Origin of the sequence: Bacillus cereus group sp. BfR-BA-01492, assembly GCF_022662815.1 — a bacterium.
Lineage (GTDB): Bacteria > Bacillota > Bacilli > Bacillales > Bacillaceae_G > Bacillus_A > Bacillus_A cereus_BD.
Window position 1 is genome coordinate 1 of record NZ_JAKUEH010000002.1, and the last position, 57,671, is coordinate 57,671.

Genomic DNA, 57,671 nt, shown 5'->3' on the forward strand with positions numbered 1-57,671 from the left:
TTCGTAGCCCGCTGGCGCTTCTATTTCAACGATTTTGTATTCACCTATCGGTAAATCTTTTGATATTGCCTCCCCTTTTTCATCCGTCTCTAATTTTTCTACTACTTTTTCGTTCCCATCTACAAGATTAAACTTCGCTCCTGCCAATGTTTTATCTACATTGTCCGTATCGACTTTCTTCAGTTTAATTCTACCTACCGGATCGGGAGCTTTTTTATTTTTCACTATCATTTCTACTGTCTCTTTTTGCTTTACTGTTACCGTTACTTTATCTTTTGATAATTCGTAGCCCGCTGGCGCTTCTATTTCAACGATTTTGTATTCACCTATCGGTAAATCTTTTGATATTGCCTCCCCTTTTTCATCCGTCTCTAATTTTTCTACTACTTTTTCATTTCCGTCTACAAGATTAAACTTCGCTCCTGCCAATGTTTTATCTACATTGTCTGTATCAACTTTCTTCAGTTTAATTCTACCTACTGGATCGGGAGCTTTTTTATTTTTCACTATCATTTCTACTGTCTCTTTTTGCTTTACTGTTACCGTTACTTTATCTTTTGATAATTCATAACCCGTTGGCGCTTCTGTTTCAACAATTTTGTATTCACCTATCGGTAAATCTTTTGATATTGCTTCTCCTTTTTCATCCGTCTCTAATTTTTCTACTACTTTTTCGTTCCCATCTACAATATTAAACTTTGCTCCCGCCAATATCTTATCGATATTTTCCGTATCGACTTTCTTTATTTTCACTTTTCCTGTTCCATGCTTGTTCCAGTTCTTCCAGTTTAATTGAAAGTTATGCCCTTCAAACCCACCTCTTTGATGTAGTTCACCCACAAATATTTGTCCATTGATAGAACCACCTTTCGCTTCTAGCACAGCATTTGGAGCAAATACACTTCCGACGACACCATAACCATCTGTTGTAATCTTTTTAGCATTAGGAAATGCCCAAATAACTTTCTCATACAGCTTATTAAACGGCGAATGAGGATTATAAGGTTGTGAAGTCTGTACTACATCGGTAGCTGTCCCAACATTGTTTGTGTCATACAATATTGACCCGTTTTTAAAAGCAATCTCTGTTGCATCAGAATACATAACAATAAAATCTTTATTGTCAGCATTCGGTAAATATACATCTCTCACCTCTAAACTTGATTTCCCTGTCATTTCTGATGAAACATATATATTTGGATTCTTCATATCTTCCCCAATACCATAACTCATTTTTGGTACCGGGTTATTTGTTTTGTATTGACTTGCGTCCCTATTGACCTGATTAACTATATTACGAAACTCATTAAATTTCGCATCAATTTCTGATTTTTCTTTATGAACAATACGATCATAAGATTGTAATATATTCTTTAAATCAGCCTCTTTTGTCATTACAACGATTCCATGTTGAACTATGAAAGATTCTTCTCTAGATTTTTTCATTTTCCCCGACAATAACAAGGATGGATATCCTTCGTCAATCCATCTTTCACCAACTATGTTAAACCCTCCAGTTGCAGCACCTACAACGGTATAACCCGATGCATCCATATCACCTTGAATTGCTATCGCTCCCTCAATATCTCCACCTATCGCACTATGATTACCAAAAACAACTGCATTATAATGAGAGATATTACCTAACCCTTTTAATTCTACTGTAGATGCATGTACTTCTTTCGGTAAATATATTACAAAATTCACACATGTAAGTAAAAGAACCATAAAATGAATACTTATCTTCCTCAATTGTGGTCTCAATTTCCCTGTCTCCACCTTCACATTATTCTTTTCTAAAATTTTGTAAATTGAGCATATAGACAAGATTATGTTTTATCTACTTGTTTTTCTCTTATAAATTGCGAATAGAAATGTACATAACAGTATGATTGGAACAATGATTATCCACTTATCAAACCATTTCCCATCAGTCATTTCTTGCCGTTCTTTTTCTTTTTGATTATAATCTACACGCTCACCTCGAATAAGCAATCTATGTGTATTTGATCCATACGGCGTACATGTAACTAACGTTGTATAATCTTGATTTTCTGCAATTAGTAAATCATCCGTTTCATGTGGTAACACTACTTTTATTTGATCTACTTCATAAGCAAGAACATTATTTAAGGAATGAATATAGAAAAAATCTCCTTCAACTAACTTATCTAAATCTGTAAATAACTTTGCGGACGGTAAACCACGATGCCCCGTTAAAACAGTGTGCGTACTTTTCCCACCTACTGGGAGCGAAGATCTATCTAAATGACCTACCCCACGGCTTAATACTTCCTCAGAAGTTCCTTGATAGATTGGCAATTTTTCATCGATTTTAGGTATTTCAATATATCCCATTACATCGCCCAAATTTAAAGCATCTGCGTACGATTTTTGATTACTTTTTTGTTCTTCAGCAAACGGATCTGAGAATGTTTGCGTAGAGTTTTGAACTTGTTTGTTATACTCAGCTGCTTCCATTTCCCTACGTTCAATTTCTTTCTTTTGCAATGATTTTATTTTCTTATCATAAGAGTTAATCTCAGAATAATGTGCCCTCGTCGCCAACCAATTACTAATAGTAGGATATAGGAAAATGCTAAGTCCTAATAAAAAAAAACCTCCAAAAATAATATTTCGCTTCATAGTTCTCCCCTCTATACGTACTGAAATGTCGAAAAGAGGAAAGCAAATCGCTTCTCCTCTTTTTACATTACGTGATCAAACCTCTCTAAAAACTTAATTATTTGCAGATTTTTTTCTAAAGAAAGCAAATGCTGCCACAGCCATTAGCACAAGACCTAGTGCAGTAAAAATAGCTGTGCCCATACCTCCTGTTGCCGGAAGAATCCAGCCGCTTTTATTATTTTCCACAGTTAATTTAATCGATTGTTTATTTTCATTAACAGTCACATCGATTGGTTCCTTTAATAATTGATAAGAACCTGTTGTACCATCTTCTTTTGTATATGTTGGTGCTTTCGTTTCAACAATTTGGTAGTCTCCATACGGAAGGTTACTCCATATAATGATACCATTTTTATCTGATACACCTTTTACTTCTCTTCCATCTACAATGACCACCTTTCCATCTTTATCTCTTAATTCAAACTCAGCACCTTGTAATTTTTTACTATTAGCACCATCAATTTTTGTTAACTCAATCGTTCCAGTTGTCGGAACAACAATTACTGGTTTAGATTCCTTATCACCCGTCACATCGTTTTTGTTCGTAAACTCAATGGTCGCTTTATTCAGAATTTCCGTCCCAGCTTGTACCCCTTCTTTTATTTGCGATTTAATTTGTAAATGAAATTCTTTTTTCTTATCTAACTTTGCAAAGTCTTTCACAGTAGCTGTCACTTTTTGCCCTTTTACAACTACTTCTACAACATTTGCATCTACTTCTTTTCCATCGATTTTCACAACCGGCTTACCTTGAATCACTAAACGATTGTCTAACACGTCTGTTACAACGTACTGTTTATATTCTTTAATATCTTCTGGAATTAATGTTTTAATATCATAATTGTAATCTGTTAGTGGGTTAATTGGTAAAGCTTCTAAGTTTCCATTAATCTTTTTGTCAATTGTTGGCTCTTCATAGTTTTTCACCACTACTTTTACTACTTCACCAGAAGTAATTGTTCCATCTTCATTAACTGTTCCAGAGTTTGCAATTAAAAACTCATATTTTGTTGGATCATTCATATATCCTTCTGGTGCTTTTGTTTCTTGAAAATAGTATCTTCCATACTCTAAACCTTGTACGCGAATATAACCATTTGCATCTGTTACTAAGCCCTTTTGAAATTCTGTTCCATCCTCTTTAAATAAAGAGAATTCCGCATGTGCTAGTGCTTTATTTCCTGCACCTTTCTTCGTTAATTCTACGGCACCGCGCTTAATTTCATTCTTTGGATACATATGAACATCATAGTTTAATACATTTCCATCTTTATTTGTCAGCGGAATATCGACTGTATACGTATTTGGGTTTAAATTAACATGCGGAGGCCCTGCTACTTCTTTCACTTCATAACGTCCTAATGGAAGCTCTTTTAATACCGCTTCTCCTTTTTCATTCGTTGTTACTTTAACCGGAGTTGCAGTCTCTACAGGTTTCACTGCTTCTTTCACAATCTTTCCGTCACTCGAAATTTTCTCAAATGATGCAACTTGTTTCACCTCAAACGTTACACCTTTTAATGGCTTAGCATCTTTCGGCACATCCTGATTCGCAGAACCATCCCCTTCAGCCCCTGCTATTTTGTCTTTCTCTTGTTCATACTTATGAATTGTTAAAGAACCTTTTGTTTTTAAAGCTGCATTTGCAAATAAGCTAGGCAATGTAGAAAACATTAGTACAAAGACTAAAATCATACTCAATAATTTTTTCATTTCTCTTTTCCCCTTCGCTACTTCTATCATTTTTAAAATCTATTTACTGCTATTTTTCTTACAAAAAATAACAATAGTACTACAAGCACCAGTATTGAACGGATAACATAAAACATAGTTGTTCCAACATCCCCAATGTTTACAACTCCCCAGTTACTCTTCGTATTTTCTACTATTATATTTTCTGCCTATATCATCGCTGTAATGGATACCCAAATCAAATTTGTCAGTAATCTTCATTTTCCATATAAATATATCCATACATTTTTTGTTAATTATTGTAAAAACAAATGCCATTTCATATATCTTTTTGTTCCTTGCGTTATAATCTCAATTCATTCCTTCGAAAATTAGCCATTAACATCTCTCCTTTTTTCATTTGTGAGATCATATACTTTTCAAATCTAAATCATTTTCTTGGCAGATCACATCAACAACTATGAAACAAATATGATGTTTCTCAGCTTTTATGCTACCTTCAACAGCTGTTACTTACCTATTAAATAATATGTGCTATTTTTGAGAAATTATGGTATTATTCTTAGAAGTTTGGTATTTTTCACTAAAAAATACCTTTTTGTTACATGTAATGACATTTACAAAGCTTTATGAACAAATAAGCAATCGTCATTGCGCATCTAGTACATACAACTGTAAGGAGGAAAAAGAAAATGACTAAATCAATCAATCTAGTCGATATAGAATACACTTGCAATGTATTTTTTCAATCTTTCAAAATCCCAGTTTGTTTTTTAGATACTAACAAAAATATTCTTCGCAAATTTACATCAAAAGACCTTTCCAACCCTCTCTATACCTCAAAGGAGGAAGAATTACATACACTTTATCAGATAGGTGATCCATATAATGTTCCTATCTTCAGAACCACTCAATATCTAGAGCATTTCATTTTAATTCACATAAGAAACGATTATATAGTTAATGGCACAGTTATTATTGGCCCTGCAACGCATATAAATTTTTCAGAGGAGATAATTGACAGCATGCTAAAAGACTTAAATTTTTCTACAAGTCCCAAAAAACTAAAGAACTATTTTCTTTCATTACCAGTCAAAGATAAATGGTTCCTAGTGAATATAGCATGCTTATGTTATAACTTAATTTATAAAAAGAGATTAGATACAAATACCCTTTTAAATGAAAACAAATCAATTGATGAGATAAATACAAATATCTTTAATAAAGATTTATATATATCAATACAAAAAAAGACTGAATCTATCAATTTTAATTTTTTATTAGAACAACAGTTACTTGAAGGTGTTAAAGATGGGGATAAAGAAGCATGCCTCAAATATTATGATGCATATTTACAAGGAACCATTCAATCTACGTCTTCACTTAATCAATTGCGATATCAAAAAAATATAGGAATTTCTTCCATCACACTTATTGCTAAATATGCGATAAAGGGTGGTCTTCCTTCTGGGATTGCACGCACACTTGGTAAGATGTATATACAAAACATTGAAAAATCAAAAGATATGAAAGAAATTGATAAATTACTAAAGGTTGCTCTATGCACGTTTGCAGATTGTGTAAAGGAACATAAAGCACAGCACCATTCAAAAGTTATCATCACTTGTCAAAACTATATTTTTAAAAATATTTACCAAAAAATATCCGTTCAGCAGCTTGCTAACATGGTCAATATGAATCCAAATTACTTATCTATATTATTCAAAGAAGAAGTCGGAATCTCATTAAATGAATATATCCAACGCGAGCGAGTAGAAGAAGCAAAAAAATTACTAACTTTAACGGATTATTCTTTATCTGACATTTGTGCTTGGCTCAATTTTAGTGACCAAAGCTACTTTACTAAAGTTTTTAAAAAGTTCACTAACAAAACCCCTGGAAAATATCGAAAACACTTCACCATAATATAAAGCGAATAAAAATAGTCATTAATATAAGTGAAAACAGTTTAAGATACATCTATGAATGATTAGAAGTATTACACGTGCCATCTTTATATTAATTTAATAGTATAAAACGTAATACAAATATTCTGTACAAGAGGTGTAAGTAAATAGCGAAATATACAAACTAGTATAAAAGCAAACGAAAAGGGTAATCTAAGCGAAAACGACATCATAATGGAGGTTTCACTTATGAAAACGCGCCAAGATGCATGGACGAAAGAAGATGATTTCCTGTTAGCAGAAACCGTATTACGACATATTCGTAGCGGAAGTACACAGCTGAGAGCATTTGATGAAGTTGGAGATAAGTTAAACCGAACGTCCGCAGCTTGCGGATTTAGGTGGAATGCAGAAGTTCGACAAAATTATGAAGAGGCCATACAACTTGCAAAAAAACAAAGAAAAGAATTAAAACGTTCGGAAGCTAGAATAGAAAAAGAACAATATCTCAAAACAAAAGAAGCAAAACAACTTGTAATGGATACCAAAAATTTAGAGGACATTACAAGCAACTTACATTCTCTTACAATACAAGATGTCATTTCATTTTTACAAAATATAGAACAACATCATCCTTCACTTACAAAGTTACAAAATGAAAATGAAACATTGCAAACAAAGCTTGCTTCTTTACAAAAAATAAATGATGAACTTGAAACAAAATTAGCTGTTCTAACAAAGCAACAACAAACAATTGAGGAAGATTACGCCATGCTTGTAAAAATTATGGATCGAGCACGTCATCTCGTTTCAAAAGATCAACAAAAAGAACAAATCGCCCCTATTTTTAAAACGGACCAAAATGGAGATTTAGATATTATATATTCAGCCGAAAATTAAAAGGCTCCCCGCCATTTACTATGAGGTGGGGAGTCTTTCTTGTTTGCTGAAACAAAAATCATATTTATCCCGCTATTTTAGGGCAGTAAGACCCCCACCTCAAGATGCAGAGAGAAGCAAGGAAGATAGGTGGGAGTAGGGCTGCCCATAACAGCCCGATTGGTGAGGGCTCATAATCAGTGGGGGATGAAGAACCCCCCCCCCACTGATTAAAGTTTCACTTTATGCTTTTTAATACTTGTTTCTCTTTAATCTTGCCCTACACGCTTTACTTCGACATTTTTGATACGTTCACGTACAACGTGACTCGCCATAATTAGACCCGCTACAGATGGTACGAATGCGTTAGAAGAAGGTGGTAATTTCGCTTTACGAATTTTTGCATTTTCATTTGGAACAATCTCTTTACGTACATCCTCACGAATGACAATTGGATTTTCATCAGAAAATACAACTTTCACACCTTTTTTAATCCCTTCTTTACGAAGTTTCGTACGAATGACTTTCGCAATTGGATCCGTATGCGTTTTTGAAATATCTGCGATACGGAAACGAGTTGGATCCATTTTATTCGCCGCACCCATACTGGAGATTATCTTAATTTTACGACGTAAACATTGCTTAATTAAATGAATCTTGTACGTAATCGTATCGGAAGCATCCACGACAAAATCTAATCCATATTGAAAGAAATCTTCATACGTTTCTTCTGTATAAAACATTTCTAATGCGATAACTTCACAGTCTGGATTAATATCAGCGATGCGCTCTTTCATTAGTTCTACCTTTGAACGTCCTACAGTAGAAACTAATGCATGAATTTGACGGTTTACGTTTGTAATATCAACAACGTCTTTATCTACTAATACAAGACGTCCTACACCAGAGCGAGCTAACGCTTCAGCTGCAAATGACCCTACGCCGCCAATCCCTAAAATACCAACTGTACTATTTTTTAATATTTCAAGCCCTTCTTTTCCAAAGGCTAATTCATTTCGTGAAAATTGATGTAACATTCAGCTCTACACTCCTATTACAAAAATGGTCTACCATGAAGTATTCTAGCGTTTTTCCGACTATTTGTATAGAAAAAGTTACACAATCTTTAAAAATACATATTGAAATAGACTGGCCATCTAACAAACATACGACCACTATCAAAATTTTACTTCCACTAAAAAAGCTAGACAGAGTTAGTATACCCCATCTAGCTTCATTCTTATTTCTATTCTTTTACATTCAATTTCAAATGTAACTCTTCAAGCTGCGCTCCAGCAACCGGGCTTGGTGCATCTGTTAATAAGCAGCTTGCACTTGCTGTTTTTGGGAATGCGATTGTATCGCGAAGGTTTGTACGACCAGCAAGTAACATCACTAGACGGTCTAAACCTAATGCGATTCCACCATGTGGTGGTGTACCATATTCAAATGCTTCTAATAAGAAACCGAACTGCTCTTGCGCCTCTTCTTGTGTGAATCCAAGTGCTTTGAACATTTTTTCTTGTACATCACGCTCGTAAATACGAAGGGATCCACCGCCAAGTTCATAACCATTTAATACAAGGTCATACGCTTGCGCACGCGCTTTTTCTGGCGCTGTTTCTAATAGCTCAACATCTTCACGGAACGGCATTGTGAACGGATGGTGCGCCGCAAAGTAACGATTTGCTTCCTCATCGTATTCAAGAAGCGGCCAATCTGTTACCCATAAGAAATTGAATTTATTTTCGTCAATGAGTTCCAGCTCTTTACCTAAGCGTAAACGAAGTGCACCTAAGCTATCTGCCACAACACTTTTCTTATCAGCTACGAATAATAATAAATCGCCCGCAGAAGCTTCTAATGTAGTCATTATTATATTTGCTTCTTCCTCATTAAAGAACTTCGCAATCGGTCCTTTTAAGCCATCTTCTTCAACTTTTAACCAAGCTAAACCTTTTGCACCGTATACTTTTACAAATTCAGTTAATGCATCGATATCCTTACGAGAATATTTGCTCGCTGCACCTTTTGCATTAATCGCTTTTACTTGTCCGCCATTTTCTACAGCACCTGTAAATACTTTAAAACCGCAGCCCGCTGCAAATTCAGATAAATCCGTTAGTTCCATTTCAAAGCGTGTATCTGGTTTATCAGAGCCATAGCGAGCCATCGCATCAGCATATGTCATACGAGGGAATGGTACGCTAATTTCTACCCCTTTTACATCCTTCATCACTTTCGTCATCATGCGTTCCATCATGTCTAAAATTTCTTCTTGTGTTAAGAAGGAAGCTTCGATATCGATTTGCGTAAATTCTGGTTGACGATCCGCACGTAAATCTTCATCACGGAAACAACGTGCTACTTGATAATAGCGCTCAAATCCACCGACCATAAGAAGCTGTTTAAATAGTTGCGGAGATTGAGGTAATGCATAAAACTCACCGTCATGCACACGACTTGGTACTAAATAGTCTCGGGCACCTTCTGGTGTACTCTTTGTTAAAATTGGTGTTTCCACTTCTAAAAACTCTTCTGTATCTAAGAAATTACGAATTGTTTTCGTTACGTCGTGACGCATTTTGAACGTATTGTACATAACAGGACGACGTAAATCTAAATAACGATATTTTAAACGAACATCTTCTGATGCATCTGTATCATCTGCAATAATAATCGGCGTTGTTTTCGCTGCATTTAAGACCGTTACTTTCGTCGCTTGCACTTCAATATGGCCAGTTGCCATATTTTCATTAATTGCACCAGCTCCGCGCTCAACAACTGTACCTTCTACATGTAATACGTATTCACCGCGAATTGTTTCTGCCACTTCTAACGCTTCTTTTGATGTTTCTGGACTAAAGACAACTTGTACAATACCTGTACGGTCACGTAAGTCGATAAAGATTAGTCCACCTAAATCGCGGCGTTTTTGCACCCAACCTTTTAATTGAACCGTTTGTCCAATTGCTTCTACAGTTACTCTTCCACATGCATGTGTTCTTTCAGCCATTGTAAGTTCCCCCTATATTAATTTCTCTGCGATATATGAAGCAAATACATCTAATGCTACTTCTTCTTGCTCGCCTGTCGCCATATCTTTCAAATTAATCACACCTTTATCTAGCTCATCTTCACCTAATACCGCTACATATTTCGCATTTAGACGATCCGCTGATTTAAATTGTGCTTTCATTTTACGATTTAAATAATCTTTTTCAACTGATAGACCAGATTTACGAAGGTCAAAAGCAACTTTTGCAGCATGATCCTTCGCCTTATCACCAAGTGCAACAACGTAACAATCGATTGTATTTTCAATTGGTAACTCGATATTTTCAGCTTTTAGTGCCATAATTAAACGTTCAATACTCATCGCAAAACCGATACCAGGCATTTCTGGACCACCGATTTCTTGAACAAGTCCATTATAACGTCCACCACCACTTAATGTTGTAATGGCACCAAATCCTTCCGCTTCACTCATAATTTCAAAAACAGTGTGTTGATAGTAATCTAAACCACGCACTAAGTTTGAATCTTTTTCAAATGGAACACCCATCATTGTTAATAGCTCTTGAACCTTTTCATAATATGCCGTTGATTCTTCGTTTAAATAATCTGTAATAGATGGTGCTACATTCATTAATTCATGATCGCGATCTTTCTTACAGTCTAAAATACGAAGTGGGTTTTTCTCTAAACGAGATTGGCAATCAGAACAAAACTCACCGATGCGCGGTTTAAAGTGAGCGATTAATGCTTCACGGTGCGCTTGACGGCTCGCTGGATCTCCTAAGCTATTTAATACAACTTTAATATTTTTTAAGCCCATACCACGGTAAAATTCTACCGCAAGTGCAATGACTTCGGCATCAATTGCAGGATCGTTACTACCGATTGCTTCAATACCAAATTGGACGAATTGACGATAGCGACCTGCCTGCGGTCTTTCATAACGGAACATTTGACCGATATAGTATAATTTCGTTGGCTGTGTTGCATCACCGAACATTTTATTTTCAACATAAGAACGCACAACAGGTGCAGTACCTTCTGGACGAAGTGTTAAACTGCGCTCTCCGCGATCTTGGAATGTGTACATTTCTTTTTGAACGATATCTGTTGTATCACCAACGCCGCGTAAAAACAGCTCTGTATGTTCAAAAATTGGTGTACGAATTTCTTTATAATTGTAACGACGGCAAATTTCGCGCGCTTGTCCTTCGATATATTGCCATAATTCTACACTACCTGGAAGAATATCTTGCGTTCCGCGTGGGATTTGAATAGACATATTCAGTTCCTCCTCAAATTATTTTAATCTTAATAAAAATAAAAAAACTCTCGACTCTACTGATTATCCAGTAGGGACGAGAGTATAATACCCGTGGTGCCACCCTAATTGAAGCAACGTATGCTTCCACTTTTTTAATAACGCTTAAAGTTTGCGTTCAACTCTACTAAGCATACGCCTTTCAAGTTAAAACCTCCAGAGTGTCATTCAATCAGTCATCATGTAGAAATGCTTTCAGCCTAAGACATTTCTTCTCTTTCCATGTGTGTCTCATTTACTCTTCTCTATCAACGGTTCTTTTCATATGTAAATATAAAATTACTATACGGTTGTTAAGAACGATTGTCAAGTGCTCTAGGAGCGTTCCAACTGCTTCTTTAAACGTCTTACATCTTGAAGGGAAATTCCAAACTCAGAAGCAAGCTCCATCCCAGTATTCGTTTGTTCTTTTGAAATAAAATCATGGAAACTCACATTAAATAATTGATTTGCACCATTTGTAACAGAATGTCCTTTTTCATTCATACGCATCTCTATCCCTCACAATCAATATGGATGTATTTATGTTTTATTGTTCCATATTGATTGGATGGTTATACGTATAAAGGCATCACGTTATTCCATGCAACTTTTATATAAGTAATCTGCTCTTTGAACCATAAAGAATGTTACCATACTTGCTGCTATTACAAATATTACCCAAGTGCTGTAACTTAACGCTATAAGAGTAACTCCTACTGCATGCAAAAAAAGAGCCAAGCTAAACCACAAGAAAAATTTAGAATCTTTGAATATAGACCAATTCATAATCTTTCTCCCCTTATCACACATACATTCGAATATTTTTACAGTATACTATATAATTCATTGTTTTTTCTTCCAAATAACATTAGAGTTCGATTCACAACAATAATGATAGCCAGTATTTCTCCTGCTCGAAATTCCCAATATCCAACAATTCCAAGAATACATAACTCCAGCATGAAACATAGGATGATATTATATGCTGGAAGTACCCAAATCTATCCCCTACTTTCGTTTCCCTTCTGCCATAGGAAGTAAACTCATTCTACACACTTATTCAATATATGGACTAACGCCTCTGGATTTGTTTCCATTACCCAATGTCCACCAGCTTCAATAGAAAAAACATTCCATTTTCTATCTCTTGCTTTTTTTGCTGACGCTAAGAAGATAGGTGTCATTGGCCAGTATTCTGGATTATCCTGTACTTCTACGTATATATGAGGTATATGTTGAACAATAGGATTTTTTATTTCAACTGCTTGTGTAAAAGCCAACAATGACATAGCTGATTTTCTTTCATCTAATGTATTTCTAGGTAGAACACGCCATCCTTCCCCGTATACTTTTACTTCTTCTATAAAGTGTGCAGCCATTTCTGGTCCAGAAATGGCCATGACAGAATCACCGTCTTCCGGAATCATTGCATCCACATATACCATTTTCTTAATAAATTCTGGAATTACTTCTGCCACACCTGTAATCACCATACCAGAATAACTATGTCCCACTAAAATTACATCTTTTAACCCCTCATATCGAATGGCATTAACAATATCTTGAATATATGTATTTAATCCTATACTAGGTTGCATAAGATGTGTTCGTTCCCCAAGCCCCGTTAATGTAGGAGTATATACACGATGACCATCTTCCCTTAAAAGTTCTTCCACTTTTCTCCAGACATAACTACCATCCCATGCACCATGAACAAGTACAAAAGTTTCCATCAAATTCTCCTCCCATAATCCCCCAAATATATTATTTTTTTCATAAATATCATAACAACAATTAGAAAAATATACCATTAAAAGAAGTTACAAAGAAGAGAGGATCACATACTCCTCTCTTCTTCGAAAACACTATTTACTTTCTACAATTAAGGTCACTGGGCCATCGTTTACTAAAGAAACGTCCATCATTGCTCCGAATTTACCTGTTTCTACATGCAGTCCTTGTTTACGAATTTCTTCGTTAAAGAAATCGTATAGGCGCTCTGCATAGTCAGGTTTCGCAGCATCCATAAAGTTTGGACGTCTTCCTTTACGACAATCCCCGTATAATGTAAATTGCGAAATCGATAAAACTTGTCCTTTTACATCAAGTATAGAATGGTTCATTTTGCCATTCTCATCTTCAAAAATACGTAAGTTCGCAATTTTTTCAGCAATGTAAGTTGCATCTTTTTCTGTATCTTCATGTGTAATGCCAACTAGTAAAGTTAAGCCAAACGGAATTTGTCCCACAATCTCACCATCTACTGTGACAGACGCTTCCTTTGATCGCTGTAAGACAACTCTCATATGTTATACACTCCCTATTAATGCATCATACGACGTACTGCATAAATTTCTGGAACTTGTTTAATACGCTCTACCACCTTTTTCAAATGGTGTAAGTTACGAATGGAAATCGACATGTTAATGGTCGCCATTTTATTGCGGTCACTTCGACCCGAAACGGCCGAAATGTAAGTTTTCGTTTCTGTAACAGCTTGTAGCACCTCATTTAACAACCCGCGACGATCGTAACCAGAAATTTCAATATCAACATTATACTCAATTTCTTTTTCAGGGCTTCCTTCCCACTCGACCTCTAATAAACGCTCCTTCGCTTCTTCCGTATGCACATTCACGCAGTCACGGCGATGAATAGAGACACCGCGACCTTTCGTAATATATCCGATAATATCGTCACCGGGAACTGGGTTACAACATTTTGATAAACGGATTAACAAATTATCTGCACCACTTACTTTTACACCGGAGTCCCATTTTCGAATTTTCATTGGTTTACGAACTTCTTTAACCTCAACAATATCTTGCTCTTCTTCACGTTGCTTGCGGAACTTGTCCGTTAATCGCGTTACAATTTGCGCAGCTGTAATACCGTTATATCCTACCGCTGCAAACATATCTTCTTCATTAGCAAAATTAAATTTCTCCGCAACGCGTTTTAAATTATCTGGTGCGAGCACTTCTTTCATTTCAAACTCTAAGCTACGCACTTCTTTTTCAACAAGTTCGCGCCCTTTGTCAATATTCTCTTCACGACGTTGCTTTTTGAAAAATTGACGAATCTTATTTTTCGCATGAGAAGTTTGTGCAAGTTTTACCCAATCTTGACTTGGTCCATATGAATGTTTAGAAGTTAAAATTTCAATAATGTCACCTGTTTTTAACTTATAATCAAGAGTGACCATTTTACCATTTACTTTTGCGCCAATGGTCTTATTACCGATTTCTGAATGAACACGGTATGCAAAATCAATTGGAACAGAACCCATTGGCAATTCCATTACATCACCTTTTGGTGTAAAGACAAACACCATATCGGAGAATAAATCAATCTTTAATGACTCCATAAATTCTTCCGCATTAGAAGCTTCATTTTGCCATTCTAATATTTGTCTGAACCATGTTAATTTCTTCTCAAGCGTTCCTGTTGCTGCTGCTTTTCCTTCTTTATATGCCCAATGTGCCGCAATTCCATATTCGGCAATTTCATGCATTTCCTTCGTACGAATTTGCACTTCAAGTGGATCGCCCTTTGGTCCAATGACAGTTGTATGCAACGATTGATATAGATTTGCTTTTGGCATGGCGATATAATCTTTAAAACGTCCTGGCATCGGTTTCCAGCACGTATGAATAATTCCTAATACCGCATAGCAATCCTTAATACTATTCACAACAACACGCACAGCTAACAAATCATAAATTTCATTAAATTGTTTATTTTGAAGTGCCATTTTACGATAAATGCTATAAATATGTTTCGGTCTTCCTGAAATATCTGGATAAATAGAAACCTCATTTAGTTTCTCTTGAATACTTATCATAACTTCATCTAAATATTCTTCACGTTCCGCGCGTTTTCGCTTCATCAAATTCACAATACGATAATATTGTTGCGGGTTTAAATAACGAAGTGATGTATCTTCAAGCTCCCATTTAATCGTATTGATTCCGAGCCTATGGGCTAAAGGTGCAAAAATTTCTAACGTTTCATTTGCAATGCGACGCTGCTTTTCTTGAGGCAAATGCTTAAGCGTACGCATATTATGAAGCCGGTCAGCTAATTTAATTAAAATGACACGAATATCTTGCGCCATTGCAATAAACATTTTGCGATGGTTCTCTGCCTGTTGCTGTTCATGAGACTTATATTTAATTTTTCCAAGTTTTGTAACACCATCAACAAGCATTGCAATTTCTTTACTAAATTCCCGTTCAATATCCTCTAACGTAACTTCTGTATCTTCTACTACATCATGTAAAAATCCAGCTGATACTGTAGATGGATCCATGTGTAAATCAACTAAAATACCTGCAACTTGAATCGGATGAATAATATATGGTTCGCCCGATTTTCTATACTGTTCGCTATGTGCATCACGTGCATATTCATAGGCACGCGCCACCAGTTCGATATCATCGTCCGCTAAATATTGTCCCGCTTTTTCGAGTACCTGTTCAGCTGTTAGTACTTGCTCATTTGCCATCGAATCACCTTTTATTGAAAATTGTCTTTCCCTTGTCAGTAGAATAAATTTTATTCTACCATTATAACCTAATGATTGTGAATTGTGAAAAGGAAAAGATTTTACTGATATTTCGCCATACTTTTTTGTACAATTATACAAAAGTACCCGCTCCTCTCCAAGAGATTCACGGGTACTTTTTATCGCCGTAACTTTACCTATCTTATCATTAGTATTTTTCTAATACTAATACATCGTAACCTTCTAATTTTTCACGGCCTTCTAAATAAGTAAGCTCTACTAAAAATGCAATACCAGCTACAATTCCACCAAGTTCTTCAACAAGTTGAATCGTTGCTTCAATTGTTCCGCCTGTAGCTAATAAATCATCTGTAATTAATACTCGCTGACCTGGCTTAATAGCATCTTTATGAATTGTTAGAACATCTTTACCATACTCTTTACCGTAATCAACTTTAATGATTTCTCGTGGTAATTTTCCTAATTTACGAACAGGCGCAAATCCTACTTCTAATGCATAAGAAACTGGGCAACCAATAATAAATCCACGCGCTTCTGGCCCTACTACAAGATCGATGTTTCTTTCTTTTGCATAAGCAACGATTTCATCTGTTGCCGCTTTATACGCTTTCCCATCGTTCATTAAAGGTGTAATATCTTTAAATACAATTCCTTCTTTTGGATAATCTGGTACAATTGCGATATGTTGCTTAAAATCCATGTTTCTGAATCCTCCTCAGATATGAAAGGCCTGTAAATAACAAACCCCTTATCTTAACTGTTCTATTTCTTTATGATTACGAATCGTTTCAAACCATGTGTATAGCTGTTGATATGTGCTATAAACCAATTCTTTTTCAAGTTGTAAATGGTTCATTTTCTCACGATATGTGTTCGATTCAGTTAAATCACGCTTTTGAATTTGCTCGGCCATAAAAATGACACCGTCTTTTATTGTAACAAATTCTAGCTCAAAAAACACCTGTGTCATGAAATTTACTGTATCTTTTGACCACCCTTTATGACGGCATAGTTGCTCGCCATATTGTCTTAAAGAAAATGGGGCTTTTTGATGTAAGAAAGAGTAATACCATTTAAAGTGTTCTCTCGTTGGAACCGTGCTAAACAAATGATTATTTTCTTGATAAAATAACGTGTAAATACGGGCCGGGAAGCCAACTTGAAATACACTTCGCAACTCTTCTATCCCTTTTGGTAAGTCAAGTAACACAACATACTCACCATCTAAACGAGTGACTGCTGATGCATGCACAAGTTGCTCTTTATAATCTTCTAAAGAAAATTTATTCAATACATCTTCAGAAAAATACACTATAACTATTTTTTCTTTTGGAAGTTCCGCCAAATTCGTTTCTACATTACGCATACTGCGCCAATCAAATAGTTGCCACGCTTCTACTGCGATATCTTGCACCATTAACTGCGGTTTCTTAAAATTATTCCATTCGTTAATAGATACTTCTCCTACAACAGAAACTTTTGCAACTGGAGAAATCTCTTTTGCATAGGCACCAAATCCAAAACCAATTGTATCTAGCGTAGCTTGTCCATCCCGAAGAGCCATTTTTAAATGAGAGCCATCTGATCCGATTGCGCGAATGCTTTCTAAATCAGCATCTTTCACTGCAATACGCGGTTTTGGATTCCCAACACCAAATGGTGCCAACTTCTGCATATCTTCAATTGCTGAAAGCGTGACGTCCTCTACTTTACAAATCGCATCTATAGTTGTAATCGGAATAAAATCTTCCTCTACTAAGACTGCATTCGCTTGTTCATTCAAACGGCGTCTCAGTTCCTCTACATCATTCATATGAAGCGTCATCCCTGCCGCCATTGGATGTCCTCCAAAATGAGGTAATAAATCTCTACAATCCGATAAATTAGCAAACAAATCAAACCCTTCAATACTGCGCGCAGATCCTTTAGCAATTTGCTTCTCAGAATCAATACTTAACACAATCGTCGGACGATAAAAACGTTCCACCAATTTAGAAGCAACAATTCCAATTACCCCTGGGTTCCAGCCTTCTTTCGCAAGAACAAGCACTTTATTCTCCTCTGGTGGATACTTACATTCCACCTCAACAATTGCTTCTTCTGTAATTTGTTTCACAATATCTTTTCGAAGTTTGTTTAGTTCATCAATTTCTTCTGCCAGCTCTTTCGCTTCTTCTGGATCTTCTGATAGCAGCAGATGAACCGCCGGAGCAGCATCTTCTAAACGTCCAACCGCATTAATACGAGGTGCTAGCAAAAAGCCAATACTTTCTTCTGTAATTTCACTTTGCGAGACATTCGCTACTTTAAAAAGTGCTTTTAAACCGATGTTTTTTGTCATTCGCATATGTTTTAATCCGCGCTGTACAATTAATCGATTCTCACCATGAAGTGATACTAAGTCAGCTACTGTACCAATAACAGCAATTTCTAGCAAATGCTCCGGAACACGCCCTAGTAACGCATGCGCTACTTTAAAAGCAACACCAACCCCTGCTAAATAGTGAAACGGATATACACCGCCCTCAAGCTTCGGATGAATAATTGCAAGTGCTTCCGGAAGTTCTGGCGGTGGCTCATGGTGATCTGTAATAATTAAATCGATTCCAAGCTCTTTTGCCACTTGCGCCTCATGTACTGCTGCTATTCCTGTATCAACCGTAATAATTAAAGAAAAACCTGCTCGGTGTGCCCAACGAAACGCCTCTTCATTTGGTCCATATCCTTCCGTAAAACGGTTTGGAATATAAAATTCCACATCTGCTCCTAATTCTTGGAGTGCTAAAAATAGTACGGTCGTACTACTTACTCCGTCTGCATCATAGTCACCAAATATTAAAATCTGTTCTCCATTTTGGATAGCCTGTTTCACACGCTCTACTGTCCGATCCATTCCTTCTAGTAAAAATGGATCATGAAACTCTTGCTCTGCTGTATTAAAAAAATCCATAATCTTATCTTCTGTATCTAAACCTCTACCGAGGAATAACGAAATAACAAGTGGTGATAATTGCAATTTACTTGCTAATTCCTTCACCAGTTCTTCATTATATGTTTTTTCTTTCCAACGCGTTTTCGGTTGTAACACGAAATCACCCCTTAACCTGTTCATTATACAAGACAGATTAAGGGGTGACAATATCATTCACCATTCCACAACATTCGTATTAATCTGGCGAATACGGATTAATATGAACAAACACATTTTGGACATTATCTTGCCGCATTAATACTTCTTTTACACATTTCCCAATACGATGCCCTTCTTCCACTGTAATATATGGGTCAACAGACACTTTAATATCAACAATTACATAATGCCCATGCTCACGCGCATATAGAGAACCTATTTTCTTCACGCCTTCTACTTGAAGAACTGCTTCCCTTAACGGAATGACATGTTCTTCATGCAGAACATGATCAAGTGTCGTATGAATCGCCTCTCCCCCAATGTCCCATGCCATCTTTACAACAAGTAATGAGACAAATAGTCCTGCAACAGGATCAGCATACACAAGCCAACTAGCACCTATTCGATTTCCAATAATTGCCGCACAAATTCCGATTAAAGCTGCAATTGAAGAAAACACATCTGAGCGGTGCTCATATGCATTTGCAATAATTGCATCACTATTTACCCGTTTCCCTAACCGATACTTATATTGAAACATCCCTTCCTTAACAACGATAGAAAGAATAACAGCAAAAATGGCAATCCCTTTCGGCGGCTCAAGTTCCTCGGTAAAAGCTTTAATCGAAGATATAGCAATTTCAATTCCAACAATAAATAATAACACTGCAACAATAATCGCTGAGATCGATTCCGCTTTTCCATGACCATAAGGGTGATCTTCATCAGGGGGTTGCTTTGCTGCACGCAGCCCAAAAAAGACAGCTAACGAACCAACTACATCCGATGCTGAATGAACTGCATCTGCTAAAAGCGCTTTACTATTTCCCATATAGCCGATTACTGCTTTCACAATCGCTAGCACAATATTCCCAACGATTCCGACAATAGCTCCAAACTCCGCCTGTTTAAAACGTTCATCTTTTTCCATAACTGAAATCCCTTCTTTTCTCAAAATACCTTTTCATTGTAGCAAAAATGCTAGCGATCGTATCACTCCCTTCTCGTTTATCTATTACTACTTTCATAAGAAAGAGCATCACTTCATCCTATTCCAACAGTTTCCTAACCTAAAGAAGCAAGCTTCTCTTCAGCCCCCAATTGGTTCTACTTCCTTTAGCCAAGTACCCAAAAGGAAATATCTCTTTATTGTATCCATAGACGAAAAAAGAGATGCCTCGAAAGAGACATCATCTTTTATTTTTCTCATTTTTAAACTTGTGGTTTAGATTCTTCTGCTACTATCTTTTTCTTTCCTTTTTTTAAACGACGATTTTCAAGCATGAGCCAAATTTGGGATGCAACGAAAACAGAAGAATACGTACCTACAACTAATCCTACCATTAATGCAAACGAGAAGTTTCGTAACGATTCACTACCGAAAATCATCAGTGCAATAACAGGGAATAACACAGTTAATACTGTATTAATAGAACGACCAATTGTTTGACGAATACTCGCATTTACAATTTCTTCTAGATCTTTCAAATCGCGAATACGTTTTTTCTGTTTGTATAGTTCACGGTTTCTGTCAAATGTAACAATCGAGTCATTGATAGAATAACCGATAATGGTTAAGACAGCTGCAATAAATGTCAAATCTACTTCCAGATGGAAAATACTAAACATCACAATCATTACAAATGCATCATGGAGTAACGCTGCGACAGCAGCTACCGCATATGTAAATCGGAAACGAATGCTTACATATAGTATGATAACCGCTGAAGCAATCAGAACTGCGATGAAGGCATTTTGTGCGATTTCCTTCCCGATTGTTGGCGAAACTGTGCTTACGTTTGGTTCTGTGCCATATTTATCATGGAAGAATGTTTTCGCTTTTGCAATTTCCTCTTTTGATAAAACACCAATTGTACGAACAGCGAATCCTTTATTGTCATCACCTGTCGGTACAATATCTTCCTCTTTCACATCAATTTTCAATTCATGTAAATCTTTATGAACTTGAGAAACGCTAATTGTTTGTTTTGATTGCAAGTCCATACGTGTACCACTTGCAAAGTCAATACCCAAGTTCATTTTGAAAATTGGTAGTATAATTGCTCCTGCAATAACAACTACAATGGAGAATAATAAAAATTTGTGACCGATATTTACAAAGTTAATACGGTCAAATTTTGTTGGTGCATGCTCAACGCCTTTTGACAATGGAATAATTTCTTTTTGTTTCACACCAAAGTAAGCTGGTTTTTTATCAAAATAACGGCTCTTCACAAGTAATCCTAGTAAGAAACGAGTACCGAATACGTTCGTAACAAAACCAACAAAAATACTTACAATTAAACTTGTTGCAAACCCTTGTACAGAGCTTGTACCATATACAAATAGCACACCGGCTGCTGCAAGAGTTGTAATATTCGCATCCAAAATTGTCGCTAAAGAACGATGGTTACCAGAGCGATATGCTGACATCATGGACTTACCAATTCGCAATTCTTCCTTCAATCTCTCGTACGTAATAATATTCGCATCAACAGCGATACCAACCCCGAGCACTAAGGCCGCAATACCTGGCAATGTAAGAACAGCATGCATCCAGTTAAAGACAAGAAGCGTTACAAAAATATACAGCCCTAGCATAATAACTGCGATAAATCCTGGTAAACGATAGAATACAAGCATGAATAAGAAAATAAGAGCTATGCCAATCACACTAGCAAAAATTGTTTCTTCTAATGCTTGTTGACCAAATTTCGCCCCAACAGATGTTGAATACATTTCTTTTAAATCAACAGGAAGTGCCCCTGCATTTAATAAAGATGAAAGTTGTTTTGCACTTTCAACTGTAAAGTTTCCACCTACGATAGAAACTTCCGCTTGATTAAATACTTGATTTACTGTTGCTGCTGATAAAAATTTTGGATTTGGTTTTGCAGATTCCGCTTTATAAGAATCCTTACCTTCTTCAAAATCAAGCCAAATTACCATCAAGTTTGTTGGTGGTGGCATTTTAGAAATTTTTTCTGTTACTTCGCGGAATTTATCAGCACTTTTTAATGTAAGTCCAACGCTTGGTCGTCCTTGTTCATCAAATGTTTGCTTTGCTCCTCCGCCTTTTAAATCTGTCCCATCCATAAGAAGATTATCATTCACATCACGGAATGTTAACTTTGCTTGAGTAGATAAAATTTCACGTGCTTTTTGTTGATCTTTTACGCCAGCAAGCTGAACACGAATTCGATCTTTTCCTTCGATTTGAATGTTCGGCTCACTTACACCAAGCACATTGACACGGTTATTCAAAGCACCTACTGTACTTACAAGTGCATCGTGATCAATTTTATCCCCCTTCTTTGCTGGTTTTACTTGATACAAGATTTCAAAACCACCGCGAAGGTCTAACCCAAGACTAATGCCTTTTGTTATGTTTTTTCCTGCCGCACCAATAATCCCACCGATTAATAAAACAATGAGAAAAAAGGCGACAATTCTTGTACTACGCTTTGCCATATGTACCTTCTTTCCGCTACTAACATCATAAGTAAATGTAATCTTATATGAGACAATATTCACATGTATATTTGTCCAGTTAGTAGACTTCCTTTCTGTAAATTTTTCAATGTTTGACTAGCTCATCGCTAGCATATAGGTAACGGTTCGTTCTATTGAAGAATAATATCACCTACATATATCAATGATTGTGTCTATATCCTACCTCCTTTTATATAAAATCTTAGACAATAATAAACTCCTCTTTATCAATACCTATCATTATACTGCAAAAGGAAGAACAAACCAATTGCAGTCAGTTATTTATTTTCATACTCTTCAAATGACGAAAGCGGCGCTTGATATGCTTCCACAGTTAAATACGTCATATACTCATTTGCAGTTAGCTTTAATATATCATTTACTAATTCATATAATCTAACATTGCTATCTACCTTTTTCCATTTTTTTAATTTCAAGTACTTCCAAATATCTTCTATTGTGACTTGATCATACCCAATCATTTGGAACTCTTCTATCTTACTTTGTAAAACGACTTGTAACTGTCCGCGGTAAGCTTCTATAATATCTTCTTTTTCCAATTTACATCACATCTCCTTCTTATCTCAGCACGAAAAGTCGCTTTAAATCCCGCTCTAATGGACAGCAATAACTGCATTTAATCATTTTGTTTCTTTCTGTTCTTCTTAAATGCTTGTCATTCTTGTCTCATACGTGCATATAAATTATTGTAAATCATTCCATTGATTTTGAGAAGGTAGGAGAAAAAGATCATGACAAGACAAAGCTTTTTACGAGGTGCATTTATTTTAATGCTAGCTGGCTTGATTACAAAAATCCTTGGTTTTATTAACCGTATTGTAATGGCACGCATTTTAGGAGAAGAAGGTGTCGGTCTGTATATGATGGCTGTCCCTACTTTCATCTTAGCCATTGTTTTAACACAAATCGGCCTTCCCGTTGCTATTGCAAAATTCGTTGCCGAAGCAGAGGCAATGAATGACCGGCAAAAGGTCAAAAGAATTTTAACCGTATCACTAGCGGTTACATCTCTTATTAGCATTATTTTAACGATTGCTATTATGCTTCTCACACCTATTTTAGCTAAAACACTTTTAACTGATGAAAGAACTTACTATCCATTAATGGCTATTTTACCTGTTGTTCCTGTCATTGCTGTTTCATCTGTGTTACGAGGGTATTTCCAAGGAAAACAAAATATGAAGCCAGGAGCTTATGCACAAGTACTAGAACAAGTAGTCCGCATCACAATTATTGCTATCTGTATTCGTCTATTTTTACCTTATGGCGTTGAATATGCAGCAGCAGGTGCTATGCTTTCAGCTGTCCTTGGTGAGGTTGCTTCTTTATTATTTCTACTCACATTATTCCAGCGTGAAAAACATATTTCCATACGCAACGGTTTTCTAAACACTGTGAAAGAGAGTAAACATACGTTTCATTCGCTTATGGAAATTGCACTGCCGACGACAGGAAGCCGCTTAATTGGATCCATTTCTTATTTTTTTGAGCCGATTGTCGTCATGCAAAGTTTGGCAATTGCTGGTGTTACCGCTTCTGTCGCTACACAGCAATACGGCATCTTAAATGGCTATGCCTTTCCCCTTCTATCGCTACCTGCATTCATTACATATGCCCTTTCTACAGCACTCGTACCATCTATTAGCGAAGCGATGGCGAAAAGGCAACATCAGTTAGTAGAATACCGCTTGCAACAAGCATTGCGAATTTCTTTAATTACAGGCGGTTGGTCCGTCATCATTCTGTATGTATTCGCTTCACCCGTGTTAACTCTTATGTATGGTTCTGACAGCGCTACTGCATTTATACGACTACTTGCACCTTGTTTTTTATTTCATTATTTTCAAAGCCCGCTCACATCTGTTTTACAAGCTTTAAACTTAGCTAGAGCTGCGATGATGAATACATTTGTTGGTGCGATTGTAAAGTTACTTGTTATCTTTATTCTTGCCTCAAGGCCGGAATTTCAAATGATGGGGGTTGCACTTGCCATTGCTGCTAATATTATTACAGTAACATTTCTCCATTATGCGACCGTCTTAAAAAAAATTACATTCACCATTTATTTAAAAGACTATCTTTATGGGGGTATTACCATCCTAGCCGCAGGTACGTTTGGATTTTATCTTCATCACCATGTTATATTTTCTCAATCACTCGGCATACAAACATTATGGGAAATTACATTAACTACACTTATTTACATCGTTCTCCTGCTCATCTTTAAGCTCATTCGGAAAGAAGAATTACGAAGAATCCCTTTCCTTCGTAAACTATTTATATAGTAAGAACGCTCTCTATGTACAAGAAACTAGTCTAACTTATCAAATTTTGAAATATGTTTGTATTAAAAAGGGGGCATGCACAATGGATGGGTCAAAAAAGTTCTCTATCGCCATTGGAGCTGGCATTATCACAATCTTGATTCTTGCTTCTATAACAAGCATGATAATCGCTCTTTTATTAAAGTTCACAAATATTAACGAAGGAACATTAGCAATTACAATTTTTATACTTGCTCTTCTTTCTATGCTCATTGCTGGTTTTATTGCTGGCAAAAAAGCGCAAGGGAGAGGGTGGCTCGTCGGGGTTACAACTGGACTTACTTTTGCAATTCTCGTATTTCTCATTCATTACTTAGGTTTCTCCCAAACTTTATCTAACTCTCAGCTTCTCTATCAACTTGCTTTAATAGGAGCTAGTACACTTGGAGGAATCTTAGGAGTAAATACGACAAAGCTACATTAAAAACAAAAAATATGCGCTCATCATACATGGAAATAACAGATTACCATGACGAAGAAAAGCCCTGCGTTTGCAGGGCTTTTTATCCAGAACGTATTCCTTCTAACAAAAAACATTCCGTATACAACTAGATTATTTGTAAAACTTCACGCGATTTTCTAATGGTTGGAATTCCTTTTCTCCAGCTGGTGCTACCGGTTTACCAAATGGCATTTGCGCAATAAGTTTCCAGCTTTCTAGAACATTCCATTCCTTTTTCACTTCATCATCAATTAATGGATTATAGTGCTGTAATGTTGCACCGAATCCTTCAATTTCTAACGCTGTCCAAATTACAAATTGTAACATACCTGATGATTGCTCAGACCATTTGGGGAAATTCTCTTTATATGATGCAAATTGTTCTTGAAGACTTTCCACTACTTTGCCGTCTTCAAAGAATAAAACTGTTCCATAACCGCTTTTAAATGCATTCATTTTTTCTTCAGTTGGACCAAAGTTATTTTCAGGAACAATTTTTCGTAATGTTTCTTTTGTCAGATCCCATAATTTATCATGTTGTTCTCCTAATACAACAACAACACGCGCACTTTGAGAGTTAAAAGCTGACGGTGTATGCTTTACAGCGTGCTGAATTACCTCTTGAATTTTTTCGTCAGAAACTACTTGTTCTTTACTAATTCCATAAATAGATCTTCTGTCTTCAATTGCTTTGTAAAAATCTTTTGCCATTTGAAATCCCTCCAATTTGGATTTTAAAGCTAAAAAGCATGTGGATTTCTACTAAAAATAAATAACTGATCCATAGTAAGTTTCAGACTGAATTACATCCACAAATAAAAGTAAAATCAAGTTGTATAACTCATACTTTTTTATTCTTCCTATTTCTTTTTTTTCCATTCATAAAAATAACAACAATCATAAAACCCACAGAGAAAAGAAAACCTCTCCGTAGGCTCATTATGAAAAAAATAAGAATCTCTCTTTTACTTTCTATATTGATTTAAAATCAGCCACGTCCAGCTTGGAATGATGGATATAAAGTCATTCCGCCATCAGCAAATAATGTAATTCCTGTTACATAACTCGCTTGTGAAGAAGCAAGCCATGCTGCCACCGCCGCAATTTCTTTTGGCTTTCCGATGTATCCCATCGGAATCATACTTTCAACATCTGCACGTTTTTCTGGATCTGCAAATTTTTCAGCATTAATTGGCGTATTGATCGCACCCGGCCCAATATTGTTTACACGAATTCCTTTTGGTGCATATTCTAATGCTAATGTTTCAGTCATTAACTTAATACCACCTTTACTTGCCGCATAGTGTACAAATAATGGCCATGGAATTTTCTCGTGAACGCTAGACATGTTAATAACGCTACCTTTAATATCATTCTCAACAAAATATTTGATTGCTTCTCGACTTCCTAAGAAAGCACCTGTTAAATTTGTTTCGATAACTCGATTCCAATCACTTAATGGCATTTTATGTGAATCTACTGGATTTTCAATACCAGCATTATTAATCATGACATCTAGTGTACCAAACTCTTTCACAGCTGTCTGAACGAGATTGATTACATCTGCTTCTACCGTGACATCGCCTTTTACTACAATAGCTTCTCCGCCTGCTTTTTGTATTTCTTCTGCTATTTCTTGTGCTTCCGCTTCATTCGAACGATAATTCACTACAACTTTCGCTTTTTCCTCTCCAAAGCGAACTGCCATCGCCTTTCCTAATCCTTTTGATGCACCTGTAATGACAACAACTTTGCCTTTTAAATCTGGATACATACTATTGTCCTCCTTTTATCCTACAATACAAGTTGTGATAACAAAGATGATTGGAATAATCATTGCAATGAATTGAAGTTTTGTTTTCTTCTCACCTAAAGTTGAGATTACAATTCCCATTTCGGAAAAGTTTGTTACGATTTCTACACGTGGTTATGAAATAAACAAAAACATATCGATTCTATTTTGTCCCAATTCAAGCTTTTTATATCTTATTTAGAAAAGTACGAGACCGACTCTCCTACTTCCCGAACAATCAACTTGCTCTCTATTTTCCAAATGTACGTCAAGTAATGGTTGTATTTCTGTTGATTCTAACGGAAAACAACTATTTGTTTCATCATGTATTCACTGTAAAAATTTATTAAAAGTACAAATTGCCTTCACTTAGAAAATCAGTCTAATTCTCTTACTTCAAATGGCAATAATAATCGTTCAAGTTGTTTTCTATAAGGTTCATATTGCTCAGGTAACATTAATTGTTCTCCCATCGTTTTTTATTCATTTTATAAGCTCCTTTTTATTTTATAATTTCGCCACATGAATCTCATTCATTGACTAGTAAATACGGTTTATTTTTTCAATTAACTCACGCTTAACCTTTTCCATAAGATACAATTACATTCATATTATGAAATTTTATCTCGAATTATATTATCTTTAATTCGAGATATTTTTCAAAAAAATGATAATCCTTTCTCAACTACATGTTTGAGCAAACAAAGTGACACAGCGGGGGGCTCCACCCCTCATGAATCGGGCTGTCTTAAAATAATAGGATAAACATTCTATATTTTTATATCTTCTACAAATTTAATTTATCTCGAATTCGAGATAATATTATAATAAGTCATTTTGATTGTCAACATTTTTTATCCTTTTATAAAAATATTTTTGACACGAACTACTTATCGATTTTTTTTAGAAAAAGAATGACTGAAAATGATACACCACATCAAATGAAAAAGTAATAATATCCCTTGTACAAAACGCCTATATTATATACAGATAAGCTCCTTATAAATAAAAAAACATAAACTATACAAAAGCTTTAAAGGAGTTGAAAATGTAATGTACCCTCATCATTACGTACCTTGGCAGCAATGGCATCAACACCACCCACATCATACTTGGCAACAATGGCATCATGTCATGTGGCCACATTATATGGGTTGGAATCAATGGCATCATATACATCCACATGGCACTTGGCAGCAATGGCATCAACAATTCCCAATACCTTACCATCGCTAAACATAAAGTGAAACTTTAATCAGTGGAGTTTTTCTTCATCCCTCACTGATTATGAGCCCTCACCAATCGGACTGTTAGTCTCCCTCCTATCTTCCTTTTTTCTAGGTGGCAGTCTTACCGTCTCGAAATGACAGAATAAATAGTAAATTAAGCAAAAAAAAGAGCCTATTTAGGATAAAATAGGCTCTTTTTCAAGCTATGCAAAAGCTTTCATGATTACTTCTTTACAACTTCACGAATTGCATTGCGATCAAATGTTAAGTGTGAACCACCAGATTTAATAACAATTGTCGTATCATCTACTGACTCAATTGTACCGTGTAAACCACCGATTGTTACGATCGCATCACCTTTTTTTAGCTCGCTTTGCATTTGAGCTACTGCCTTTTGGCGCTTTTGTTGCGGGCGAATTAATAAGAAATAGAAAATCGCAAACATTGCAACAATCATGACAATATTCATCATACCAGGACTCATTTTTGTTCCTCCTTTAATATTATGTATTAGAAGTTTTTAGCATTCGGTTTATTAAAGCCATACTGTTCAAAGAACTCTTCGCGGAAATCACCAAGACGATCTTCACGAATGGCTTGTCTCACCTGCTCCATTAAGTTTAACAGAAAATGCAGATTGTGATAAGACGTTAAACGAATTCCGAACGTTTCATCACATTTCATTAAGTGACGAATATATGCACGTGAATAATTTTTACATGCGTAACAATCACAATTTGGATCCAGTGGACCAAAGTCTCTTGCAAATTTCGCATTTTTCACAACGAGACGACCTTGACTTGTCATACAAGTACCATTTCGAGCAATGCGAGTTGGCAGTACACAGTCAAACATATCGATACCGCGAATGGCACCATCAATTAATGAATCAGGAGAACCGACTCCCATTAAATAACGAGGTTTATTTTCTGGAAGAAGCGGTGTTGTAAACTCAAGGACACGATTCATAATATCTTTCGGCTCCCCTACTGATAAACCGCCTACAGCGTAACCAGGGAAGTCCATTGAAACAAGGTCCTTAGCACTTTGGCGACGAAGCTCTTCAAACTCTCCACCCTGTACAATACCGAATAACCCTTGATCTTCCGGGCGCTGATGCGCTTTTAAACAACGCTCTGCCCAACGGCTTGTACGCTCTACAGACTTTTTCATATATTCAAAAGTAGCTGGGAATGGTGGGCATTCATCAAATGCCATCATAATATCTGAACCTAAAGCATTTTGAATTTCCATCGCTTTTTCTGGCGATAAAAATAGCTTGTCTCCATTTAAATGGTTGCGGAAATGCACACCTTCTTCTTCAATACGACGGAAGTCACTTAAACTAAATACTTGGAATCCACCAGAATCCGTTAAAATAGCGCGATCCCAGTTCATAAATTTATGCAGACCACCTGCTTCACGTACAATTTCATGACCTGGACGCAGCCATAGATGATACGTATTACTTAAAATAATGCCAGAATCCATCGCTTTTAATTCTTCTGGTGACATTGTTTTCACTGTTGCTAATGTACCAACTGGCATAAAGGTCGGTGTATCAAAAGATCCATGTGGCGTATGCACACGACCTAAACGTGCGCCCGTTTGCTTACATTTCTTAATAAATTCGTAACGAATTGCTGTCATAAATTTACTCCTTCTTTATTTCATTCTCTCTTTCGTATGAGATGCAAGGAACATCGCATCACCAAAACTAAAGAAACGGTATTTTTCTTTCACTGCTTCATTATAGGCATGAAGCACATTTTCTCTACCTGCAAATGCACTCACCAGCATAATTAATGTTGATTTTGGTAAATGGAAGTTTGTAATTAAACCGTCAATTGCTTTAAATTCATAACCTGGATACATAAAGATATCCGTCCATCCAGATGCACCGCAAAGTTTACCATCATGCTCTGTAGCAATTGTTTCAAGTGTACGCGTTGATGTCGTACCAACTGTAATAATACGGCCACCTTTTGCTTTCACGTCATTTAATACGTCAGCCGTTTCCTGCGACATATGATAATACTCAGCATGCATATGATGATCTTCAATTTTATCAGCCGAAACTGGTCTAAATGTTCCAAGACCAACATGAAGTGTAATGAATGCTAATTTCACACCTTTTTGTTGTAATTTCTCCAGTAACTCTTCTGTAAAATGCAGACCCGCTGTTGGTGCTGCTGCAGAACCAATTTCCTTCGCATATACAGTTTGGTAACGATCGCGGTCTTCTAATGTTTCTTTAATGTAAGGGGGAAGTGGCATTTCTCCCAGTTCATCTAAAATCTCATAAAAGATACCGTCATAAGAAAATTCAAGTTGACGACCGCCTTGATCAGCAGTTCCTACACATGTTGCTTTTAGTTTTCCTTCGCCAAAAGAAATAACAGTTCCTTCTTTCACACGTTTCGCCGGTTTCACAAGTGTTTCCCACGTATCTCCCTCTTCTTGTTTTAAAAGAAGCACCTCAATATGTGCACCTGTATCTTCTTTTACCCCATGCAAACGAGCAGGCATAACTTTTGTTTCATTTAAAACTAAACAATCTCCTTCATGTAAATACGCTAAAATATCGCTAAAATGCTCATGCTCGATATCACCTGTTTCACGATCTAACACCATTAACCTTGATGTTTCACGCTTTTCAAGCGGCGTTTGCGCAATAAGTTCTTCTGGTAAATGAAAATCAAACAGATTAATATCCATAACTATATCCACCTATTTCTATTTAAATCGATTTATTATATACATAATAAAAGATAATACAATACTTAACACAATACATGTAATGATCGGAAAATAAAAGGTAACGTTTCCCTTTTTCACAAAAATATCGCCTGGAAGCCTTCCGATAAACTTCCAAGCCAAGCCGATCACAATGAGAAGAATACCAGCTGTTATAAGAAGTTTTGACATATCCGTCATACTTCTGGCATCTCCATTCCGAAATGTTGATATGCAAGTGGCGTAACAATTCTTCCTCGTGGCGTACGCTGTAAGAATCCAATTTGCAGTAAATATGGCTCATATACATCTTCAATTGTATGAGATTCTTCACCAATTGTCGCCGAAACTGTCTCTAATCCAACTGGACCACCACAGAATTTTTCAATAATACCAAGCAGTAATTTATGGTCAATGTGATCCAGACCTAATTTATCTACTTGCAAGAGCTCTAATGCCATTTGTGTAATTTCCATTGCGATTGTTCCATCGCCTCTTACTTGTGCGAAATCCCGTACGCGTCTTAAAAGACGGTTCGCGATACGCGGTGTACCACGAGCACGCCTTGCAATTTCTAAAGCGGCTAAAGAATCAATTTCCACTTCAAACACTTCTGCTGTTCTTTCTACAATCGCTGATAATTGATCTACTGTATAATACTCCAGTCTTGATAATACCCCAAAACGATCACGAAGCGGAGCTGACAGTGCCCCTGCACGTGTTGTGGCACCCACTAATGTAAAAGGTGGCAAGTCAAGCCTTACTGACCGTGCAGTCGGCCCTTTACCAATGACAATATCAAGACAAAAGTCCTCCATTGCTGGATATAAAACTTCCTCAATAGATCTATGCAAACGATGAATTTCATCAATAAATAGTACATCACCAGGTTGAAGAGCTGTTAACACTGCTGCTAAATCTCCTGGCCTTTCAATTGCTGGACCTGATGTCGTTCGAATATTAACTCCCATTTCGTTTGCGATAATATTAGCAAGCGTTGTTTTCCCAAGTCCTGGTGGTCCATATAATAAGACGTGATCCAATGTTTCCTCACGCATTTTTGCAGCCTCAATAAATACCTCTAAATTATGTTTTGCCTTATCTTGGCCAATATATTGACGGAGTGTCTGTGGCCGCAACGAATATTCTAAGTCTGCATCTTCATATGCAGATTCCCCTGACAGGAGACGTTCGTCCATTCTACTCACCTCTTACCATTTAGTAAAAGACTAAGTGCCTTTTTAATATACTGATCCGTCGTCAATGACTCTTTTAATAACTCCGGCAAGACGCGATTGATTTCGCGTTCTGCATAACCGAGTGCACGGAGCGCTTCAAGTGCCTCGTCCAGTTCAGTTGATGAACCTTTTTTCTCATCAAAACGCTCTTCATCTGAGAATAAATCAACGAATGCATCTGGTACAACATCAGCTAATTTTCCTTTTAAATCTAAAATCATTTGACGAGCCGTTTTCTTTCCAACACCCGGAAATTTCACTAAAAACTTCTCATCTTCGTTCTCAATCGCTTGTACAACCTGCCCTGTTTGACCTGAGGCTAAAATGGCAAGCGCACCTTTTGGTCCAATTCCCGATACACCTAAAAGTTTTGTAAATAGTAAACGCTCTTCACGTGTCTTAAAACCGTAAAGTGCCATTATATCTTCTCTTACATAGTGATATGTATATACCCGAATTTCTTGCTTACTTCTTTGGAATACATATGGGTTTGGCGTGAAAATTTGGTAGCCAATTCCATTATGGTCAAGAACGATATATTCCGGTCCTACGTACTCTACATAACCTGTAACATACTCAAACAAAATACGATCTCTCCCTCTCAAATCATGTATTCCATTTTAACATACTTAGCAATAGAAAAGCGAGACTACCCCAACAAATGTTCTCTATTTTAAATTTCTCTTTTTTTTATCTTTTTTATATTGACAGATTGTTAGCATGCAATTACTATTACATAGTCGAGAATGATTATCAATATTAAATGAAGGGGTTACACGCATATGAAGCATAAACTATTTATTTTATTTACTCTCATCTTTGTTGTCTTGGCCACTGTTGGCTGTTCTTCTAAAAAAGAAGAACCTACTGCAACAGAGCAAAAAACGAAAGTTGTGAAACATGCAAAAGGTGAGGCTACAATTCCAGTAAATCCAAAAAGAATCGTTGACTTATCTGGATCATCTGAAGAACTATTACTACTTGGACATAAACCGGTTGGTACGGCGAATACATATAAAGATAAAATCCAAAGTCATTTGCAAGAAAAACTAAAAGGTGTAAAAGCAGTTGGATGGTATTGGGCTCCAAAAGTTGATTTAGAAGCAGTTACTGCTTTAAAACCAGATTTAATTATTTTAAACAATCGTCAATTAAAAATTTATGACCAACTAGCAAAGATTGCACCAACAGTCGTTTTAGAAACAAACTTGGAAAACTGGCGCGATAAATTTAAAGAAGTTGGTAAATTATTTGACGAAGAGAAAAAAGCAACTCAGTGGATTGCCAACTACGATAAAAAAGCCGCTTCTTTATCTAAACAAATTAAAGAGAAAACAAAAGATGAAAACTTTATGTTCCTTGCTATAACGCCACAAAATTTCCGTGTGTATGGCAATTTTGGATATGGAGATATCCTCTTTAATGATTTAAAACTTCCTGTAACAAAAGGAACAGATTTAAAACAAACAATGGCACAAGTATCACTAGAAGGACTTGTTGCGTTCCAACCTGATCAAATGTTTATCGTAAACTTTGGCGGCGAAGCAGATAAAGTTTACGAGGATTATAAAAATAGTGCTATTTGGAAAGATAACAAGGCAGTGAAAAATAATCACGTTTATGAAGTAAGCAATGAAGTCTTTAATACAAAAGCATTCAATCCAATTGGAAAAGATATGTTAATTGATGAAATTGCAAAACAAATTTTAGATAAGAATAAATAAAACAAACTAGCAACTCATTTCGAGTTGCTAGTTTGTTTTGCATATTGCTTCATCTTCTCCATCGTCGTCACAAAACGTTCTTTTGATTTAATCCGAATGCCGCGCTTTAACTTTGCCCGTTCATAACTTTTTAATTTTTTCATATCAATTTGAAAAAATGAGTGAATTGCATTATCGTTTTTGGGTACACCATTAAAAATTTGTAATATCCCCTCATCTGACACTCCAAAATAACCGCTCGTCTTCAATAAAGGTGAAATATCGTCTATTTTCTTTTGTAATATAATTTGCACATCATCACGATCTACAAGTTGCCAATCTTTATATCGTTGCAAAAGCTGTTCCAAATTCGCTACTTTTTCCGTAAGGATTTCCTCACTCACTTCTCCGTCCAAATACATACGCTCCAGTAAAACTGTCACTTGAGGTTCTTTTTCCATTACATTTGGCGTCGTAACTGCAGCTCTAACATTCGATTCGTAAGATAAACAAAATAGAACAAGCAAGACTTGAACTGCAATCATGATAAATTTCATTTCTATTCACCTCTTCCGAGCAAAATAAAGTGAAACTTCCAACTCTAGTTTCTCCGGAAATAAGAGTTTTATCCAACACCCTCATATAAGGTTGAACAGCACTTGTCGCTATTTATCGAAAATTCATATCTTTTGTCCGAATTATCGATATGATTTCATTTATTTTTACAATAAAAAAGACGCCTGAACTTAGCAGGCGTCTTGATGCGTTTTACGGCGAGAGACCAGGCGGCCACATCCGCGTGTTTAGCACTTAAGCATATCTCTCGTCTTACGTAAATTAGCTCATCGCTTTGTTAATATAACATTAATACAACATAAACACAAGCTAAACATGAAAAATATACATTACAAATATAAAGTAAAACTTTAATCAGTGTGAGTTTTCTTCATCCCCACCCTCACCAATTGGGCTGTTACGGGCTAAGACTTCCTCCTGTCTTCCTTGCTTCTCTCTAAATCTTGACCCTAAAATAGCGGGATAAAATGAAGAGGAAGGCATAGGCCCTCCTCTTTTTTCGTTATCGCACCGTACCAGTTAGACTAGCACGAATATCACGGAATAAATCTGTAATATCACGATTTAAATCATTCGTAACCGTTCCATTTCGCAGGCGTGTATTCATTGTATTTACACGATCAAACATATCGTTTCTAACCGTCACATACACGTTACGAGTTCTTACATCATTGACAACAGCTCGGCGAATTTCATTTGCCATTGCCGTTTCATTTGTTACTGTATGACGCGGTTTCACAGCAATCACTACATCATTTCCATATACAACAGTAGAAACTCGATCCACATTATTCATACGCTTAACACGATTCGTAATTCTTTCAGCTGTTTTCCCATCATTGTTCATGTATGAATTATTCATTGTAATGTTACGAGTTGGATGAGGATTTACAATTTGACCATGATAATTCACATCTCGATAATAGTTATATCCCACATCATTACGACGATCATTTACACGATCTGTCATTCTATTTCCATTTCTATACGTTACATAATCTGTATATCGATCTGTGCGCGCTACATTATCTCTATATGGATTTGTACCATAATAAGATGTACGTTCGTAATTATCGTTCACATTACGCTCATCCATCGCATTATTATTAGGTGTACCACATGCTACTAACGCACTGGTAACTAACAAAGAAGCGGCAATTACTTTCACTTTTTTATTCAATCCAAAAAACCCCCCTTGTTAGAATGAACTTTTCTCTCGAAAAGCTCCTTCTTATCATGAGTAACAACGGAGGTTTTTACACTGTTAATATTTCACTAAGAATCCATTAGAACGTTTTACTCCTCTTCTTCAATTGGACTTCCAAACATATCAGGCGGATCTGGTTGATAATACATCGTACCTGGCTGTGGTGCATACGCAGTCTGCTCCGGCTGATAATATAAAGGATTTGCAGATTGTGTTCCCCCTGGCTGAGGGCTATACAAAATTCTTCCCTCATCACATCCGCAGTCCTCTTCTTCTGACATAGATGGCGGCATATTATTCTCCATTGGCATTGATGTATATTGCGGTGCTATAGGTGCAAATTGTGGATACGGCATATTATCATACGGGTTTTGATACTGTTGGTATGGATACTGCTGTGGCATCAGTTGTGGATGATAAGGCATTGGTTGCGGCATGATATTTGGCGGTTGATTATTTTCCATCATCGGCATCACGTTCGGCATTTGATTATTTTCCATCATCGGCATCATGTTCGGCATTTGATTATTTTCCATCATCGGCATCATGTTCGGCATTTGATTATTTTCCATCATCGGCATGATTGGTGGCTGGATATTATCCATAATTGGCATTGTGATCGTTGGTGGTAAAACTTGCGGAATCACCTTGTTATCTTTTGCTACATTTGGCGATGCAATATTCTCGATATTTTCTTTTTCCACTTGTGGTAATGTGATATTCTCGATATTTTCTTTTTTCACTTGTGGCGATACGATATTCCCGATATTTTCTTTTTTCACTTGTGGTAATGTGATATTCTCGATATTTTCTTTTTTCACTTGTGGCGATACGATATTCCCGATATTTTCTTTTTTCACTTGTGGTGATATCATATTCCCGATATTTTCTTTTTTCACTTGTGGTGATATCATATTCCCGATATTTTCTTTTTTCACTTGTGGTGATATCATATTCCCGATATTTTCTTTTTTTGCTTGTGGTGATATCATATTCCCGATATTTTCTTTTTTTGCTTGTGGTGATACGATATTCTCTACATTTTCTTTTTTTGTTTGTGGTGCTTTCATATGATTTGGTTTCACTTTATGAATTTGAGGAGCAATCAATTCACTCCCCTTTTTAATTACATCTGAAATTTTATATTCCTTGGCAGGTTTAATAGGTGGTTGCGGTGGTTGTGGTAATATATTTATTGAAAACTTCGTACTCTCTTTCGCAGCTTTTTTTTCTTTCTTTTCAATAACAGGCGGCTTTTCAATTACTACTTCAGTTGGCTTCTCCTTTTGGATTGGCGCTTCCTTCTGAATCAGCCCTTCTTTTTGGATTGGTGCTTCCTTCTGAATCGGTTTTTCTTTTTGGATTGGCGCTTCCTTCTGAATCGGTTTTTCTTTTTGGATTGGTGCTTCCTTCTGAATCGGTTTTTCTTTTTGGATTGGCGCTTCCTTCTGAATCAGCTCTTCTTTTTGGGACTTTATTTGCATTTCTTTTTGCGTTTGCTGCATAGCTGGTTGTTGCGTAATTGGAGCAGATTCATATGTTATTTCTTCTTCCTCTTCTATAGTAAGTGGCGTTGGTGTTGCCGCGAACTCTTTTTGTTGTACTTCTTTGACATACTCTTTCGGAGGGACTGAACCAGCACCCGCATTTTTCTTTACATGAACGCTACCTGATGGTACTTTAATCTTCATACCCGGCATAATAAGATCTGGGTTACTAAGTTGTGTATTCGCTATTTTTAACGTTTCGAAATCCACTCCGTACTTTTTCGCAATCTTCCAAAGGGTATCCCCTTTTTGCACGATATGAATCTTCAAATTTTCCCCCTCCTGTATATCTTATCTATGAATCAAAACACTTTGAAATGACTCTTCTCTACTAAGCATGCCTAATGATTGATACATTGATAAATACTGCTTTCTAGTTCCGCTGTTCTTCAAAGTGATACACTCTCTAGTTGCACAAATAAACAAAAAAGTACAATGATTCTCTCAACACAATGTATGTCATTTGCCTCATAATTATGATTATATGCAGGAAAAAAGCAACGGGAACCCCGCTGCTTTTAAACGCGCTCTAACATACGATTTAATGCCAACACTGCATCTTTTGTTACTTGTTGATCCACTTGAATTACATTCACCTGTTCACCACGTTCTATTGATTCTAGCGCCCAAAGTAAGTGTGGTAAATCAATTCGATTCATCGTTAAACATGGACACATAAAAGGATTTAATGAAATAATCTCCTTATCAGGATGTTTTTGAATCAGTCGATTTACTAAATTCATTTCTGTACCAATAGCCCACTTACTACCAGATGGCGCTTGCTCAATCGTATCAATAATATATTTTGTCGATCCCGCATAATCAGAAGCTTGAACCACTTCATAACAACACTCTGGATGAACGATAATATTCATATTAGGATGACTTTTGCGCAAGCTCTCAATATTCTTCACTGTAAAGTTTTGATGCACGGAACAATGACCTTTCCACAAAATCACCTTTATATCCTCTAGATTCCCGCTATATTCTAATGAGTCTGTATTCGGATTCCAAACAGCCATTTGATTAAGTTCAATCCCTAAATCGTACGCTGTATTTCTTCCCAAATGCTGATCTGGTAAAAAAACTAATCGTTCTTTCTGCGTAAATGCCCAAGATACCATTTTTTTTGCATTCGAAGACGTAACGGTTGCCCCGCCATTTCGACCGCAAAAAGCTTTAATTGCTGCCGTCGAGTTTACATATGTTAACGGAATCATTGTATCTCCAAATAATGTTGTAAGCTCTCGCCATGCTCGTTCTGTTTGTTCAATATCCGCCATATCTGCCATCGAACAGCCGGCTCGCATATCAGGCAATATTACAACTTGCTCGTCCGTCGTTAACATATCCGCTGTTTCTGCCATAAAATGCACACCGCAAAATACGATATATTTTGCCTCTTTATTGCGCGCTGCAACTTGTGCAAGTTGCAATGAATCCCCTATAGCATCTGAAAACTGCACCACTTCATCCTTTTGATAATGATGACATGGGATACATAACGTTTTTCCCATTTTTTCTTTAATTTCACGAACACGCTTTTCCATATCTTCCGTTGACATCGTGTAATAACGCGCTGGTAACATCGTTTCAATTGGCTGTACTTTTTCTAAAATACTCATATACGTCTCTCTCCCTCTAAGTCACTTTTCTTACGATTCAATATTGAAACTAATATCGAGTGCTTTCACTGAATGCGTTAATGCTCCAAGTGAAATAGAATCCACCCCTGTTTTTCCGTATTTCGATAAATCTTCAATTTTAATTCCACCTGAAGCTTCCGTAACAATAGCGCTTGGCACAATCTTTGAAAACTCTCGAATCTCATCTGGCGTACGATTATCGAACATAATAATATCCACACCAGCAGCTACAGCCTCTCTCACTTGCTCCTCAGTTTCTGTTTCCACTTCTACTTTCACCATATGCCCTAATTTTTCTTTCACTGATGTAACAGCTTTTGTAATAGAACCAGCAAAAGCAATATGATTGTCTTTAATCATGACCCCATCATATAAACCGAAGCGATGGTTAAATCCACCTCCACACACGACTGCATACTTATCAAACATACGTAGTCCAGGCATTGTCTTTCTCGTATCACAAATGCGTGTATGACTACTATCTAAAGCAAGAACCGCCTTACGTGTCATCGTTGCTATTCCGCTCATACGCTGGATGACATTTAATATAACGCGCTCTGCCGTTAATAGTGATGCAATTGGCCCTTGCACAGTTGCTATTATTTCGCCTTTCTCTACAAGATCCCCATCTTTTTTATGAAGCTCAACTGCAATTCTTTCATCAATTAATTGAAATCCTGCTTCGATTACTGAACGTCCCGCAAAGACCCCTGCTTCTTTTATAAGAAATGTTCCTTTTGCCTCTAAATAATCTGGAAAGATACACTGAGATGTTATATCCCATTCCCCTATATCTTCTAGAAAAAATTGTTTTAATGCTTCCTGTACTTTTAATATGTTCATTATCTTCTCTCCCTCATGCAAACGTGCTTGTCATTTTATTAACATCATTTCTTTTGCTACTGCACTTCTTTTTGGATCATCACTGCGATAATGTCCACCTATGCTTTCTTTCCTTTGCAAAGCCGCATCTACCATTAGCCAGCAAACTGTTAACATATTGACAATCGTAATTTCTTCATTTGTAAGAGCCTCGTATTGTAATACAAAATGAGGCGCACCATAATGCTCAAACCATTTTTTCGCTTGCAATAACCCTTGCTCTGTACGCACAATTCCAACATACCTCATCATCTGTTCTTGTATTTCTCTTTTGGTTGGTAAATATAAGATTTGATGACTTTGATCCCGCTCTGCTCTATCAAACTTTTCCCTTGTTACCGAATTGTGTAAAATATGCTGTCCAATTCTTTTCCCAAATACAAGACCCTCAAGCAATGAATTGCTCGCTAGTCGGTTTGCACCATGAACACCATTACAAGAAGTTTCTCCTACAGCATATAGACGCGGAATGGAGGTTTCCCCATCACAGTTTGTTTTTACACCACCCATATGAAAATGTGCACCTGGTACAACTGGAATTCGATTTTGTTTTATATTCACACCATGTATCCGACATAATGAAGAGACAATTGGAAAACGGTCTTCAAAATGTTGAATAGATGAAATATCTAAATATACTTCTTCACCAACGAGGAGCTGACTATGAATCGCACGGGCTACTACATCACGCGGTGCTAAATCTTGCTGCGGATGTATCCCGGTCATGAAATGTTCTCCTTTCCCATTTACAAGAACAGCCCCTTCGCCTCGTACAGCCTCAGAAACAAGTCCACAGCATCTACCATCTACATGTAACATCGTAGGGTGAAACTGCATAAACTCTAAATCTTGAAGCTCGCCACCAGCTCGATATACCATTGCAATTCCATCACCTGTTATCGTTTCATCGTTGGAAGTAAATGTGTATAATCCTCCTATGCCTCCTGTGGCTAATACTGTATATTCAGCAAAATAACGATGCATGTGTCCTTCCTGATTACGTGTTAAAACTCCTCTACACGTACCATTTTTTATGATGAAATCGAGTACTCTTTCTTGTTCTATCACTGTAACATGCGGTGTTACTTCTTGAATGAAATGCTCTAATAAATATTTCCCTGTCGCATCTCCTCCCGCATGTAAAATGCGTCGTTTTCGATGCGCACCTTCTTTCCCGAGGTGTAGTCCATTTTCATCGCCATCAAACTGCATACCATCTGCAATGAGCTTGTGAATTTCTTTTGGTCCATTCTCCACTAAGTAACGCACAGCTTCTGTATTGTTATAATAACAACCTGCTTTTAACGTATCTTCATAATGATGATTTGGATTGTCATATGTAGCAATCGCTGCGGCAATTCCTCCTTGCGCTAAGCATGTATTATTATTGCGACGCGTTTTCTTTGTGAGAATCATCACATTTTTTTCATGACAAATCTCTTTTGCAACACGGAATGCCGCAATCCCACTTCCAATAATTAAGACATCTGCACTTGGCATAATCATTGCCTCCCAGTTTACACTTTTCCAACTGTCTTGACACCTATATTTACATAGTTTTAAAATAATGACAAGAGTTTTTTCGAAGTCATTCATTACAACGTGAATAGATACTTTTTTACATAAATACAAAATAGATGTAATCCCACTACAGAGAGAGGACTAAATATGATGATATATCTTGATTACGCAGCAACAACACCTATGAGTAAGGAAGCGATTGAAACGTATGCAAAGGCGGCAGAACAATATTTTGGCAATGAACAAAGTTTACATGACATTGGCGGAACATCTTCTTCCTTACTACAAGTTTGTAGAGAATCATTTGCACAAATGATTAACGGTAAAAAGCAGGGAGTCTTTTTTACAAGTGGTGGTTCAGAATCCAACTATTTGGCGATTCATTCGCTCTTAAAGGCACGAGAAGGAAAACATATTATTACAACCCCTATAGAACACGCATCCATTCAGAATTATTTTCAAAACTTAAAACAACAAGGGTATACCATTACAGAAATTCCTGTCGATTCATATGGAATGATTGACATGTATGCTTTAGAAAATGCCATTACAGAAGATACTGTACTAGCAAGCATTCAACATGGAAACTCTGAAATTGGAACTGTTCAGCCTATAGCTGAAATAGGAAAGCTTTTAAAGAAGCATCGCGTTATATTTCATACAGATTGTGTACAAACATTCGGCAAACTCCCAATCGATGTAACAAAAATGCAAATAGATAGCCTTTCCGTTTCAGCACATAAAATCTATGGACCAAAAGGAGTCGGTGCTTGCTATATAAACCCACAAATTCGCTGGGAACCATTGTTCAAAGGGACAACCCATGAAAAAGGATTTCGTCCCGGTACGGTCAATGTTCCTGGTGTCGCTGCCTTTTTAACAGCAGCAAAGCATATCTTACAGAACCGAGCTAAAACACACGAACATTTTAAACAGTTACGATCTTACTTCGTGAATCAATTAAAATCACTTTCTCTAGAAATTCAAGTAGAAGGACATTCTACCGCTTGTTTACAACATATTGTTGGGGTTACAATAAAAGGAATAGAAGGTCAGTACACAATGTTAGAATGTAATCGTCACAAAATTGCAATTTCAACTGGAAGTGCCTGTCAAATCGGTAAACATGAACCTTCAAAAACAATGCTCGCCCTTGGAAAAACAGCTGAAGAGGCCAAACAATATGTACGTTTTTCATTTGGGCATCATACAACAAAACAACAACTTGATGCGACCACCCATGCATTAGAAACAATTGGAAATCATTTTTATAGAGGTGTTAAATCATAATGAAACAAAATGAACCGAAGAAGATTTTAGGAGAAGAAAGAAGGCAACTCATCTTACAATGGCTTTTAGCTGCTAATGAACCGTTATCTGGAAGTGAATTATCAAAGAAAACAAATGTTAGCAGACAAGTCATTGTCCAAGATATTTCCTTGCTGAAAGCACGAAATGAACCGATTATTGCAACTGCACAAGGGTACTTATATTTAAAGCCACATGCAAAACAACAAGCCCTTGAACGTGTTATCGTTTGTCAGCATAAGCCAGAAGAAGTACGCCAAGAACTTACTATGCTTGTTGATCATGGTGTGACAATTAAAGATGTAAAAGTAGAGCACCCTGTATATGGAGATTTAACAGCTTCTATTATGGTAAGCAATCGCTTTGATGTTGAGCAATACTTACAAAAGATTCAAGAGACAAACGCTTCTTACCTCTCACAATTGACAGATGGCGTTCACTTGCATACTATTGAGGCAGACTCTAAAGAAAAACTAGATGCAGCTTGTGACGCACTAAATAGAGCGGGATTTCTTGTTTATTCATAAAAAGCACAGAGGCTTGTATGATCCTCTGTGCTTTTTTACACAAAATGGTGTACATATTAAAACTAGCGAACAAAGGAGAAATGATATGGTGATGGAACTTGTTCACTTTAGCATAGGAAAACCGAAACAAATGAAATACGGTGAAAATAAAGAAATGGTGACAGGTATATGTAAGGAACTTACAGAAGAAGCGTTTCTTTCGAAAGATGGCTTCTGCGGTGATGATGTAGCTGATTTACGTTATCACGGCGGTCCTGATCGCGCTGTTTGTGTTTATCCATACGAGCATTACAAGCAATGGGAAACAGAATTTCAAACACCCTTTCCCTCTTCTACATTTGGTGAAAACATTACCGTAACAAATATGTTAGAGCGTGACGTTTGTATTGGGGATACATATCAATTAGGCGAAGCTATTATTCAAGTTACACAAGCTAGAATACCATGTAGTACAATTTCAAAACGACTCGGGCTTCCTGGTATCTTACCCCGTATTGTAGAAACTGGCTATACCGGTTATTTATGCCGCGTTCTTCAGGAAGGTGTCGTGCGAAAAGATTCCAAAATTACATTACTTAAGCCTCATCCAAGTCGCGTCTCTGTTTTATTCACCAACGACATTTACTTTCATAATCGACAAGATAGGGCTGGAATCGAAAAAATTCTTGCTGTTCCCGAACTAGCGAATGTTTGGCGTGATCAGTTAGAGAATCGTCTTGCGAAGTTAAAGTAAGCTAAAAAAACGCTTTTTTAAGCGTTTTTTTAGCTGGATTGACAATTCTCACTTTCCAATAAAGTGAAACTTTCAAATATATGAACCAATGAAATTGTATCGGCGATTAGAAGGGAAATATCGACTTACCGACAAATATCGACAGTCTATCCCTCACCTCTTACAACCAATAAGAAGAATAACTCCCTAGCACTGTGACTGAAAACCCAAGCGCTTCTAGCTCCATTGTTACGCTTGGTAATAATACGTCATCATACGCTTGATCGACATCGATTAAGAAAAAGTAATTTCCAAGCCCTGTTTTCATTGGTCGAGATTCAATTTTAGATAGGTTTAAATTCCTCCATGCGAAGGCTGATAAAACTTGATACAGTGCCCCTACATAATCAGCAGGTAACGTTATCATAAGGGTCGTTTTTCCCCCGCGATTTTCTCCGTTATTTGGAAGTAATGCCTTCTTTTTCTTATGCAGCACAAGAAAACGAGTATGATTATTTTTATGCGTATGTATATTGCGCTGCACAATTGTTAATCCATATTTTTCGGCAGCTGCTTCATTTGCAATAGCTGCGATTTTTTCTTCTGGGTGTTCTTTCACATATTGTGCCGCTGCACTCGTAGAAGTCATATCTCGAACTGTTATTCCTTTTAATTTTTCATTTAAAAATTTATGACATTGTGCAATAGCATGCGGATGGGAGCATACAGCATACACATCTTTCCATGTTTCTTCATAATTTGGATGCACAAGTAAATGTTGCTGAATCGGTACGGTAATTTCTCCTACAATAAAGAGTGGCTGCTCATGTACAAGATAGTCAATGGTAATATTAACAGAACCTTCTATCGCATTTTCTAGCGGTACAACAGCAAAATCTACATTTCCATTTGCTGCTGCATCCATACAATCTGGAATTGTTCTATATGGTATATGCTCTGCTTCCGGAAAAAAACGACTCACCGCCATATTTGTAAATGTTGCTTCTGGTCCTAAATAGCCAACTCGAATCATCGTCTTTTCCCTCTCTTTTTCGTTTTCTTACTGTTATACCATATTTTTTTATATTCTTCTATGTAAATTTCGAATATTTAAAACAGACTAACATTTTTTAATTAATATGTTTTCTATATTCTCTTTGAGCGAAGAAGAAATAAACAATGCATGCAACAAGATAAAATAGAATGAATAAGCATACTTTTCTTAATGCCCCTTCTATAAAGATCGTATTATGAAATGTATATAACGCAACTGCACTATGCATACTCCCTACTATAATAGGCGCAAAAAATAACATACTTAGTTGCCAGCGAGAAATTTTCCACACTTCTTCCTTCGTCATTCCAAGTTTAGAGAGCGCACCATACTGCTTTCTATCCGATGCAATATTATGAAACCATTTAAAATATACAATGCTACATGATGTAAGGAAGAATAATATACTAATGAATGAGCCGACAAATAGAGTAATATCGCCGAACTCTTTCATATTCACATATAACTCCATATTATTTCGAAATGTATCATTTGCATTTTGTTTCATATGTTTCCGTAAATCTGCATTTAATTCCCTTGAATTTTCAATATTTGATAATATATAACCTCTATATATCATTTTTTCAGAATCTGGAACCTTATTTGCAATACTAGCAAAATCCTCATCATTCATGACGAAAAACAGACCATTAATGTGCGAAGGGTGATAGTTAAATGCTATCCCTTCTTTCTGACCGTTATATACAAATGGATATGTTTGATTCATTACTTGTAATTGAATCTCTTTTTGATTGTATATATTTGGATGGTTGTATTTATTATAATAAACAAGTGTAACGGTTCCTTTTTTAGGATGATACGTTTTCTGTCCTTGTTTTCTTGCCTCTTGATTGTATTCACTTTCCTTCATCAGAGTTGCTATTTCTGTTTCTCCCTTACTAGACTGAAAGGATACATATACTCCAACAAAACTCATATATTGAAAATCATCATACCCATATTGATGCAGTAATTTTTCAACCATTCCTTTTTCGAAGACTTCATGAGATGAAATACCCTTTTCTATGTACGAAAATGAGTGCACTCCTCCGCCTCGCCACATATCTTGCATGCTAGAAAAATATAAGAATACTGTACCTGTCGCCGTAACTACAAACGTTGTTGCCATAGACAATATAAAGAAAAAGCGACCATTTTCCTTCATTCGATGTGACAATTGATTCACTATAAATAAATACGGATATGTATACATAATCTTTTTATTTCGTTTTATTATTTCTAACAATTGGGTAATGCCGTGTGTAAAAGAAAAATACGTTCCAACAAAGATAAGTATAGATACAGGAAAAAAGTATAATGCTATCGTTGTCATCGTCACTTGTAGCGCTAACGCATATCCCGTCCCTAAACAAGCAAAACCGAATAGACAAAGCCACTTTGATGTTTTCTTCTCTTTTTTATCTATTCGAAATTCTTTCAATAACCGAATGATTTTTATATTCCATATACGTAAAGCACTTATAAAAGATAATAGAATAAAAACGACCATATATGTAACAAGCGTTACACCAATCGCTCTCACGTCAAATATGACAGGGAGTTCTTTCGGAAGGCGAAGTAACATACTAAATACCATAAAAAAGAGTTTTAGAAAGATCATACCAAGACCGATACCGAAAATATTAGCAAAAATTCCAATCAATATTTGCTCGGTCATCATCACTCCTATTACGTTAGACTTCGTCGCTCCCATTAACATATATAACCCTAATTCTTTTTTACGTGCTTCTATGAAGATAGAAGTAGAATACAAAATAAATATGATAAAAAAAGAAATAATGATAACATTACATATGATAAGTCCCCAGCGTACATTTTGATACCACATCGTCTCTTGCATATATGGATGTACAATAACAGACATATATGCAAAAGATGCAAATATTGCAAAACAACTACTTAAGAAAAAGACTTTATAATTACGCCAATTCCCCTTTATATTTTGCAGCGCTAGTTGTCGAATGTTCATCTATCGTCCTCCCGTAACTTACTACATAGGCAAAAAGCTAGAGGTTTCCCTAGCTTTTTACGTGTTTTAAATATCCTCTTTGCGCGATCATAAAGTAAATAGTAGAAGCTAAAATGTATGCTCCAATTACAATCACACCTGATTTCCATAAATCGATATAGAGCATTTTTCCTAACGTATGAAGAGCAAACCCACTATGAATGGAACCGATTAAAATCGGGATAAAGAAGATAACACCCATTTGTCGAATTGCAATTTTACGAATCTCTTTATCTGTCATACCGATTCTCTTTAACGATTTAAATTGAATACGATCTTGTTCTTTATCGTTAAACCATTTAAAGTATGTCATACTACAAGCGAAGAAGAAGAACAGTACTGCTACGAAGAAACCGATGAACATTGTAATTGCTCCACCTTCTCTTATATCTTTATAAGCAAACACTGAGTTTCTCAATTCCCCTTGCTTTTCTGGTGCAATTTCCTTTTTTAAATCTAATACAAGATTTTCTGTACTTTTCCAATCTTCAATATAATAACCGTAATATTTCGTCTTTTCTTCATCTGATACGAGTTTTTCATATTTCTCAAAATCTTGATCATTCACAATGAGATATTCACTATCATTAAAAACAGAAAATGAAGTTGGGCTATTTAACTGAACAGACTGTTTTTGTCCGTTAATTGTAAATTCATACGGTTTCGTACGATCTATCTTCATCAGTTCATTTGCCATATCAACCATAACCATCGTTGCACTACCTGGTGCATTATGAACCTCTCTAACTTGCTCTCTACTTTGTTTACGTACTTCCGCGTTATATTCTTTTTCTGAAATAATCGTCATCGGTACTTCATGTTCTTTGTTAAATATCGTTACTTTTTGCGTTGCTGGTAGTTTTACGTAGGTTACTTTTCGTGCATCTTCAAACCCATGCTTTTTTACAACCTCTTGTACTTTTTCTTCCTTAATAAGACTATGTGTATGTAACCCCTTTTCCTCATATGAAATAGCATGTGGAGTTTTGACTACCGTTTTATAACTCATATCCTCAAAGTATACATAAAGCGTACCAACTGCTGAAGAAACAACTGCCGTAATGATAGAAATGACAAATAGAAAACGAGCATTATCTTTCATTTTATATATAAGGTTGCTAAGAACAAACATATTTGGATACGTATAAAAAGATTGTTTTCTTTTTTGTAATGCTTTTAATACAACTGTACTACCTTGTGTAAATAGTAAATACGTTCCACCAATTGTCAGTCCTACAATTGGTAAGAAATACATGATAAAATTCATAATTGTTACTTGGAAACAAAGGACATACGCAACAATGATACATCCTATCCCCACTACACATAACCATGTAAATGCAAACGGCTCTACTTTTTGTTTTCTTGCTTCTCTTAATAAATCAATAATTTGCAAGCGCCCTACTATCCAAACGCTAAACAATGATAGGATTAAAAAGAGAATAAAGTATACACTAGCTGTAATAAGAACTGCTTTACTATTCCATACGAGTGGAAGTGTTTTATCTATTTTTAATAATACGCTTAATGCTTGGAAGAACAATTTTGAGCAAAGCATTCCAATCCCAATACCTACTACAATTGCAATACTCCCTAACATCAGTTGCTCTAATATAATCATTCGGCTAAGTTGAGATTTTGTTCCGCCTATTAATGTTAATAGGCCAAACTCTTTTTTTCTTGCTCGTAAAAATGTTGAATTTGCATATAAAATAAAGAGTGCTGAGAAGATGACTACAATATAGTTCATCGATTCTAATCCTTTTGTAATCATCGTTCTCATACTAATATTACCGCCTACAACATCTGGATGATAAATGAAGGAAGCATACATAAAAAATACGACAATCGATAAACAACTACTTATAAGAAACGCTTTATAATTACGCCAATTTCCTTTTACGTTATTAAGCGCGAGCTGGCGAAAGTTCATGATATTCTCCTCCTAGCATCGCAAGTACGTCTAAAATTTCTTGGAAAAAAGCTTGTTTCGTTTTTCCTTTATATATTTCTGAAAAAATTTCTCCATCTCGAATGAAAAGGATGCGTTCGCAATAACTAGCCGCTACTGGATCGTGCGTTACCATTGCAATCGTTACTTTCTTTTGTTCGTGTAAATCTTGCAAAGCGCCCATTAATGATTTCGCTGACTTCGAATCTAAGTTTCCAGTTGGCTCATCTGCTAAAATTAACGTCGGTTCATGAATGATCGCTCTCGCTGCTGCTGCACGTTGTTGTTGTCCGCCTGATACTTCGTATACTTTCTTATTTAAAATGCCTTCGATGTTTAAAAACTTCGCAATCTCAAGTACTTTTGTATCAATTTCATTTACAGATTTCTTTGCCATTACAAGCGGTAAAATGATGTTTTCTTTAATGGATAACGTATCAAGTAAGTTGAAATCTTGGAAGATGAATCCTAAATGTGTACGACGAAACTCTGCTAATTTTGCAGCACGCATTTGATTCATTTCTTCCCCATTTACAAGCACATGACCTGAAGTTTGCTTATCAATTGTTGCTAATAAATTTAAAAGCGTTGTTTTCCCGCTCCCCGAAGGACCCATAATCCCTACAAATTGGCCTTCTTCAATTTTAAAATTTATATCGTTTAAAGCAGTCGTCGCTACTGAACCTTTCGATTGATACACCTTCGTTAACCCTTTTACTTCAAGAACACTCATTTCTAATCCCCCTATGTGTTTTCTTCTTACATTTACTATAAGAAAAATAAGAAAAAGAAACGAGTGATTTCCCTTACAAAACGGTTTGTTATCTTACAGTTTTGTCATTTTTCTCATTAATGTATGGTATTCTTCATCTTTTGCAAATTGGAACGTAAAGGTCGTTCCTTCTCCTTCAGCCGAGTGAACATACATTCCATGATGTAAATGATCGCAAATTTCCTTCGTAATATATAAACCCATCCCAGTCGCTTCCCGCGTTTTGCGGCCATTTGTTCCTGTAAAGAACGGATCAAATATACGCTTTACATCTTGCTCTGGAATACCAATTCCATTGTCCTTAATATGTAATAACACCTTTTTGTCTTTCTCTTCAATTTGAAATTGAATTACTTTTTTCTCTGCTTCTGAAATTTTTGTATACTTAATTGCATTTACAACAATTTGACCTATAGCAATGCTCAGCCATTTTCTATCAGATGCAACGATACAAACATCTTCTTCAAACATCACTTTCGGAAATACTGACGATTGAATGAAAGATTTTCGATTTTCATTAATAATCCCTCGAATAATATCTATAACATTTACTACTTCTATTTTATAATCTTTTGCAAATTGCTCTAGCCTTGCCATATGTAATGCTAAATCTAAACCATTTAGTATGCGATTGTTTTCTTCGCGAATACTTTCAACTGTTACTCTCGCTTCACGATGTTCTTTACCAAACTTCTGCAATAATAATTCAATAACAGATACCGGTGTTTTCATTTGATGAATCCATTGGTTCATAAATATCATTTGTTGCTCTTCTTTCGCATGCTGTTTCTGAACTTCATTCATATATTGCTGTCTGAGCAAAGTGAAAGCCTCAACGACCATCTCTTGTTCTGACGTATAAGATTCATCAATAAGTAAAGAATCATGTAATGTATTTCCGCCAGCAACATATTTTTTGATTCTCTTTAAAAACACACTTCGTTTTCGGTAATCGTAAATGAGGTATACAGTAAACACAACTGTCCCTAATAAAAGCCCATATAACCACGTACCCCAGTCAATTGACTTTTTTTCTAACAGACTTTGCAACTGCAATACAAGTCCAAATAAACAAAGGCTTACAATATAAGATAAAATGAAAGAAAAGCGGTCGATAAGGTACGTTTTAACCTTCATGCCCTTCGCCCCACTCTGTAAGAAGCGCGTAACCGTATCCACGTTTCGTTACAATTGCATTTTTAATACCTAGCTCCTCTAATTTCTTCCTTACGCGTTTTACATTTACAGTTAATGTATTATCATCAACAAAAGATACTTCATCCCACAAAGCTTCTAACAGCTCTTCACGCGTTACATATTGATCCGCTTGTTTCATTAAACACTCTAATAAGTAAAATTCATTTTTTGTCAGTTCCGTTTGTTGCCCCTGCCACTCTATAATGTGCTGAGATGGGAATAATAACAGTCCATTTACACCTAAACAATCACTCTCAGCAGCAGAAGCATACTCCCCATACCCACGGCGCAGTGCACTCTTCACTTTTGCCATGACGATATCTAAATGAAATGGCTTTGTAATATAATCATCTCCGCCATTCTCAATTGCCATGACTTGATCCATTTCTCCTGTTCTCGCAGAAACGAAAATAATCGGTGCATTCGATACAGTACGGATTTGACGACACCAATAGAAGCCATCAAAATAAGGTAAATTAATATCCAGTAATACGAGATGTGGATTTACTTTTACAAACTCATCCTTTATATGACGTAAATCATTTGCTCTAAATGATTGATAGTCATATCTTTCTAAATGTTCCTCTAATATTCCCGCAATTTTCTCATCATCTTCTACAATTAATATTTTATACATGTTTTTTCTCCCCATAAAAAAATTATTCCTTTTCTATTATAAATTGAAACTGTCGTGAATAGGGATTTTTCCCTATACAAAGCAGATTTTTACAGAATAAAAAAAAGACTGCATATTTCGGCAGTCTTAATCAATAAATTCAAATTCATATTCAAGAATTTTTACAATATCTCCGTCTTTTGCACCACGTGCACGAAGCGCTTCATCAATACCCATACCACGCATTTGTCGAGCAAAGCGACGTACAGACTCATCACGCGAGAAGTCTGTCATCTTGAATGTTTTCTCAATATCATAACCAGAGATAACAAACGAGCCATCGCTCTCACGCGTAATGTTAAATTTAACACCTTCCGTCTCAAATTTGTACATAACAGTTGCTTCTGATTCGTCTACAACATCATGTACTGGGAATTCTGGTGTCGTTTCTAATAAGTTCGCAACTTCAAATAGCAAATCACGAACACCTTGTTTTGTTACTGCAGAGATTGGGAAGATTTTCACTTCATCTCCGACTTTTTCTTTAAATGCTTGTAAGTTTTCTTCTGCATCTGGCATATCCATTTTGTTTGCAACAACAACTTGTGGACGCTCTGTTAAACGCAGATTATATTCTTTTAATTCATTATTAATTGTGACATAATCCTCATATGGATCGCGTCCTTCTAAACCAGACATATCAATGACATGTACGATAACGCGTGTACGCTCAATATGACGCAAGAACTGATGACCAAGTCCAACACCTGCATGGGCACCTTCAATAAGCCCTGGAAGGTCAGCCATAACGAAGCTGCGATTATCACCTGTTTCGACAACACCAAGGTTTGGCACAATGGTTGTAAAGTGATATTCTGCAATCTTTGGACGCGCTGATGATACGACAGATAATAGCGTTGATTTCCCGACGCTTGGAAATCCAACAAGCCCAACATCAGCTAATACTTTCAGTTCTAAGATAACATCACGTTCTTGGCCTGGTTCACCATTCTCAGCAATTTCTGGAGCCGGATTTGTAGGAGTCGCAAAGCGTGAGTTACCACGACCACCGCGGCCACCTTTAGCAATAACTGCTGATTGTCCATGCGTTACTAAATCAGCAAGAATATGCCCCGTTTCCACATCTTTCACAACTGTCCCTGGTGGAACTTTTACGATTAAATCATCAGCTTTACGGCCATGTTGGTTTTTACTCATACCATGTTGCCCGCGGCCAGCCTTGAAATGACGTTGATAGCGGAAATCCATTAATGTACGTAATCCTTCATCTACTTGGAAAACAACATCTGCACCTTTACCACCGTCTCCACCTGCTGGACCACCTTTTGGAACATACTTTTCACGACGATACGCAACCATCCCGTTTCCGCCGTCTCCAGCTTTTACGTATATTTTGACCTGATCTACAAACATTATTTCACCACACTTTTTTCAATTGGTTGTAATATGACCGAGACTTCATCATCTCGGACTGTATAAGAAATGGAACACCATTCACTTTTTTTATTTGCAAGCCACGTTTGTAACTTCTCTACATTCGTTAGCTTGCCACGAAAATCAAAAAAGAAACGAGCATTCTCCGCGTCACATTCAATTGTAATACAAACATAATTTTCAACATAAACGTCTAAACTATGCTGAAGCATTGAGAAAAATTCTTCCGTCCATATGCATACTACCTCATCAAGATGAGATAAGTTATGTAGTTCTCCTAATACTTCATACTCCAATAAGCACGGTTGCTGTTTCCAATTATATGTTAAAATCCATTCTGAAAATGAAGGCATAGATAGCCCGATCAGATTGGATTCTTGTCTCGCTTCTTGGACAAAATGATCGATAAGCCTATGAATCTCTTCCACTCTTCCAAGGGAAAGGTTTCCTTTAATCATTTGCATACGATTGAGCCAATCATGTCTTGCATGACGCAACGCATCTATAATTGTCCATTTTTCTTTCATTCAGATACTCCTTAATATAGAAAAACTCTAACCTGCACTCAGGTTAGAGTTTTCCGTGAGTTTCTTATGCTTCTTGAGCAACAGGATATACGCTCACTTGTTTGCGGTCACGGCCAAGACGCTCGAAGCGTACTACGCCGTCAACTTTCGCGTATAAAGTGTCATCGCCACCACGACCAACGTTAACACCTGGGTAAATTTTTGTACCGCGTTGACGGTAAAGAATTGAACCACCTGTAACCATTTGGCCATCTGCGCGTTTAGCACCAAGACGTTTTGACTGAGAGTCACGACCGTTCTTTGTACTACCTACACCTTTCTTAGATGCGAAAAACTGAAGATCTAATCTTAACATATATTACACCTCCCGTACTTTTTCTATTAATCGGATATATTTTCCGTAATCAAGTTCAATCGTCTTAAGTGAAACAACTAATCCCTCTAACAGTGTTTGTGCCTTTTCCATCGTATGAGCGTCTAAATCATTAGGCAGTTCATACGTTAAAAATCCACCATCACTTCCAAGTTCAATCGTTGCCTCTACATTACAAAGGACTTCCACAGCATTTATAGATCCGAACACAACCGCAGTTGTTCCAGCGCAGACAAGATCTTGTCCATGCGGCGCATAATCGGCGTGCCCAGTCATTTTAAATGATTGGATATTTCCTAATTTCGTACGATTAATCGTAATTTTAATCATCTTAACCAGAATTAAGCGTTGATTGCTTCAACAACTAGCTTAGTGTAAGGTTGACGATGACCTTGTTTTTTACGATTGTTCTTTTTCGCTTTGTATTTGAAAACGATGATTTTCTTAGCGCGACCGTGTTTTTCAACTTTCGCAGTAACTGTTGCACCTTCTACAACTGGGCTACCAACTTTTACGTTTTCGCCACCAACGAAAAGAACTTTGTCAAAAGTAACAGTTTCACCAGCTTCAACATCTAATTTTTCAATGTAGATTTCTTGACCAGCTTCAACTTTGATTTGTTTGCCACCTGTTTCGATAATTGCGTACATACTTGCACCTCCTCATAATTACTAAGACTCGCCAACACGAGGTAGACATAAACTGTCGTTTCTACACCTGCATTGTGCGGTTGTAGTATATAGCCATTTAGGTGCTATAAACTATAACATAAAGATGTTACCATGAATCATTGACTATTGTCAACAAATGTTCTACTAACTATTTTTCCTATCTATCATCTCCTGATTCGTTCCAAATCTAATAAGTGCATACTTTTTCATTTCTTCCTCTTTAAAATAAATTTGAAATGGAATATTTTTTTGTAATTCTTTTTGCAAAAATGTTTTTTGCACAGCTTTCGGCGCCGCAATAAGTACCGCTTCATCTTCTACGTGACTATATGAGAGCAGTTCTCTTTCTAGTTCATACGCAATTGTTTCATTTGAAATACTATAACCTGTTGCCATGCATTTCGCACAATCTTCTAATAATATATCACGCAGTGACTGTTTTTTGCGCTTACGTGTCATTTCTAAAATGCCGAGCTCGGTAAACCCAAGAACCCTCGTATATGTACGGTCGTCCTGTAAAGCCATCATTAATTTCTCACGTATTCTCTCCTGATCCTCTTTCTTTTTCATATTGATGAAATCAATCAATATCATTCCCCCAATATCACGCAGCCGTAATTGGCGAGCTATTTCTTCAGCAGCTATTTCATTTGTTCGTACAACTGTATCTTGTAAATCTTGTTTCCCAGTAAATTTCCCAGTGTTTACATCAATAACTGTCATTGTCTCCATCTGTTCTATAATTAAATAGGAACCATTTTGCAACCAAACAATTTTTTGTAATGCTTTTTCAATCTCTCTCTCGATACCATAATGACTAAACATGGATGACTTTTCACGATAAAAAAACACTTTTTCTTTACCTAGCTTATTTTCTAACTCCCTTACCGATTCTCTTGTATCTACAACCACTTTCTCAATCGATTCGATAGGGTTTTCTTGAAATATACGATCTAAAAAAGTAGCTGGACGATGAACTAATACTGGTGCCTTTCCGCCCCCTTCTTTTCTTTTTAGTTCTTCAAATAATTGTTGAAAGTGTTCCATTTCAGCTTTTATATCAGCAATTGTTCCTTTCTCGCATGCCGAGCGAAAGATATATCCTCCTGATCCTTCTACCTCAATTGCAAACAAATCTTTCCGCTTTTTTTGACTTTTTATTTTCCGGGAAACGGCACGCATTTCATCATAGGGCATATAAACGACATATTTCCCGGTAAATTCTATATTCGCCGTTAATTTTGGACCTTTTGTGTCGATTGCTTCTTTTACTACTTGTACGAGTATAGCTTGTCCTTCATGAACTCGGTACGACTTTGGAACATCGTCGTAAGAAAGATAAGCATGTTTTTCTAAACCGATATTTACAAATGCCGCATTCATACCAGCAATTGTTCTTACAACACGTCCAACATAAATATATCCAACAATTTCTTCGTCCCCATTGCGGTGCCACGAAAGTTCAACAATCTTTTGTTTTTCTTCTATTGCCACTCTCTTTTCCGAACCTGTATAGTTAATATATAACGTCTTCAAAATACCTTCCTCACCTTTTCATTTTTTCTTCTTACATTATAAAAGGTTAGTGCCATCGTCAACACTAACCGATTAACTCTTCCACAGATGATGTTGTACGTTTTTCAGTGAAATATGCATACAGCAATTCATTTTCATCCAGTGTATAATGCTCTTTATATTTACCATGTACAATAATTGAATGTTTATAGCCCCTTCGAAACTTTGTAAAAATCGTATATAACCGGTCCTCTCTATTTACTTCAATAGGAGAAATCTTTTCAATTTCGCGTTTATTTCCATAGTAACGCTCTAATAAAAAGCGCATAAATGCATATCTTCGTTGCTTCCATTCTTGATACAACGAAATCGCTAAAAACAGAAGAAGTACCCACATCATAATATTATTCTTATTCCAAATGAGTTGCCACCCTAATATTACACTAAAAAAAACACATGATATTTTCATCATCTTGTCATGTGCTTGTAAATAAGGAAATTGATGCGATAATACATTAAAGACAATCTTTCCACCATCAAGCGGCCAAATAGGAAGTAAATTAAAACTTAAAATAATGACGTTATTCCACACAAAAAATTGATACAAATCTTGAGGAACCCACCCAGTTTTATAAAAAACATATGCCATGCCAATCATCCATGCGTGTTGAATTGGTCCTGCTATCATTACAACAAGCTCTTCCTTCAAAGGTTTATTCCCATGCTCTTCAAGTTCTGCTACACCACCAAACGGCAAAAGCTGTATTTGCTTAATTCTCCATTTGTAATGAGCAGCTGCAAAAGCATGGCCTAGCTCGTGAATGAGAACAATAAAAAATAAAAGTAATAGTTCTTTAAAACGCGCCGTAAAAATACCAACTGCTATAATTACCCAAAACAATGGATGTATTGTAATTTTAGACAGTACTTCCTTATATTTAATCAAATGAGATCACCTGAATTGGATCAATAAATTTTTCATTCTTTTTGATGGCAAAATAAAACTTACCATTTTTATTTTTATCATCATTACTCACTGTTCCAATTTTTTGTTTTTTTTCAACATAATCATATAATTTCACTGACATTTCTCCTAAATTGCCATACCAAGATTCTGTACCATCTGCATGTTGAATTTCAATCGTATTCCCAAGACCTTCTTTTTTTCCAGCAAAAATAACGACCCCTTCATTTACCGACTCAACAGTTGCACTTGTAACTGTTTGCACAAGTACACCTTGCCCATTTTTTTGAAATCCTTCTGTCACTTTTCCTGAAGCTGGAACCGCATAGTTTTTTTGCTGCGTATTTTGCTTCTTCTCACTTGTAGGTAAAAAAGCTAGCGGCTTTCCAAATTGGCCCTCGTACCATTTTGACACAGCAGCGAACTGAAATTCCTCCTTCATTACTTTCGTTACAACGACTCGCGCTCCATCAAAAGACGGAGGGGCATTTTTAAATAA

The 57,671-nt window shown here is 36.4% G+C and carries 51 protein-coding genes, 3 pseudogenes and 2 other annotated features (1 of these 56 running past the window's edge); of the genes and pseudogenes, 8 read left to right on the top strand and 46 right to left on the bottom strand.

All coding sequences use genetic code 11. The features are described from left to right. The 3 genes from MR063_RS03270 to MR063_RS03280 all read right to left on the bottom strand — a co-directional run. Window positions 1-1,728, bottom strand: a 1,728-nt coding sequence (locus MR063_RS03270; RefSeq protein ID WP_396021817.1) for a SpaA isopeptide-forming pilin-related protein, incomplete at its 3' end; no start/stop codon positions are given. A 108-nt stretch (window positions 1,729-1,836) separates the two neighbouring features. Continuing rightward, entirely contained in the window at window positions 1,837-2,646 is an 810-nt protein-coding gene (locus MR063_RS03275) for a class C sortase (RefSeq protein ID WP_242193350.1), read from the bottom strand. Between the two features lie 93 nt (window positions 2,647-2,739). After that, on the bottom strand, window positions 2,740-4,401 hold the full coding sequence (locus MR063_RS03280) for a SpaH/EbpB family LPXTG-anchored major pilin (RefSeq protein WP_242193352.1): 1,662 nt from the start codon (window positions 4,399-4,401) through the stop codon (window positions 2,740-2,742). A gap of 671 nt (window positions 4,402-5,072) precedes the next feature. On the opposite strand from MR063_RS03280, the gene MR063_RS03285 reads away from it, so the two are divergent. Together MR063_RS03285 and MR063_RS03290 are read left to right on the top strand one after the other, a co-directional pair. Continuing rightward, window positions 5,073-6,311 (top strand): AraC family transcriptional regulator, encoded by a 1,239-nt coding sequence (locus MR063_RS03285; RefSeq protein WP_242193354.1) that lies wholly within the window; start codon window positions 5,073-5,075, stop codon window positions 6,309-6,311. 225 nt (window positions 6,312-6,536) lie between these two features. Continuing rightward, window positions 6,537-7,187, top strand: a complete 651-nt coding sequence (locus MR063_RS03290; RefSeq protein WP_242193356.1) for an RsfA family transcriptional regulator — start codon at window positions 6,537-6,539, stop codon at window positions 7,185-7,187. Between the two features lie 248 nt (window positions 7,188-7,435). Here MR063_RS03290 and MR063_RS03295 read toward each other — a convergent pair whose 3' ends face one another. The 13 genes from MR063_RS03295 to MR063_RS03355 all read right to left on the bottom strand — a co-directional run bounded on the left by MR063_RS03295 (window position 7,436) and on the right by MR063_RS03355 (window position 23,197). Then, window positions 7,436-8,203 carry a tRNA threonylcarbamoyladenosine dehydratase gene (locus tag MR063_RS03295; protein WP_242193358.1) on the bottom strand — a complete coding sequence of 256 codons (768 nt, stop codon included), beginning with the start codon at window positions 8,201-8,203 and terminating at the stop codon, window positions 7,436-7,438. Between the two features lie 209 nt (window positions 8,204-8,412). Then, complete coding sequence (aspS, locus tag MR063_RS03300; RefSeq protein ID WP_242193359.1) at window positions 8,413-10,182, bottom strand: aspartate--tRNA ligase; 1,770 nt, start codon at window positions 10,180-10,182, stop codon at window positions 8,413-8,415. Between the two features lie 12 nt (window positions 10,183-10,194). Then, a complete protein-coding gene (hisS, locus tag MR063_RS03305) occupies window positions 10,195-11,466 on the bottom strand; it encodes a histidine--tRNA ligase (RefSeq protein ID WP_242193361.1) in 1,272 nt (423 codons plus the stop codon). 69 nt (window positions 11,467-11,535) lie between these two features. Then, window positions 11,536-11,766: a binding site (T-box leader), on the bottom strand. Between the two features lie 54 nt (window positions 11,767-11,820). Then, complete coding sequence (locus tag MR063_RS03310; protein WP_012095581.1) at window positions 11,821-11,997, bottom strand: hypothetical protein; 177 nt, start codon at window positions 11,995-11,997, stop codon at window positions 11,821-11,823. Between the two features lie 84 nt (window positions 11,998-12,081). Next, window positions 12,082-12,273, bottom strand: a complete 192-nt coding sequence (locus tag MR063_RS03315) for a damage-inducible protein DinB (protein ID WP_242193363.1) — start codon at window positions 12,271-12,273, stop codon at window positions 12,082-12,084. 257 nt (window positions 12,274-12,530) lie between these two features. Then, on the bottom strand, window positions 12,531-13,220 hold the full coding sequence (locus MR063_RS03320; RefSeq protein WP_242193365.1) for an alpha/beta fold hydrolase: 690 nt from the start codon (window positions 13,218-13,220) through the stop codon (window positions 12,531-12,533). A gap of 132 nt (window positions 13,221-13,352) precedes the next feature. Beyond that, window positions 13,353-13,793, bottom strand: coding sequence for a D-tyrosyl-tRNA(Tyr) deacylase (locus MR063_RS03325; protein ID WP_242145197.1), 441 nt, complete (start codon window positions 13,791-13,793; stop codon window positions 13,353-13,355). A gap of 17 nt (window positions 13,794-13,810) precedes the next feature. Further along, on the bottom strand, window positions 13,811-15,994 hold the full coding sequence (relA, locus tag MR063_RS03330) for a GTP diphosphokinase (protein ID WP_242193367.1): 2,184 nt from the start codon (window positions 15,992-15,994) through the stop codon (window positions 13,811-13,813). A 208-nt stretch (window positions 15,995-16,202) separates the two neighbouring features. Further along, window positions 16,203-16,715 (bottom strand): adenine phosphoribosyltransferase, encoded by a 513-nt coding sequence (locus MR063_RS03335; protein WP_242145201.1) that lies wholly within the window; start codon window positions 16,713-16,715, stop codon window positions 16,203-16,205. A gap of 48 nt (window positions 16,716-16,763) precedes the next feature. Beyond that, window positions 16,764-19,103 carry a single-stranded-DNA-specific exonuclease RecJ gene (recJ, locus tag MR063_RS03340; protein ID WP_242193369.1) on the bottom strand — a complete coding sequence of 780 codons (2,340 nt, stop codon included), beginning with the start codon at window positions 19,101-19,103 and terminating at the stop codon, window positions 16,764-16,766. Between the two features lie 79 nt (window positions 19,104-19,182). Continuing rightward, window positions 19,183-20,076, bottom strand: a complete 894-nt coding sequence (locus MR063_RS03345) for a cation diffusion facilitator family transporter (RefSeq protein WP_242145203.1) — start codon at window positions 20,074-20,076, stop codon at window positions 19,183-19,185. Window positions 20,077-20,357: 281 nt separating this feature from the next. Further along, window positions 20,358-22,616: a protein translocase subunit SecDF gene (gene secDF / locus MR063_RS03350; RefSeq protein ID WP_242145204.1), complete on the bottom strand. Its 2,259-nt coding sequence runs from the start codon at window positions 22,614-22,616 to the stop codon at window positions 20,358-20,360. A 299-nt stretch (window positions 22,617-22,915) separates the two neighbouring features. Further along, a complete protein-coding gene (locus MR063_RS03355; RefSeq protein WP_242193370.1) occupies window positions 22,916-23,197 on the bottom strand; it encodes a post-transcriptional regulator in 282 nt (93 codons plus the stop codon). A gap of 192 nt (window positions 23,198-23,389) precedes the next feature. Here MR063_RS03355 and spoVB point away from each other — a divergent pair, with 192 nt between their 5' ends. Both spoVB and MR063_RS03365 read left to right on the top strand, forming a co-directional pair. Further along, entirely contained in the window at window positions 23,390-24,943 is a 1,554-nt protein-coding gene (spoVB, locus tag MR063_RS03360; RefSeq protein WP_242193371.1) for a stage V sporulation protein B, read from the top strand. 82 nt (window positions 24,944-25,025) lie between these two features. Continuing rightward, window positions 25,026-25,406: a TIGR04086 family membrane protein gene (locus MR063_RS03365; protein ID WP_242193373.1), complete on the top strand. Its 381-nt coding sequence runs from the start codon at window positions 25,026-25,028 to the stop codon at window positions 25,404-25,406. 129 nt (window positions 25,407-25,535) lie between these two features. Here the strand turns inward: MR063_RS03365 and MR063_RS03370 are convergent, their stop codons facing one another. The 10 genes and pseudogenes from MR063_RS03370 to ruvA all read right to left on the bottom strand — a co-directional run bounded on the left by MR063_RS03370 (window position 25,536) and on the right by ruvA (window position 33,003). Continuing rightward, the gene (locus MR063_RS03370) at window positions 25,536-26,135 is read right to left on the bottom strand and encodes a nitroreductase family protein (RefSeq protein WP_242193374.1); all 600 of its coding nucleotides are present in this window, start codon (window positions 26,133-26,135) and stop codon (window positions 25,536-25,538) included. A gap of 277 nt (window positions 26,136-26,412) precedes the next feature. Next, entirely contained in the window at window positions 26,413-27,198 is a 786-nt protein-coding gene (gene gdh / locus MR063_RS03375) for a glucose 1-dehydrogenase (protein ID WP_242193379.1), read from the bottom strand. 15 nt (window positions 27,199-27,213) lie between these two features. Then, window positions 27,214-27,375, bottom strand: a pseudogene (locus tag MR063_RS03380) (glucose transporter GlcU); the annotation flags it as partial. A 218-nt stretch (window positions 27,376-27,593) separates the two neighbouring features. Beyond that, a pseudogene (locus MR063_RS03385) lies at window positions 27,594-27,695 on the bottom strand (ring-cleaving dioxygenase); the annotation flags it as partial. A 973-nt stretch (window positions 27,696-28,668) separates the two neighbouring features. Beyond that, entirely contained in the window at window positions 28,669-28,929 is a 261-nt protein-coding gene (gene yajC / locus MR063_RS03390; protein ID WP_242145214.1) for a preprotein translocase subunit YajC, read from the bottom strand. Window positions 28,930-28,955: 26 nt separating this feature from the next. Continuing rightward, entirely contained in the window at window positions 28,956-30,095 is a 1,140-nt protein-coding gene (gene tgt, locus MR063_RS03395) for a tRNA guanosine(34) transglycosylase Tgt (protein ID WP_242193383.1), read from the bottom strand. 15 nt (window positions 30,096-30,110) lie between these two features. After that, complete coding sequence (gene queA / locus MR063_RS03400; RefSeq protein WP_242145218.1) at window positions 30,111-31,163, bottom strand: tRNA preQ1(34) S-adenosylmethionine ribosyltransferase-isomerase QueA; 1,053 nt, start codon at window positions 31,161-31,163, stop codon at window positions 30,111-30,113. An 18-nt stretch (window positions 31,164-31,181) separates the two neighbouring features. Next, window positions 31,182-31,382, bottom strand: coding sequence for a DUF2905 domain-containing protein (locus MR063_RS03405; RefSeq protein WP_242145219.1), 201 nt, complete (start codon window positions 31,380-31,382; stop codon window positions 31,182-31,184). Continuing rightward, window positions 31,379-32,380 (bottom strand): Holliday junction branch migration DNA helicase RuvB, encoded by a 1,002-nt coding sequence (gene ruvB / locus MR063_RS03410; RefSeq protein ID WP_242193387.1) that lies wholly within the window; start codon window positions 32,378-32,380, stop codon window positions 31,379-31,381. The genes MR063_RS03405 and ruvB overlap by 4 nt, the downstream gene beginning before the upstream one ends. A gap of 5 nt (window positions 32,381-32,385) precedes the next feature. Next, on the bottom strand, window positions 32,386-33,003 hold the full coding sequence (gene ruvA / locus MR063_RS03415) for a Holliday junction DNA helicase RuvA (protein WP_242193388.1): 618 nt from the start codon (window positions 33,001-33,003) through the stop codon (window positions 32,386-32,388). A 198-nt stretch (window positions 33,004-33,201) separates the two neighbouring features. Here ruvA and MR063_RS03420 point away from each other — a divergent pair, with 198 nt between their 5' ends. Next, on the top strand, window positions 33,202-34,143 hold the full coding sequence (locus tag MR063_RS03420; RefSeq protein WP_242193389.1) for an iron-hydroxamate ABC transporter substrate-binding protein: 942 nt from the start codon (window positions 33,202-33,204) through the stop codon (window positions 34,141-34,143). Between the two features lie 14 nt (window positions 34,144-34,157). Here the strand turns inward: MR063_RS03420 and MR063_RS03425 are convergent, their stop codons facing one another. The 6 genes and pseudogenes from MR063_RS03425 to nadB all read right to left on the bottom strand — a co-directional run bounded on the left by MR063_RS03425 (window position 34,158) and on the right by nadB (window position 41,480). Continuing rightward, window positions 34,158-34,679, bottom strand: a complete 522-nt coding sequence (locus MR063_RS03425; protein ID WP_242193391.1) for a BofC C-terminal domain-containing protein — start codon at window positions 34,677-34,679, stop codon at window positions 34,158-34,160. Window positions 34,680-35,200: 521 nt separating this feature from the next. Next, the gene (locus MR063_RS03430; protein WP_242193392.1) at window positions 35,201-35,878 is read right to left on the bottom strand and encodes a YhcN/YlaJ family sporulation lipoprotein; all 678 of its coding nucleotides are present in this window, start codon (window positions 35,876-35,878) and stop codon (window positions 35,201-35,203) included. 1,675 nt (window positions 35,879-37,553) lie between these two features. Beyond that, window positions 37,554-37,722 (bottom strand): annotated as a pseudogene (gene safA, locus MR063_RS22050) (SafA/ExsA family spore coat assembly protein); the annotation flags it as partial. A 248-nt stretch (window positions 37,723-37,970) separates the two neighbouring features. Further along, a complete protein-coding gene (gene nadA / locus MR063_RS03440) occupies window positions 37,971-39,077 on the bottom strand; it encodes a quinolinate synthase NadA (RefSeq protein ID WP_242193394.1) in 1,107 nt (368 codons plus the stop codon). Window positions 39,078-39,107: 30 nt separating this feature from the next. Next, window positions 39,108-39,941: a carboxylating nicotinate-nucleotide diphosphorylase gene (nadC, locus tag MR063_RS03445; RefSeq protein WP_242193397.1), complete on the bottom strand. Its 834-nt coding sequence runs from the start codon at window positions 39,939-39,941 to the stop codon at window positions 39,108-39,110. Between the two features lie 30 nt (window positions 39,942-39,971). After that, a complete protein-coding gene (gene nadB, locus MR063_RS03450) occupies window positions 39,972-41,480 on the bottom strand; it encodes an L-aspartate oxidase (protein ID WP_242193398.1) in 1,509 nt (502 codons plus the stop codon). A gap of 168 nt (window positions 41,481-41,648) precedes the next feature. On the opposite strand from nadB, the gene MR063_RS03455 reads away from it, so the two are divergent. The 3 genes from MR063_RS03455 (at window position 41,649) to MR063_RS03465 (ending at window position 44,069) form a co-directional block, all read left to right on the top strand. After that, the gene (locus tag MR063_RS03455) at window positions 41,649-42,791 is read left to right on the top strand and encodes an IscS subfamily cysteine desulfurase (RefSeq protein WP_242193399.1); all 1,143 of its coding nucleotides are present in this window, start codon (window positions 41,649-41,651) and stop codon (window positions 42,789-42,791) included. Further along, a complete protein-coding gene (locus tag MR063_RS03460) occupies window positions 42,791-43,336 on the top strand; it encodes a transcription repressor NadR (RefSeq protein WP_242145230.1) in 546 nt (181 codons plus the stop codon). The genes MR063_RS03455 and MR063_RS03460 overlap by 1 nt, the downstream gene beginning before the upstream one ends. 85 nt (window positions 43,337-43,421) lie before the next feature. Further along, the gene (locus tag MR063_RS03465) at window positions 43,422-44,069 is read left to right on the top strand and encodes an MOSC domain-containing protein (protein WP_242193401.1); all 648 of its coding nucleotides are present in this window, start codon (window positions 43,422-43,424) and stop codon (window positions 44,067-44,069) included. A 160-nt stretch (window positions 44,070-44,229) separates the two neighbouring features. Here MR063_RS03465 and pheA read toward each other — a convergent pair whose 3' ends face one another. From pheA to MR063_RS03535, 14 genes are all read right to left on the bottom strand, one after another. After that, on the bottom strand, window positions 44,230-45,081 hold the full coding sequence (gene pheA, locus MR063_RS03470; protein WP_242193402.1) for a prephenate dehydratase: 852 nt from the start codon (window positions 45,079-45,081) through the stop codon (window positions 44,230-44,232). A gap of 97 nt (window positions 45,082-45,178) precedes the next feature. Beyond that, window positions 45,179-47,092: an ABC transporter permease gene (locus MR063_RS03475; protein ID WP_242193403.1), complete on the bottom strand. Its 1,914-nt coding sequence runs from the start codon at window positions 47,090-47,092 to the stop codon at window positions 45,179-45,181. Window positions 47,093-47,141: 49 nt separating this feature from the next. Continuing rightward, window positions 47,142-49,064 (bottom strand): ABC transporter permease, encoded by a 1,923-nt coding sequence (locus tag MR063_RS03480; protein ID WP_242193404.1) that lies wholly within the window; start codon window positions 49,062-49,064, stop codon window positions 47,142-47,144. Next, complete coding sequence (locus MR063_RS03485; protein WP_242193405.1) at window positions 49,039-49,815, bottom strand: ABC transporter ATP-binding protein; 777 nt, start codon at window positions 49,813-49,815, stop codon at window positions 49,039-49,041. The genes MR063_RS03480 and MR063_RS03485 overlap by 26 nt, the downstream gene beginning before the upstream one ends. A 93-nt stretch (window positions 49,816-49,908) precedes the next feature. Then, window positions 49,909-50,991, bottom strand: coding sequence for a HAMP domain-containing histidine kinase (locus tag MR063_RS03490; protein WP_242193406.1), 1,083 nt, complete (start codon window positions 50,989-50,991; stop codon window positions 49,909-49,911). Beyond that, a complete protein-coding gene (locus MR063_RS03495; protein WP_242193407.1) occupies window positions 50,981-51,688 on the bottom strand; it encodes a response regulator transcription factor in 708 nt (235 codons plus the stop codon). Before MR063_RS03495 ends, MR063_RS03490 begins: the two co-directional genes overlap by 11 nt. A gap of 126 nt (window positions 51,689-51,814) precedes the next feature. After that, the gene (obgE, locus tag MR063_RS03500; protein WP_242145238.1) at window positions 51,815-53,101 is read right to left on the bottom strand and encodes a GTPase ObgE; all 1,287 of its coding nucleotides are present in this window, start codon (window positions 53,099-53,101) and stop codon (window positions 51,815-51,817) included. Beyond that, window positions 53,101-53,649 (bottom strand): Spo0B C-terminal domain-containing protein, encoded by a 549-nt coding sequence (locus MR063_RS03505; RefSeq protein WP_242193410.1) that lies wholly within the window; start codon window positions 53,647-53,649, stop codon window positions 53,101-53,103. The genes obgE and MR063_RS03505 overlap by 1 nt, the downstream gene beginning before the upstream one ends. Window positions 53,650-53,713: 64 nt before the next feature. Continuing rightward, entirely contained in the window at window positions 53,714-54,004 is a 291-nt protein-coding gene (rpmA, locus tag MR063_RS03510) for a 50S ribosomal protein L27 (protein WP_012095617.1), read from the bottom strand. Window positions 54,005-54,007: 3 nt separating this feature from the next. Then, window positions 54,008-54,352, bottom strand: a complete 345-nt coding sequence (locus tag MR063_RS03515) for a ribosomal-processing cysteine protease Prp (protein WP_012095618.1) — start codon at window positions 54,350-54,352, stop codon at window positions 54,008-54,010. Window positions 54,353-54,363: 11 nt separating this feature from the next. Next, on the bottom strand, window positions 54,364-54,672 hold the full coding sequence (gene rplU, locus MR063_RS03520) for a 50S ribosomal protein L21 (protein ID WP_000270908.1): 309 nt from the start codon (window positions 54,670-54,672) through the stop codon (window positions 54,364-54,366). Between the two features lie 14 nt (window positions 54,673-54,686). Next, window positions 54,687-54,764, bottom strand: a sequence feature (ribosomal protein L21 leader region). Between the two features lie 73 nt (window positions 54,765-54,837). After that, window positions 54,838-56,229 (bottom strand): Rne/Rng family ribonuclease, encoded by a 1,392-nt coding sequence (locus MR063_RS03525; protein WP_242193411.1) that lies wholly within the window; start codon window positions 56,227-56,229, stop codon window positions 54,838-54,840. A 64-nt stretch (window positions 56,230-56,293) separates the two neighbouring features. Then, window positions 56,294-57,154, bottom strand: coding sequence for a M50 family metallopeptidase (locus tag MR063_RS03530; RefSeq protein WP_242193412.1), 861 nt, complete (start codon window positions 57,152-57,154; stop codon window positions 56,294-56,296). Then, window positions 57,147-57,671 carry the 3' portion of a M23 family metallopeptidase gene (locus tag MR063_RS03535; RefSeq protein ID WP_242193414.1) on the bottom strand. Its footprint extends 219 nt past the window's final position, so 525 of the gene's 744 nt are visible here — the last part of the coding sequence; the start codon falls outside the window, past its right edge; it ends in the stop codon at window positions 57,147-57,149. Before MR063_RS03535 ends, MR063_RS03530 begins: the two co-directional genes overlap by 8 nt.

What these genes read in the sequence shown, in the direction of transcription:
- MR063_RS03275 (WP_242193350.1), bottom strand. Translation starts at nt 2,646, where the DNA reads ATGAAGCGAAATATTATTTTTGGAGGTTTTTTTTTATTAGGACTTAGC.
- MR063_RS03280 (WP_242193352.1), bottom strand. Translation starts at nt 4,401, where the DNA reads ATGAAAAAATTATTGAGTATGATTTTAGTCTTTGTACTAATGTTTTCT.
- MR063_RS03285 (WP_242193354.1), top strand. Translation starts at nt 5,073, where the DNA reads ATGACTAAATCAATCAATCTAGTCGATATAGAATACACTTGCAATGTA.
- MR063_RS03290 (WP_242193356.1), top strand. Translation starts at nt 6,537, where the DNA reads ATGAAAACGCGCCAAGATGCATGGACGAAAGAAGATGATTTCCTGTTA.
- MR063_RS03295 (WP_242193358.1), bottom strand. Translation starts at nt 8,203, where the DNA reads ATGTTACATCAATTTTCACGAAATGAATTAGCCTTTGGAAAAGAAGGG.
- aspS (WP_242193359.1), bottom strand. Translation starts at nt 10,182, where the DNA reads ATGGCTGAAAGAACACATGCATGTGGAAGAGTAACTGTAGAAGCAATT.
- hisS (WP_242193361.1), bottom strand. Translation starts at nt 11,466, where the DNA reads ATGTCTATTCAAATCCCACGCGGAACGCAAGATATTCTTCCAGGTAGT.
- MR063_RS03310 (WP_012095581.1), bottom strand. Translation starts at nt 11,997, where the DNA reads ATGCGTATGAATGAAAAAGGACATTCTGTTACAAATGGTGCAAATCAA.
- MR063_RS03315 (WP_242193363.1), bottom strand. Translation starts at nt 12,273, where the DNA reads ATGAATTGGTCTATATTCAAAGATTCTAAATTTTTCTTGTGGTTTAGC.
- MR063_RS03320 (WP_242193365.1), bottom strand. Translation starts at nt 13,220, where the DNA reads ATGGAAACTTTTGTACTTGTTCATGGTGCATGGGATGGTAGTTATGTC.
- MR063_RS03325 (WP_242145197.1), bottom strand. Translation starts at nt 13,793, where the DNA reads ATGAGAGTTGTCTTACAGCGATCAAAGGAAGCGTCTGTCACAGTAGAT.
- relA (WP_242193367.1), bottom strand. Translation starts at nt 15,994, where the DNA reads ATGGCAAATGAGCAAGTACTAACAGCTGAACAGGTACTCGAAAAAGCG.
- MR063_RS03335 (WP_242145201.1), bottom strand. Translation starts at nt 16,715, where the DNA reads ATGGATTTTAAGCAACATATCGCAATTGTACCAGATTATCCAAAAGAA.
- MR063_RS03345 (WP_242145203.1), bottom strand. Translation starts at nt 20,076, where the DNA reads ATGGAAAAAGATGAACGTTTTAAACAGGCGGAGTTTGGAGCTATTGTC.
- secDF (WP_242145204.1), bottom strand. Translation starts at nt 22,616, where the DNA reads ATGGCAAAGCGTAGTACAAGAATTGTCGCCTTTTTTCTCATTGTTTTA.
- spoVB (WP_242193371.1), top strand. Translation starts at nt 23,390, where the DNA reads ATGACAAGACAAAGCTTTTTACGAGGTGCATTTATTTTAATGCTAGCT.
- MR063_RS03365 (WP_242193373.1), top strand. Translation starts at nt 25,026, where the DNA reads ATGGATGGGTCAAAAAAGTTCTCTATCGCCATTGGAGCTGGCATTATC.
- MR063_RS03370 (WP_242193374.1), bottom strand. Translation starts at nt 26,135, where the DNA reads ATGGCAAAAGATTTTTACAAAGCAATTGAAGACAGAAGATCTATTTAT.
- gdh (WP_242193379.1), bottom strand. Translation starts at nt 27,198, where the DNA reads ATGTATCCAGATTTAAAAGGCAAAGTTGTTGTCATTACAGGTGCATCA.
- yajC (WP_242145214.1), bottom strand. Translation starts at nt 28,929, where the DNA reads ATGAGTCCTGGTATGATGAATATTGTCATGATTGTTGCAATGTTTGCG.
- tgt (WP_242193383.1), bottom strand. Translation starts at nt 30,095, where the DNA reads ATGACAGCAATTCGTTACGAATTTATTAAGAAATGTAAGCAAACGGGC.
- queA (WP_242145218.1), bottom strand. Translation starts at nt 31,163, where the DNA reads ATGGATATTAATCTGTTTGATTTTCATTTACCAGAAGAACTTATTGCG.
- MR063_RS03405 (WP_242145219.1), bottom strand. Translation starts at nt 31,382, where the DNA reads ATGACGGATATGTCAAAACTTCTTATAACAGCTGGTATTCTTCTCATT.
- ruvB (WP_242193387.1), bottom strand. Translation starts at nt 32,380, where the DNA reads ATGGACGAACGTCTCCTGTCAGGGGAATCTGCATATGAAGATGCAGAC.
- MR063_RS03420 (WP_242193389.1), top strand. Translation starts at nt 33,202, where the DNA reads ATGAAGCATAAACTATTTATTTTATTTACTCTCATCTTTGTTGTCTTG.
- MR063_RS03425 (WP_242193391.1), bottom strand. Translation starts at nt 34,679, where the DNA reads ATGAAATTTATCATGATTGCAGTTCAAGTCTTGCTTGTTCTATTTTGT.
- nadA (WP_242193394.1), bottom strand. Translation starts at nt 39,077, where the DNA reads ATGAGTATTTTAGAAAAAGTACAGCCAATTGAAACGATGTTACCAGCG.
- nadC (WP_242193397.1), bottom strand. Translation starts at nt 39,941, where the DNA reads ATGAACATATTAAAAGTACAGGAAGCATTAAAACAATTTTTTCTAGAA.
- nadB (WP_242193398.1), bottom strand. Translation starts at nt 41,480, where the DNA reads ATGCCAAGTGCAGATGTCTTAATTATTGGAAGTGGGATTGCGGCATTC.
- MR063_RS03455 (WP_242193399.1), top strand. Translation starts at nt 41,649, where the DNA reads ATGATGATATATCTTGATTACGCAGCAACAACACCTATGAGTAAGGAA.
- MR063_RS03460 (WP_242145230.1), top strand. Translation starts at nt 42,791, where the DNA reads ATGAAACAAAATGAACCGAAGAAGATTTTAGGAGAAGAAAGAAGGCAA.
- MR063_RS03465 (WP_242193401.1), top strand. Translation starts at nt 43,422, where the DNA reads ATGGTGATGGAACTTGTTCACTTTAGCATAGGAAAACCGAAACAAATG.
- pheA (WP_242193402.1), bottom strand. Translation starts at nt 45,081, where the DNA reads ATGATTCGAGTTGGCTATTTAGGACCAGAAGCAACATTTACAAATATG.
- MR063_RS03475 (WP_242193403.1), bottom strand. Translation starts at nt 47,092, where the DNA reads ATGAACATTCGACAACTAGCGCTGCAAAATATAAAGGGGAATTGGCGT.
- MR063_RS03480 (WP_242193404.1), bottom strand. Translation starts at nt 49,064, where the DNA reads ATGAACTTTCGCCAGCTCGCGCTTAATAACGTAAAAGGAAATTGGCGT.
- MR063_RS03485 (WP_242193405.1), bottom strand. Translation starts at nt 49,815, where the DNA reads ATGAGTGTTCTTGAAGTAAAAGGGTTAACGAAGGTGTATCAATCGAAA.
- MR063_RS03490 (WP_242193406.1), bottom strand. Translation starts at nt 50,991, where the DNA reads ATGAAGGTTAAAACGTACCTTATCGACCGCTTTTCTTTCATTTTATCT.
- MR063_RS03495 (WP_242193407.1), bottom strand. Translation starts at nt 51,688, where the DNA reads ATGTATAAAATATTAATTGTAGAAGATGATGAGAAAATTGCGGGAATA.
- obgE (WP_242145238.1), bottom strand. Translation starts at nt 53,101, where the DNA reads ATGTTTGTAGATCAGGTCAAAATATACGTAAAAGCTGGAGACGGCGGA.
- MR063_RS03505 (WP_242193410.1), bottom strand. Translation starts at nt 53,649, where the DNA reads ATGAAAGAAAAATGGACAATTATAGATGCGTTGCGTCATGCAAGACAT.
- rpmA (WP_012095617.1), bottom strand. Translation starts at nt 54,004, where the DNA reads ATGTTAAGATTAGATCTTCAGTTTTTCGCATCTAAGAAAGGTGTAGGT.
- MR063_RS03515 (WP_012095618.1), bottom strand. Translation starts at nt 54,352, where the DNA reads ATGATTAAAATTACGATTAATCGTACGAAATTAGGAAATATCCAATCA.
- rplU (WP_000270908.1), bottom strand. Translation starts at nt 54,672, where the DNA reads ATGTACGCAATTATCGAAACAGGTGGCAAACAAATCAAAGTTGAAGCT.